Genomic DNA, 54,506 nt, shown 5'->3' on the forward strand with positions numbered 1-54,506 from the left:
TCGGCCAGCGCTGTTACTCTGTCCATGCGGAAACTCCGTTCTCCGAGGTGACGAGGTTGTAATTCAAGTCACTTTATGAACGGTTTTCCGCTTTTTTTATAGATCAATCCTTAACTTGATGCCTATGCGGTCAGCGCAGCGCCACCTACGGTGGTTCGTTGGCCGTGGAACGTCGACCCCGAAGTGGGTCGCAGATTCTCTCATGAACGTTCTTCAACCCCATTCGGGGTTGGTTCTTGCGTCTCGCGACGTATCCGGTGGTGTTCGCTTGCGCTCAAACCACCGGCTATTTACTTCAACGCCTTCGGCGTAGGGAACTTGTAGTGAATCAATAGCCCGCCATCGTTCACTACGCCCCCGCGTCGAGCGAGGCATCAGATCGACGCTTGATCGCAATCAACACCTCTCGTTTGCCATCGGCGGGTCCTGCTACCCGCTGGACCTCGAAGCCGACCGCGGCCATGCGTCGACGGACGTCTCCCTTGACGCAGTAGGTGACCAACCGACCGCCCGACCGCAGACAGCGAATCACATCGCCAAAGACAGTTTCGGACCAAAGGTCTGGGTTGGATGCAGGGTCGAAGGGGTCGAAATAGACGGTGTCGAAGGCATCTCCAGCGGCGGTGGCCAGCCATTCTCTAGCGTCGGTCCAGACAACCTCCACGCGCCGCTCCGCATCCACATGCCAATGCAACGACCGAGCTTGCTTCGGCCCTGGCTCTGGCGGCAGGCGATCGGCCGAGGCTGCCCAGCGATGCAGGAACTGATCAGCAAGGCCAGTGTTCACTAGGCCTTGCCCAAGCTCCAGGTGCCGCAGAACCTCGACGGGCAGGGCGGAATTTTCCAGGGCCAGATAGTGCAGTGGACGGCTCGCTGAAATCACTCGGTCGAGCGTCCGCAGCATCGCGAGACCGGTCCCGAAACCGACTTCGAGCACCGACCGCGGCCAAAACGGTGGGGGACCGTCGAAGCCACCGTTTCGCAGGTAAACGTGATCGCATTCTGAGGCTGCCCCACATCCACTGTGAAACGATAAATCGTCATCGCGGCGAACGAGCGTACGGCTGCCATCGTCCGTCGTTTCCACCAGATACGCGTTGCCAGCGATGGGAATGCGCTGACGGATGGGGTGGCTCATCGTTTCGACCCGAGATACCTGCCAAGCGGCCGGCCGTTTTCATCGAGGCCGGAAGGTCGCTCCGGGGAGCTTAGCTCCGCTGTTTGCGACGACGACGGTAGCTGACGCCACAAAAACCCGAAATTGCCAAGCCCAACAGGAGGGTGGAAGAAGGCTCAGGAACTGCAGTCGGAGTGATGTTGGGGTCAAAGTTCGGTCCGTGGATCTCACCACCTGACTGGGTAACTGTGGCTGCGAAAACCGCACCCTCGGTTGAGGCCGCGACATCGACGTCAGCCAACGGGGCGAGCGTGGCACCTGGCACCGACGTGGCGAGCCTGACATCGGTGGCGTTGTAGTAGTTCCAAATCGTCTTCGCCTTGAAAGCTTCGTCGTTCAGTTCACTCCCCACAACATTGGCAGTGAAGTCGACCGTCGTGTCGGCGACATTGATCACAATGGCGCTGGCGGCAGCGGCGTTGTTGAACTGAATACTTTGGATCTGGTCAACTCGTGCACCGGCTGGAATCTCGAAAACTGCAATCCCATCGGGAGCTGTCGAAATTGAAAAAACATCGAAAATAACTGGACCGGGAGGCCCCGCCGTGAACGATGCGCTGCTGTTGGCTGTCATTCCTGCGAGCGACTGTGATGTCGAGTTCAGCTCACGAGTCAATGTCGCAAGCGTTTGTTCGATACCGGCGTTGGTGATCGTGCTGCCGCCGGGCCCATTTTGAAGAGCGCCGGAGACATTGGTGGTGTCGTTGATCACGAAATTACCGACGCTGTTGTCAGTCGCGCCAGACTGAATGTCCCCGACCACTGCCAGCGACACATCACCGGCTTGGATGAACGAATCGGAATTCGTTCCCACAATCACGGATCCTGTCGTGTTTCCTCCGACAAATCCTGAACCTTCAATCTCGATATTGCTGTTGTAGTCACCCAGTGAAACCATGGTGAACTGATTAAACAAAGCCGCGTGCAGTTGGCTCGAACTCAGCAGGAAGACGAGCAGAGGAGCGGCGAGGCGAACGATGGGGCGCATATACTTATGTTCCTTGGAGTGATTCAGTGTAGATAAACTAGTCACCGAGTCGGTGGTGTCAAGAAACCACACGGAACCAATCGGAAGAAACGGGCCCCGCCCACCCCAAACGAGGGAAGCAACTACCCTCTTGGGTCGGATGTGGATTGATAATGACGCATGGAGGGCAAGGCGACTCCCCGCTTAGCGGCTTCATAGCGAAGGGCGCGTTCGAAGTAGGGGAACGCGTAGCGGGGGTTGCGATGCAGTGCATACTTCTCAATCGCGATGACCAAGCGGGCCTCGAGCTTCTTTTGGTCGACAAGTTTGGCGACGTGGCGTAGATAGTCTGCCTGAACGGTGGTGGTCGCATGCAACCGATTGATCAACTGCTCCTCGAGCGTCGCGACGGGCGATTCGCTACCCGCCATACTGCGGGCGACCGTGATTTGGGCGGACGCGGTGTCCACCAGCAGGAAACTGGCCGCGAAGCTGGCACCGACGAGGAGTACTCGCAGCGATAAGGACATTTTCAATGATGGGAGCATGTGGGCCGACGGCGACACGAACGTGCCGGTGTGGGTTTTTCTCAGTGGGGGCATCGTCGATCTCCTGCGAGTATTCGGTGGATTTCGAAAAACGGCATGAGGCGTTGCTAACAAATTCGTCGCCGTTGTGGCAACTGCCAATGCAGTTGTGGCAACTACTAAAAAAAGCGTGGTGGGTCTGTACCCACCACGCTTGACGAAGTATCCATTCGATTGTCGAGAGCCGAGCGAAAACCGTCTCGGTGTTCCGGACTTTTTTGAGCCGGATTTCACCCGGCAAAACCTTCTCACACGGGTTTGGGTTCGGCTCGCTCTAGAACTGGATGACGCAGCCCAAGTCGACGCCGTGGACGAACAGCGAATCGGTCTCTAGCCCTTGGAACGCTGGGCGTTGTGGCGGCTGGACGACACCGGCACCATCACCCACCAGGTAGCTGGAGTTGATGCTACGATTCAAGTTGTCGCCAGCCATCAGCACGTCATTCCACATCAGGAACGTGTAGCCGACCGAGAAGCGAATGTTCTCACGAACCCGGTAAGCGAGCTTGAGGTTGGCTTCGGGAGCGAACGTGAAGCTATCTCGGCTGATGGACGCCTGATCGGAGGGGCTGAAAATGCCTCCCTCTTGGACGCCGGCGGGAGCTGGCAGGGTGCGTGAACTCGCGTTGGTCAGGGTTTGGTCCATGTTACCCAAGTGAACCTTGGTCAACGCTGAGAGCGTCCAAGCACCACGACCGACGGTCGTCAAGAAACCGATTTGGCCGCCATAGAACTCGTTGCTGGCGGTGTAGCTATCAAAGTAGCTGAACCGGTTGCCTTGCCCCGGCCCCACTTCCACTTGCGTCGTCGTGGCGCTCAAGGACAGATCGTCTTCGATGTTGAAGTGCGAGAAACCGCCGATGAAGTCGCTGCGGTAGCCGTTACCACCAAGCAATCGGAGACGTCCATAGGCTTCTGCCGCATAGACTGAGAACGAGGATTTCGCCGAGACACTGCCGGTGAAGTCACTGTCGCCAGCGCCGATGCCGTCGGCATAAGCGATGCGAATCGCATTCTCCGCTCCGGTACTGAGATCGGTATCGTAGAACGGGATGCCAATCGAACCATTCGTGCCATCGCCCCCCTGGGAGAAGCTGTCACTGTCTTGGCCGAGCATCCAAAAGCGTCCGCCCACACCAAAATCATCGCTGAGCATGAAACCGCCGTCGACTCGGAACCCCGCTTGGAGGTTCCCTCCGAACGCGTCATTGCCGCCATAGGCAACCGACGCGCCCTGGTCGAGTTCAGGCAGAGTGCCCGCGGCCGAGGTGCTGACCAGAGGCACCGAGGAACGCACCTGGGGGAACCACAGCAACGCTTCGAGCGTGAGCCAGTGGCCGGTCTCGCAGGCCATGCTGCGAGCAGGTCGGCAAGACTCCGCGTAGGTCGGCCCACACGAACCATCGCTGCAGCCGCCTTGGCCCGACGCGTATGCGTAAGACCCGGTATCCATCACAACACCGCTGCCGAAGTCTTGCGGATATCCCTCGTGTTGAGGGTAGACTTCGTGTTCATAGCTCGGCTGTGAGTCGCCTACGAAGGCTACCGGCTCGACAGTGTTCAAAGCCGAATCGGCTTCGTCGACGTAGTCACTCTCGCTGACGGTGCCCGCGGCATTGCCGTTGGCGCCGTCTTCGTACAGGCCACCGATGTATTCGGAAGTCTCAGCGAAGTAGGCGTCTTCGCCATACTCGCTGATGTAGCCATTGTCAGCAGCAGTTGCCGCGGTCGTACCAGCCGACAGCATCGCTGCCAACGTCAACATCTTCCATTTAGTATTCATATTTTTCTTCATTAGGATTCTCGTGTAGTCCGGGAACACGGGATTGATCTGCATAATGAAATCGACCATATCCACCGGACTATTCAGAGCGAACGGAGCGGTAGGAAAAGAAAACGCAAACCACCCATTTTCACACCCGCCGGTAGATCATCTTGCCTATCCCACCAGGAATCGGGCTAAAATGGCCTTTCGCAGCGATTGCACCTCGTCGAAGCCGTCGGTTTGTGCGTAAAACGAGCGCCCGTCCGATCAGTTGCCGCCGAATTCTGCTAAATTTTTCTGCTGTATTCCCGCTGTCTCCCCAAAGTTCATGTCCGATTCCACTGCCTCCCGTTCTGAATCTTCTGAGAATCCAGATCCGGCTGCGCCCTCAGCCCCCCCCCAGGAGCCAGCGGTGGACTCTCCGGCGGCGACCGGACCGCCCGACTTGGCGGCTGCGGCCGAGCTGGCCGCTGCGGCCGACAACGGTCCAGACGCCTTGAGTCCCGATGCGGCTGCTCAGGCGTCATCGAGTCCGGCTGCGCCTGACGTCGCCAATGAGCGTCGTTCGGGGGACCCGAGTGCGCGGGCGACCTCGTTCTTGTCGGCCCGGAATTTGCGCCCGCGGATGGTGCGTTGGCGGCGGCAACTCGCTCGCGTCAACGCATTCGAGCCGATCCTGCGAGAGGAATCCGACGCCGACATCCGCAAGCGTTCCCTGGCGCTGCGGTACCGGGCGATGGCGGGCGAAAAACTCGGCACACTATTGCCCGAGGGCTATGCGTTGTGTCGCGAAGCCGGACGACGGGCTCTGTCGATGCGGCACTACGACGTTCAGATCGTCGGCGGGATCGGACTCTACGAAGGGCACATCACCGAGATGCAAACCGGGGAAGGGAAAACCCTGACCGCGACGCTGCCGCTGTATCTGCATTCACTCGTCGGCAAAGGTGCCCACCTCGCCACGGTCAACGACTATCTCGCCAAGCGGGATGCCGAGTGGATGATGCCGCTCTTTGAGATGCTCGGCGTGAGCGTCGGGATCATCCAAACCGAAGACGACCAGGGCAGTCGGCGGAAGAGCTACGGCGCGGCGATCACTTACGGGACGGCAAAGGAGTTTGGTTTTGACTTTCTCCGTGACCGCTTGCTGCTGCGCGCCCAAAACCGCATCCAAACCGAAATGCTTGGCGGCGGCGACGGTGGGTTCTCCGATTCGGGCGACCAAGTCGTGATGAGAGGCATGCATTTTTGCCTCGTCGATGAAGCTGACAGTATTCTGATCGATGAAGCCCGGACCCCACTGATCATCGGGAGCATCGAAGACAACGTTCGCGACCAAGTCGTCGAGACCTATCGCTGGGCGTCGGAAAATGCCCCCAGTTTTGAGATCGACGAGCACTTTGAAATCGACGACGACACCAAGAAGTATGAGCTTACCGCTCGAGGGCGCAGTCGCGTGCGATCCTTGCCCAAGAACGACTTGGTTCGCACCATGGGTCTGGTCGATCTTTACGAATACATCGAGCGATCGGTGAAGGTCCATCGGGAGTTCCTACTCAACCGTCAGTACGTGATCCGGCCGAGCGAGAAGGATCCGAACGTGGACGAAATCGTGATCGTTGACGAGTTCACCGGGCGACTGGCCGAGGGTCGGAAATGGCGTGACGGTATCCACCAGGCCATTGAGTCCAAAGAGGGATTGGAGATCAGTGTGCCGACCGGACAAGCGGCACGGATCACGGTCCAAGATCTCTTTCTTCGCTACCCTCACCTGGCTGGGATGACGGGGACGGCCGCGACCAGCGCCAGCGAAATGCGGCGGATCTACCGCACACCGGTGGTGCGAGTTCCCACCAACCGCCCGCCGCAACGCAAGCAGTTACCGCCGCGGGTGTTTGGCACCTTGGATTCCAAGTTCGAGGCGATCGCCCGAGAGGTTGCCGACATCCATGCGTCGGGGCGACCGGTGTTGATCGGGACGCGGTCGATCGACAAAAGTGTGCTGCTGTCGAAACTGCTCGACGAACTGGGGATTGAACACGAGGTGCTCAATGCGAACAACGTGGAGCGGGAAGCTGAAATCGTCGCCGCTGCCGGGGGCATTGGACGCGTCACCGTAGCGACCAACATGGCGGGCCGGGGAACCGACATCAAACTCGCCGACGAAGTCGAGAGTCTCGGCGGGATGCATGTGATCTGCACCGAACTGCACGATGCTGCCCGGATTGACCGCCAATTGATTGGACGCTGTGGCCGCCAAGGAGACCGGGGTTCCTATCGTCAATACCTCTCGCTCGACGACGATATCCTCAAAGGGGGTTTCGGCGTGGGCCGATCCGATAAACTGAAATCGCGTGGTGCCGCCAACACCGGCAGCGCCGATCGTCTGGCCACGACCTTCACACGAGCTCAGCGAAAGGTGGAACGCAAGCACTTTCGTGACCGCATGGTGATGATGCACGGTGAGAAGGACCGCAAGAAAATGCAGCGCGAAATGGGCCAGGATCCATATCTCGATACACCGGACTGATTGGCGGGAGCCCCTGTGTGGGATAAGTTAAGCCCCACCGACCGTTGGAAATCATTTCTCCATTCCCCACTCAGTGATCCCAGCTATGGCGAATCCATCGATCTACAACGTGCCCAATGCGCTGACCGCGGTGCGGTTTGCGTTGGCGATCGCCGTTGTGGCGCTCATCCCCCTCGAGGAATTCTGGGCCGCATTGGTCGTCTTTCTAGTCGCGGTCTCCACTGACTGGATGGACGGTTATTGGGCGCGGAAGTACGGACAGGTCACGAAGCTCGGACGAATCTTTGATCCATTCGTGGACAAGATCATTATCTGCGGGACTTTCATTGCACTCGTCGGCGTCCCCGGCAGTCCCGTCAAACCCTGGATGGCCACCATCGTCGTCGCCCGTGAGTTGCTGGTGACGAGTTTGCGAGGAATCATCGAGGGCGCCGGGGGCGATTTCTCAGCCCGCTGGTTGGGCAAGTGGAAGATGGTCGTGCAGTGCGCCGCCGTGGTCGCCGCGATGCTGAGCTTGGCCCTTGACCCCACACCAAATTGGTTGCCCCTGACAACCCAAGTGCTGCTCTGGGGCGCCATTTTGATAACCGTCTACTCCGGTGCCGAGTACACCCTGATCGCCGGGCGCGTGATGCAGACGGATCCGCAAACGCCCGTTGATCGAGAAGAGCTCGATGCAAGCTGAAACCGCTGTCCCTGCGCCCAAGGCCAACGTCACCGCCACGACCGATGCGGCCCCGCTCAGCTCTCTCGAACTGGTCCTGTCGCTGGTCTCGCTGTTGATTCTGACGGCCTTCGTGACATCGCTGATCAAATGGGCGACACTCCTGCGTCACGGCGCCCGATTGTTCGGTGAGCGAGCCTTGGTTCCCGCCCGCCCGCGCGCTCGACCCTACTGGAACCCCGCCCTCTTTCTGTTCTTCTTCGGGGTGCTGATCATCGCCAGCATGATGCTCAACCGCTGGGCCAGCGATGCCGGATGGATCCCCAAACCCACCGCATCGGCTGAAGCCGAGGTTGTCGCCGAGACAGCCCTGCCCGATGCGATCACTCCCGACGAAGTCATCCCCGATCCCGTCAGCCCGGTAACGATCGACCCACTGACCGACGCCGAGAATCCGCCGGCGACCGCGCCGACCTCGCCACCGGCTCAGGAGATATCGGTCCCGCATCTCTTTATCAGTTCAGCTGGAATGCTAGCGGCCACGATCGTCACGTTGTTGCTAGCGCAGACTTTCCGCCCGTCCCTGCCGACCCCATCGAGCGGGATCGACCCGACCGTCGCCCACGAACGGCCACGCATCGGCTTAGTGCCCCGTCGAGGTGACCTATCGCTCGGTTTCCGTGCCGCGTGGTTGATCTTGCCGCCGACCATGCTACTGATGGGATTGGTCTCGATCTTGCAAAAATACACGCACCCGGTGCTCGAGGCGCTCAAGCCAGCGGGACCGGATTCGGCTCCAGATCTGACGGTATTTGCAGCCTTGTTCTTCACAACCGCAATCATCACGCCATTGGTAGAGGAGTTCTGGTTCCGCGGTCTCTTGCAAGGCGGCTTGCAACGACTCGCCGACATGGCGGTCGACTCGCAGAGGCAGTGGAACCGCCTCACCGCCAGCCGCTCGTCGAGCGACACGGAGTTTTCTCCTGACGCGTCGAACGATGTCGTCGATCATCCCAATGCGTTGGCTACCGACGATCCCTACGCGTCACCCCGAGACTTGGCCCAAAATGAGTCAGTTGCGCAGAACCATTTGACCGCCCGTGAGCTCGAGCGAGATCAGGACACCCGTAGCGACTGGACGCCGACAGCGGTGTGGCCCATTTTGGTAACGAGCGTGATCTTTGCCGTCATGCACTGGGGCCAGGGACTCGCCCCGATCCCCTTGTTCTTCTTATCGCTGGGCCTCGGGTATTTGTACCGCCAAACCGGATCGCTGGTTCCCTCGATTGTGGTGCATTTCACTCTCAATGGATTCACGATGTGCGTGACCCTGCTGCAGATTCTACGTTGACCGCACCGATACGCATTCACGGAGCTCGCGTTCATAACTTAAAGAACGTGAGCGTCGATATCCCTCGCAATCAGCTCACCGTGATCACGGGTGTCTCGGGCAGTGGCAAGAGTTCACTCGCGTTTGACACGCTCTTTGCCGAAGGACAGCGGCAATACATCGACACGCTCTCCACCTACGCCCGGCAGTATCTCGACGCGATCCCGCGCCCCGACGTCGACCTGATCGAGGGCCTCGCCCCCACGCTGTCGATCGATCAAAAGAGCGGTTCGCAGTCAGCGCGCAGCACCGTGGCGACGGTCACTGAAATCTACGACTACCTGCGACTGCTCTTCGCACGGGTGGGGATACCGCATTGCACCGAGTGCGGCAGTGCAGTCAGTACGCAGACCCCTGATGCAATCATCGAATCTCTTGGCGCATACCCACCACGCACGAAACTCACTCTGATGAGTCCCATGGTTCGAGGTCGCAAGGGAAGACACACCGATGTGCTGGAGAAAATTGCCGCTCACGGCTTAGTCCGAGCGCGCGTCGATGGCGAAGTCTTTCTCCTCGAAGACGTCCCACCACTCGCCGTTCGCAAGAACCACACGATTGAAGCCGTGGTCGATCGCATCGTTGTCAAAGCAGGCATCGAAGCGCGCCTCGATGAATCCACACGCTTGGCGATCCGGCTGTCCGGTGGTCTCTGTGCGGCGCTCGTCGAGACACCCGATGGCGATTCCCACTCGGAGTTATTCAGCACCACGATGGCCTGTGTTCAGTGCGGTGCGAGTATGGAAGAACTCGAACCGCGCACGTTCAGTTTTAACAGTCCCTACGGGGCCTGTCCTACTTGCGATGGATTGGGCGTCGTCGAGCAGTCGTCAGCGGACAATCGGACAGCAAGTAAACGCTCAGCGGGCAAACAAAAACCGGCCGCTCGAAAGTCTTCAAAGAAAACAGATCCCCAACTCACGATCACCTGTCCAACATGCTTGGGTGGGCGTTTACGGCCCGAAGCGCTCGCGGTCTCCATCGCCGGAGAGTCGCTGCCCCACGTGGTTTCGATGCCGCTACTGCAGACTCAGGATTGGATGAAATCGATCACTGAGTCGCTATCGGAACTGCATCAGCGGGTCGCCGCACCGATTCAAGACGAGGTCGTTCGCCGCATCGAGTTTCTTTGCCGGGTCGGAGTGGACTACCTCACCCTCGACCGATCGGCGGACACACTCAGCGGCGGCGAACTCCAACGAATCCGTCTGGCGAGTTGCATCGGCAGCGGTCTGGTCAGTGTCTGCTACGTCCTCGATGAACCATCCATTGGACTGCACCCCGCCGATCACGACCGGTTGCTCGACGCGATCGGCGAGCTCAAGGATCAAGGCAATACGATTGTGATCGTCGAACATGACGAAGACACGATGCGGGCGGCCGACTATCTCATCGACATCGGCCCCGGCGCCGGCGTCCATGGCGGATACATCGTCAGCCAGGGAACCCCCGACGAGGTCGCCAACGACCCCGCGAGTCCCACCGGCAGATACCTCGCAGGCAAAGAACCCATAGTCGCCCGACGGCTCCGCCCGTCGGAAAAAAACAACCAACAGCCCCACCCGCCGGAAGAAGCCATAGTCGACCGACGGCTCCGCCCGTCGGAAGTGGACAACCAACAGCCCCACCCGCCGGAAGAATCCATAGTCGACCGACGGTTCCGCCCGTCGGAAGTGGACAACCAACAGCCCCACCCGCCGGAAGAAGCGATAGTCGACCGACGGCTCCGCCCGTCGGAAAAGAACAACCAACAGCCCCGTCCGTCCACCAAGTCTTGGCTGACGCTGCGTGGGGCGAGTCTGCACAATCTCGACAACGTCACACTGAAACTGCCGCTGGGCAATTTGATCGGCGTCAGTGGCGTGTCGGGCAGCGGCAAGAGTTCGCTCATCGTCGACACGTTGTACCCCGCCCTGGCAGCCAAACTCGGCCTCGTGGCCAAGCCACCGGGCAAGCATTCGCGATTGATCGGTGCTGAGAAGATCGACAAATTAATTCCGATCGACCAATCGCCGATCGGGCGGACGTCGCGGTCTTGTCCAGCGACCTACGCGGGCGTACTCGATCCCATCCGGAATGTTTTTGCCAGCACGCGAGCGGCCAAAACCCTCGGGTTCTCTGCCTCACGTTTCAGCTTCAACTCGCCCGCGGGCAGATGTGATCTCTGCAAAGGAAACGGATTCGAACGCATCGAGATGAACTTTCTCAGCGATCTTTTGATCGAGTGCTCTCGGTGTGGCGGCAAACGCTTCAATCGTCAGACGCTGCAGGTGCGTTTCAAGGGAGCGACGATCGCGGATGTCTTGAACATGACCGTCGAAGCGGCGTTGGAGTTCTTTGAGAATGTGCCGAAAGTCAAAACGCTGCTCTCGTCACTCTTTGATGTCGGCTTGGGTTACGTCACCCTCGGACAATCGAGCACAACACTGAGCGGTGGCGAAGCGCAACGGATCAAGCTGGCCACCGAACTGGCACGCCCTGGCACCGGCAGCACACTATATCTGCTCGACGAACCAACCACGGGGCTGCACTTCAGCGACGTGCAGCGTCTGCTCACTGTCCTGGACCGACTCGTCGAGGCGGGCAACACGGTCGTCGTGATCGAGCACCACACCGACCTACTGGCCGCCTGCGATTGGCTCGTCGACCTCGGCCCGCGCGGCGGCGAAGGCGGCGGCCGCATCATCGCCGCCGGACCGCCCAGCGACATCGCTGCCTGCCCCGACTCGCTAACAGGCGAGTTCTTGAGCAAAAAGCTAGCAGCTAAGAACTAACAGCTAGCCAGTACGTCTTTGGCGGCTTCCACGGTTTCGTCGATGATGGCTTCGTCGTGCAGGCGGCTGAAGAACAAGGCTTCGAATTGGCTGCAGGGCAGGTAGACACCTTTTTGGATCATGCCCCAGAAGAAGCGGCCGAAGGCTTCGCGATCGCAGCGGTCGGCATCGTCCCAGCAAGTGACGGGGTCTGGATTGAAAAACAGCGTCATCATGCTGCCCACACGTGTGATCGTATGGGGGATGCCGGCGGCGGTCGCGGCCGCATCGAGTCCTGCGGCAAGTCGTGCGCCCATCTGTTCGAGTTGATCGTAGGGAGGGTTCTCTTTGAGAATCTTCAGGGTCGCGGAGCCTGCGGCGACGGCGACCGGGTTTCCGCTCAGCGTCCCGGCTTGGTACACCTTGCCCGCTGGCAAAACGTTGTCCATGATCTCTGCCCGCCCTCCATAGGCGCCCAGAGGCATCCCACCGCCCACGATTTTACCCAGCGTGGTCATATCGGGGGTGACCCCGAAAAGCTCCTGAGCTCCGCCCGGCGCAACGCGAAACCCGCTCATGACTTCGTCAAAAATCAACACTGTGCCATGCCGCGTCGTCAGGTCACGCAGAGCACTAAGAAACTCTTGGGAGGGAACCACGCATCCCATGTTTCCGACGACGGGTTCCAGGATCACGGCAGCGATCTGATCCCCCTCGGCAGAGAACGCGTTCTCCAATTGAGCGACGTCGTTGTATGAGAGCACGAGAGTATCCCCCGCTGCACCTGGCGTGACGCCGGGCGAATCCGGTGCACCGAGCGTCGCCGCGGCGCTGCCCGCTGCCACCAACAGCGAGTCGACGTGGCCGTGGTAGTTCCCAGCGAACTTGATCACCTTGTTCCGGCCGGTTGCACCGCGTGCCACCCGGATCGCGCTCATCGTGGCTTCGGTGCCACTGTTGACCAACCGCACCTTCTCGATGCTCGGCACGGCTTGGATGATCTGTTCGGCGAGCTCGGATTCGGCTTCCGTCGGCGCCCCGTAGCTCGTCCCACGCTGGGCCGCCCTCGTGATCGCGTCGAGCACCTCGGCTTGGGCATGACCGAGAATCATCGGGCCCCAGGAGCCGACGTAGTCGATGTAGCGATTGCCATCGATGTCGAACAAATAAGGGCCTTCGGCCCGCTCGATAAACAACGGCGTGCCGCCCACGGCACCGAATGCTCGAGCGGGTGAATTCACGCCTCCTGGCATCAATCGCAATGCCCGCTCAAAAGCGGCTTGACTGCGGGCAGGCACGGCAGGAGTTGTGGTCGACACGGACATATCAAAACAGAGGGGTTGGAGTCATCGAATCAGTGCGGGTCAATCGCTGCAGTCTAAAGCTCACAGGCAGTTCGTTCCAGGCGCGACTCGGTGGTCCTGAAAAATGGCTCATCCGCGGTCTACGACGGCTCGGCGAGCACCTTTCCGGTGCGGTCGTCCACCCGGTGGAAATGAGTTTCACCACCAAGTGCAGCCTCGCCGGGCTTTAGCGAGACCAACCAATAGGGTTCACTTGGAACGTTGGCGGCGACCATCGCTCGACGGATCTCTGGGTCATGCACGCCGTTCTGGCTGTACAACTTGGCGTGAAATTCCTGTTCCCGTCGAACCCTCTCGGTATCGAAAAAGACTGCAGAACACTTGGTACCCGGTGGGATGTCGCCCAAATGTTCGATCACGATCATGATCGCTGCCTTTTGATCTATTTCTCTGTTCGTCATCTCTTGCTCCTAGCACGCGACCGTTCTCATCGACTCGAATTTCGTTTCCGCGTTATTTGCTGCGGGGACCGGACACGCCCGAACGCGGAGAGGCTGCTTCAATCATCGAGCACCCGCGCCGCGACGACACAGGCGGCAGTTTCAATCCTTAGAATTCGAGTGCCGAGATCGACCGGCCGCATGCCTGCCTCGACACAGCGGGCGAGCTCGTCCTCGGTCAGTCCCCCTTCCGGACCGATCACGCAGCACACAGCTGGGTTGGCCTGCTGCGCCGCGTCTCGCAGCGGACCTCCGCCTGGCATGGCGACCAAGTGAATCGGCGAATCGCTCTGCCCGGGGGCCGTCTGGCCGATCCATTGATCCAACGACATCACCGGTGCGATCGTCATCAATTGGTTGCGGTTGGATTGCTTACAGGCTTCGACCACGATTCGTTCCAACTTTCCGATCAAGGAATCACTTGGAGGTCGCTGGGTCCTTGCGAACGTCAGTGGAACAATTTCGTGGACACCGAGTTCGGTCAGTCGCTCGACCATCTCCTTCGCTCGATCGGGTTTGGGTATCGCGATCGCCAGGACGAGACGCCGGCCCGCTTCCCGATCCACATGCTGTGGTTGTTCGCTCAGGCATTCACATTCGCGCCGCCCCACGTTGGTGACCTCGGCGTTGGCCTGGCTACCACGACCATCGAAGAGTTCCACTGAGTCACCCGCGCGCAGTCGCATCACCTTCACTGCATGAGCGGCCTCATCGTCGGGCAGGCGGACGTGGGGGTGCTGCGTTAACAAGTCGGGAACGTAATATCGCCGGGTCATGGGAGAGATGAAATTCCGAGTGACATGATAGACGAGTGATATCGAAGACGAATCATCATGAGGACAAATGGAGCGGCAGTGCCAATCGTCTCGTCGGCGAGCTTAGGCTAACAAGATCTTTGCCAGTCGATCGAAGATTGGAACCATCCAAAGAGGCGTTATCGGCACAACACGCGCTGCGACATGACGTCGTCCTGGGGACGCTGCAGTGAAACCCTGCCGGTAGATCCTATCGCGAAGACTGTGACGTCGGCAGGGTTTGTCTCGCAGTGCGATGGCGGCTTCGGTCGATTGGAGTCGCACAGGCAAGTGTGTCCCCGCCTCACCGAATTGGCGGGAGGTTGCTGAGATTCCATCAATTGACGCGTCAACGAGGTACCCGGCATTGAGAACCAAGCAGAGTTCACGAGATCCCCGACGCCACCATGCGGCCGGCCCCCGACGTCGGATATTTCTGTCCGGCGAGCTGCTCGGGGATGAATTCAGCAGTTATCCGGTTGAGGAAACAGCCATCCTGTCGCCCCCGGTGTTGCATTACTGGGGGCTGCTCGCCTCTCCATTTGCGCAGCCACAATCACTCGCCGAGCCGCCCCGGCCAACCGAGTTCTATTACCACAGTGCTGCCCATGTGGGGGCCTGGGCGTGGGTCCAGCGTCTCGTCAGCCAGCCGGCTCGCTTGGGCATGCTGACCGCATCCGCAGGCGCTGGCACGACGACCCTGCTCCGACAGCTCACCACGACGTCCGGTCTCGGCGACACCGCGATCGCGACTGCCAAGGCGCAGTGGGGCGATCAATCGATCGATGACCTTGTTGGAAAGCTTCGCCGCACCGCCGAGGCGTATCAGGGGCCCAGCCCAGTGCGGTCGATCTGGTTCATCGATACCGCCACCAACCAAATGGGGGCCGGTTTCCAGCGCGCCGTCGCGTTTTCGAAGTGGTATGAGAATCATGCCCCCAGCCTGTCCAACGTGTCGGTGGTGATGGTCGTCCGCAAATCCGTCGATCACGTCAGACTCGTTTCCGACGCCACCCAATCGATACCGGCCCACCATCTATCGCGAACAAACAACCACGACCTTAATCAGTGCGTCTCAGCGGCGATGCGTCATGCCGGCGGAACGCGTCCGGCGTTCACCGTTGCGGCGACCTCACGATTGGCCGAAGCGGCAGCGGGATCAATCCACCGTCTCGGACTGCTCGTCCACACCGCCCTGCTGCACGGCTACCACGCGAGACTGAGGCAAGTTTCTCGAACCGACTTGGGCAGCGGGATCACCGCTGCCTCTCCGAGCGCGCAATCCGCTGAGGTCTACCGAACCGCATGAGCCCGGGCTGCAGCGGTCAGGGCAAACGGAAAATCACATCCAATCGAGTGATTCTAAATGAGAGATGCGGTGGTGATCGACGCCCTCGGGCCGATGTGAGAATCTGAGGGAAACCGCACACTTCTGCCTGATTCTGCAGTATCCTAGTGCTATGCCAAAGACAGCGACCAACTACGATTTTCTCGACGCACCCACCCAAGACGGTGACTTGGGGATGCTCGGTTCGTATCGAATTCTCGGCGAACTCGGGCGCGGCGGGATGGGGTACGTGTTTCGGGCGATCGACACGGTGCTCGAGCGGCCTGTGGCTTTGAAGGTGATGAATAAGAAAGTCGCCTCGACCCCCAATAGCCGTGATCGCTTTCTCCAAGAGGCCCGGGCGATGGCCGCGGTGCACCACGACAACGTCGTCGTGATCTTTGAAGTCGGCACGCATGGGGGAACCCCTTTCATGGCGATGGAGATGCTCCGCGGCGAAACGCTCGAGGCAATCAACAAGAAAAAAGAGCACCGGCAATACGACCGGGTAATTGACTACGCACGCCAGATCGCACGCGGGCTGGGAGCGGCTCACGCGAAAGGGATTGTGCACCGCGATATCAAGCCCGCCAACATCTGGGTGGAGGAAGGTACCGAACGAATTAAAATCCTCGATTTCGGCTTGGCTCTGGCCACGTCCCCTGATGCCGATGCGTCGGGGGTGGGGTCCGTTTGCGGCACACCGGGATACCTCACGCCCGAGCAGGCACGCAGTGACCCTCTCGATGATCGCAGCGACTTGTACAGTCTCGGGGTGGTGTTGTACGAAATGTGCACGGGCAAGCTACCGACGTCCCAACCCGCGATTCCTCAACAGTTGGTGGCTTTGCTGACGGGCTCCCCGACGCCGCTGCGCGAGCTCAACCCTGACATCCCACAGCCGCTCGCTGACCTGATCCACCAACTGCTCGCCAAGGAGCCTCGTGATCGGCCAGCCAACGCTGCCGCCTTGGAAGCACAGCTCGACGTCGTTGCCCGGGAATGCGAAGCGAAGTCGGAGACCGCCGTTTCGTTGAGTAAACTTCAGCTCAGCCTGAAGGAGGTCGTCGACAAACAAGACGACGCGAAAACCGAATCGTTCGACATGGCGGCGTTTGACGACTTAGCGGTCCCCGCGACCGCACCGGCAGCCTTTCCCAGTTCACCCACTCCCAAACCAGGCAGCGGTGCAGCGGCGAATCGGCCAGCAGCCTCTCCGCCCACCGGCACGCATCCATCCGGCAAGCACCAGCCAGCTGCCGCCGCCAGGCCTGCCCCTGCCGGCTCGAAAACCAAGGGTTCGCCGGCCCCGGAATCCCAACCCCTCAGCCCCGTGGTGTGGATGGGGGCAGGGATCCTGGTGACGCTGCTACTCGTGCTGGGACTGCTATGGTTCATCTTGCCCGGCCAACCGGAAAACACAGTCTCCGTCGTCCCCCCGGCTGAGGACCTCGGGAACGCGGAGTCCTCACCGGCCCCACGTCCAACGCCCGCTCCCACACCTCCAACGCCAACCGAAAAAGCCGCGCCGTCATCGTCTCGGTCGACCCCCGCGAAGAGCGAGCCCCGCAGCTCGAACGAGAACCGGACGCGGGCCCCGCGTGAGCCGTCAGCCCCTGACACGCCGGCACCGACTCAGCCCAACGCGTCGATCGCAACGGAATCAACCGATGTTGAAATGCCCGTTGAGACCACTCCCGAACCGTTGACCGAGCCTGACGTGGCGGCGGTGGAGCAAGAACCCGCCGAGCAACCCGACCCGACCGAGCGAGTCAAAGTCAACACGACTGCAGGCATCGGTGCCGACTCCACGGTGCGAGAGGACTATGAAAGTTCGCTGGGAACCAAACCCATTCTGCTCGTCCAGAAACGCAAAGGCGATGGCGAGGACAAACAGCATGTGCACCTACGCTTTGACCTGCAGGCGGCAGGGGTTTCCCATGCGGACGTCCAACAAGCTCGACTGGGTATGGTTCTGTCGATCCCAGGACATGAAAAGCTGCACGACACGACACTGAACCTCTATGGTTTCGACGCCAAAGGGGCCGATCGATGGCGGGAGGAGGATGGCAATCGAGCCATCCTGTGGGAGAATTCGATCTCACGAGAGGGGCTCGATTCGTTGCCCTTGCTGGCTCAGTGGAGCAGTGAAGGCCCCGAGTATGCGAACGCGCAAGTCGTCTTTTTCAGTTCTCCCGAACTCGCCGAGTTCATTCGAAAAGCCACAGGCAATTCGGTTAGCTTTGTCATCTCGGGCGGCAATTTGGAAGGCACAGCGGTCCGATTCATTAGCAAAGAGGCCGACGCTGCGAAGGCCCCGACACTGCTGCTCTCGGTCGCCGCTCCCTCCGAGTGAGCCGATCGCCGCAGGCAACTCGCTGCAGAGATCTGCGGGCGTCGCGATGATGTATCGGCATCCAACAAGTGCCACTCGTGGAAACATGCCTCATTATCAACAGCTACGGAGGCGATAGGCAACCTTGCCGCGATTTCGCCTAGTGATACTTCCACAGGGCTATTAGAACTAGCGAGTGCATCGCATGTGAATGCCCCCGCCCGAACTCAGTCCTGATCGAAAGCTCCTCCCTTGTCTGCCCCAGCTACTTTGAATCACGCCACCTCCCCCGGCGCTTCTACCACCCGTGAAGACATTCGCAATGTGGTAATCATCGCCCACGTCGACCATGGCAAAACCACGCTCGTGGATTGCCTGCTACGCCAAAGTGGTCAGTACCGTGACACAGAACTACAGGGCGAACGCATTCTCGATTCGAACGATCTCGAGAAAGAACGTGGGATCACGATTCTAGCGAAGAACATCGCGATTCCTTATCGGGGAGTGAAAATCAATCTCATCGATACGCCGGGTCACGCGGACTTCGGCGGCGAAGTCGAACGGGTCGTCAAGATGGCCGACGGTTGCGTGGTGCTCGTCGACGCGGCCGAAGGTCCGATGCCACAAACCCGCTTCGTGCTTGAAAAGGCCCTGCAAGCGGGCTGCAAGCCCATCGTGGTGGTCAACAAAGTCGATCGTCCCGATGGTCGCCCCCACGAGGCGCTTGACGAGGCTTTGGAACTGCTCGCTGAACTCGGTGGCGAAGAACAGTTGGACGACGTGGGGTACGTCTTCACCAGCGCCAAAGAAGGGTTTGCCACCACCGACCACGAGGTTCGCACCGACAACATGCTGCCGTTGCTCGACCTGTTTGTCGATCACATCCCGGGCCCGACGATCGATGCGGACTCTGATTTCCAAATGATGGTCACCACACTCGACTGGAGTGAGTATGTCGGCCGGATCGCCGTGGGACGCATCAACGCGGGCACAATTTCAGCCGGACAATCGTTTGACCTGCACTGCCTCGGTGCCGACGGTCAACCGACCAAACGCCGCGTCAAACCCTCGGCGCTCTACTTGTTTGACAATCTAGGACGGGTCGCCGCTGACTCCGCATCGGCGGGCGACATCGTGGCCATCGAAGGGCTCGACGCTGTTGAAATCGGCGACACCCTGACGGCCATCGATGCCAACAACCCCCTGCCGCGACTGAAAGTCGACGAGCCGACTCTGGAGATGGTTTTCAGCGTCAACTCTTCGCCGATGGCCGGTCGTGAAGGCAAATACGTGACCACGCGACAGATCAAGAATCGGCTCGAAAAAGAACTCGAGCGCAACGTCGCGCTGCGGGTCAGCATGATCGAGGGCACCGAAGCCTATGCGGTCGCCGGACGCGGCGTGCTGCACCTCGCCGTCCTGATCGAAACGATGAGGCGAGAAGGGTTTGAACTGAGCGTCGGCAAACCGCGCGTCGTTTTCAAAGAAATTGACGGCAAGAAGCACGAACCATTCGAAACACTCCGAGTCGAAGTGCCCACCGATGCGATGGGCCCCGTGATGGAACTGGTCGGCCATCGACGCGGCCAACTCGAAGAGATGAAGCAACGGGGCGATTACAGCCTGTTGAAATTCAACGTGCCCTCGCGTGGTCTGATTGGACTTCGCACGAAACTGCTCAACGCGACTCGCGGTACGGCCATCATCCACCACCGATTCGAAAGTTACCGGGTCGTCGAAGGTGATGTGCCCCGCCGAGCCAATGGCGTCTTGATCTCGATGACCGGCGGCAAGACCATGCCGTTTGCTCTCTTCGCCCTCCAGGATCGCAGCGAACTGTTGGTCCCCGCGGGCATCGAAGTCTACGAGGGCATGATCGTCGGCGAGAATGCACGCGAAGGTGATATGGTCGTCAACCCATCACGCGAGAAGAAACTGACGAATATGCGGGCCAGCGGCAGTGACGAGAACGTGATCCTCAAGCCACCACGCGATATGTCGCTCGAAGCCGCGCTGGAATACATCGAAGATGACGAACTCGTCGAGGTCACGCCATTGTCGATCCGGTTGCGGAAAATCGCGTTGAAGGAAAACGAGCGTCGCCGGAAAGGCCGCAACGCCTAGTTCTCGCCTAACCTTTGCGTAACGAAGCGAAAAAAGCGTCGGGTTCATCGAGCTCTTTTGTTTTCTCCGGATCACGATCGAGCTTGCCCAATCCCGCGTCATGCTTAACGTTTCCCGAGACGTAGGTTAGGAGCATGATTTCCTGATCGCTGATCTTGTAGAGTTCAGCCTCCGATTCCAGACCGTTGAGTTGCCTGAGGCTCAGATGCAGCCCATCGAGTCCCGCTCGCGAGACAGGGCGGGTCTGGCCGACGATCGCCCCCTGCCGCTTCATCATCGCAATGAGCTGATCCAGCTCAAAATCTTGCCCTTGGATAGCGACCGGTTTCGTTGAGATAGCAAACTCGCTGTTGGTCCGGCGATGGAGAACACCGACACTCTTGACGGAAGCTTTGCTAGAGCGATCGGCTATTTTGCCGGGCGCATCGACCGAGTAACCGGCCAGCGTGATGGTAGTTTTCGATTCGGCAGTCGCCCCGAGATAGAAAATGACGGCAACGATTGCGACGCCGCTGAGCACCCCCAATCCCGCCAATGCTCCGCAACCGATCAGAATAGGCTTCATCGCGCCACCGGACGATAATTTGCGTTTCCGCTTCGTGGACTGGGCTGCGTAGGGAGCTGATGGTCCAGACCGATTGCTCGACGGCGAGCCAAACCCTGCGCCTGGACCGGGAGGGGGAGGCGCCGCGATGTCGTCCCAATCGAGGTCCGGCGACGGGATGTCGGCCGCAGCGGCTAGGGCGGGCTGGCTCGCGGCGGGTCGCGATGATGGTGGCCGCGATGATGCCGGCCGGGCGGCGGCTGACCGCTGGGCAGAGGCCGCAGCAGGCGCCCCCCCAGAGGCCCCAGACGACTGGCGAGGTGCCGCTGGACTGCCACTGGCTGCCCCGGGTGTCTTGATCCGCATCTGCTGTTGGCACTTCGGGCATTTCAGCATCGAGACTTGCCCCGTGGGCGTGAACCGCAAGACGGTGCCGCATTGGGAGCATTTGACCTGCATCGGTGCTGACATGAGAATGGACTCCAGGGGGTGTTGGGTTGGCGACAAACCAGAGCAAGAGGGGGCATCGAAGAGCCCGAATGAGCGTCCCCATTCTCGCTCAGTCACTGCGCCATTTCAATCCACAAAGCGGTTGGTGGCGCGCGGAATAGTGCCGGCAAGACATGGCCGGTACAAACAGAACGAATCGTGGCCTGAGGTGTACTCAGGCAACACTGTCCCGCGGCGCTGTCGAGATTCGAATCCGATCAGCGGCAGCCCGCCCAGGACCGGACAAGCGCCCGCCCTCGCGGCCATAGATATGAGTTATAGTGGGAGGGTTCCGCTCAGCTCTAAACCAGTTTGCCATCGTTGGTCTGATGTCCGCTTCGCACCATCCCACCGGAGATTCGCCCGAGAAATCGGCACCTCACAAGACAACGGGGAGCCCGAATCGGAGGCAATCCCTGGAACACCGCCTCAAAGACGCTCGCACCGATCGCGACGCCTACTTTGAGTTGGCGTCAATCTATCGCGAGGAGGGGCGCCCGATGCAGGCGACCAAACTCCTCAAGCAGGCATGTGAAGTATTTTCCGATGACCGCGATCTGCTGTGGGAGTACGAAGAGGCCCAACTGGCACGTTCGATCCAGCAGCTGACGGAAGTCCGTGAGATGTCGTCGAAGGCGAAAAACGCAGCCTTTGATCAAGACCTGGAACGCTGCACGACCGATTGGGCAAATTGCCGCGTGAAAGTCTGTCGGGCGCGGCTGGAGCGGGACGATACGTTACAGCATCTCCGCCTGGTGCTTGGAGAAGCACTCTACGATCTCGAGCGACCCGCCGAAGCAATCGAGGCGATCGAACCCTTACACGAGAACGAAACGCACAGCTCGACGGCAGCCTACTGGACCGGCAAGTGCCACCTGGCGCTGGGGAGTGACATCGAAGCGATGCATTGGTTCCGACTCGCTTCGTTACGGCGAAGCGTCCCGACCCCGCCGAGGGTCCGCGTCGCGGCGCTCAAGATGTTAGTCGATCTAGCCGATCGTCACGGAGTCACGGCCACTCACGAATTCTATCAATCGACGCTCGCGTCGGCCTTGGAATCAGCCAAATCTCATCACACCTAGGAGCGTTCCAGGATGACTCAAGCGATCGGTGACCCCGACCAGATCCGTCAATTTGCCGCGCAGCTGTCCCAGTTCACCGAGGAATTGCGGCAGCGCGGCGGCATGCTTGCGGCTCAGATGAATCAGCTCGAACAGAGTTGGCGTGATGAACAACAGCGTCAATTCAGCCAAGAATTCCAGGATCAGTTGCGTCAACTGCAGCGTCTCGTGCAGGCCACCGACCAGCACATCCCGTACCTGCTGCGCAAGGCCGATCAGCTCGATCAATACTTAGGGCGGTGACAACAGCACTACTTGCAATCAGGGGGACGATCTGCAAGCATTCTCGTTCGCCGAGTCCCAGTGGGATTCAGTAGGAATCCGGCTGCGCCCCTAAGCCATTGCTAATCCCGCGGTGGGCGACGCAGGTCTTGGTGGCCTCTCCAGCGTTCACCCCTTTCCTCTCTCCAATGATTTTGAATTAGATGAACCAACATCCTCATACTTATCCCAAACTGCACAATGCAGCTTGGCCTGGCGTGGTCGGAAAAGGTGACGACGACGAGAATCCGGTGATTTCACTTGTGGAGATTCTGGACCTGACGGCGGCGGCCGAAGTGGACGGACGCAAATTTGACGGTGTTGACATCTTTCTGTCTGAGCCTCACATCTCGATCGATGCCACCGACGAAGACCTCGAACAGGTCGCCGAAGAAGTCCGCAGCCGCGGCTTGGATATCGGCACCGTCGTCGCTCCCGTTTGGACACCCACCGGCGGCGGGAGCGCCGCGGGAGGCCCCGAGGAAGTCGAAGCCTTCCTCACCCAGGTGCGCAAAGGTTGCGAGATCGGGCGCAAACTGCGTCAACTCGGCGTCCGGCCTCACGGCGTCGTGCGGATCGATAGCGCCACCCCGACAGCCCAGTGGTTCGAAGATCCGGAGAAAAATCAAAGCACGATCGCTGATACGTTCAAAGCCGCCTGCGATATTGCCGAAGAGTACGACGAACGGCTCGCTGCCGAAGGTGAAATTTGTTGGGGCGGAATGCACAGCTGGAAAGCCATGGTTGATCTGCTGGAAAAAGTCGGTCACCCAGAACGACTCGGCTTCCAAGCCGACATGGCCCACACACTGCTGTATTTGCTCGGCTACAACGCCCCGGAAGACGCCATTCTCCCTCGCGACTTTGATTGGCAGAACGAGGAGAAAAAGACCGAAGCGCTCCGTGAACTCACGCATGCCTTGCGGCCGTGGACCATCGATTTTCACGTCGCTCAAAATGATGCCACCGTTCATGGCACCGGCAGCCACGACAAGACGGGACGGCACTGCTTGCCAAACGATCCCAACGGGAAACTGAACATCCCTGTCGATGCAGCTCACTGGTTGCGAGACGAGCACGGTGATGTGCTGCAGGTCTGCAAGCATATCTGTTGGGACGGCTGCATGTTCCCCAACGATGTCATGCACCAACCAGAAACCTGGAACGATATCCTCTCGGCGATGCTGAGCGTCCAAGACGCTCATGGTTGGAACTGAGTATCGAGCCCAGCAGCGTCGGCGGGGTGCCGTCCCCATGGCAGACGATTACTGAAAACCTATCCCTCTCTCGAAATCAAATCACAAGAGTATGAAACCACTCAACATCGGCATGATCGGTTACGGCTTCATGGGCCGTACACACAGCAACGGGTATCGCCAGGCCAACCGATTCTTTGACTTGGAATACCACCCGGTACTCAAAGCGGTGTGCGCCCGCAGTGCGGACAAGGCTCAAGCGTTCGCCGACCAACAGGGCTACGAGTCCATCGAAACGGACTGGCGTCAATTGATTGCACGCGATGACATCGACGCCATTGACGTTTGCACACCGAATAATCTGCACAAAGAAATTGCCATCGCGGCAGCACAGGCTGGCAAGATGGTTCTCTGTGAAAAACCTCTGGCCATGAACGTGGCGGAGGGTGTGGAGATGTGTGAGGCGATCGAGAAGGCCGGCGTGCCCAACATGGTTTGGTATAACTATCGCCGCGTACCCGCTGTCGCTCTGGCGAAACAACTGATCGACGAAGGCCGGCTCGGGAAGATTTTTCACTACCGTGCCAACTTCCTCCAGGATTGGACCATCAACGCGGACGTGCCCCAGGGCGGCGCGGCAACGTGGCGACTCGACGCCGAAGCGGCCGGCAGCGGCGTGACTGGCGATTTGCTCGCCCACTGCATCGATACGGCTCTGTGGCTCAACGGTGGTATCCAAGATGTCTCGGCGATGACGGAAACGTTCGTGAAAGAACGCGTCCACGCCGAAACAGGTGCCAAACAGGCGGTAACGATCGACGATGCCTGCATGTTCCATTGCCACTTCGATAATGGATCACTCGGGATCTTCGAATCCACGCGTTACGCTCGCGGTCACAAAGCGATGTACACGCTCGAGGTCAACGGTGAAAACGCGTCCCTGCGTTGGGACCTTCACGACCTGCATCGTCTCGAATACTTCGATCACAGCGACGACTCGATTGTCCGGGGCTGGCGAAGTGTCCACGTCAGCGATGGCGACCAACCCTACATGGGCAACTGGTGGGTTCCAGGACTGCAGATCGGCTACGAACACACCTTCATCCACCAAGTCGCTGACTTCCTGAAATCCCTCGAGTCGGGTGAGCCAGTGCAGCCTAATTTCCGAGCCGCTCTGGAGACCCAAAAAGTCTGCGATGCGGTCCTGGCGAGTGCCAAAGAGCGCTGCTGGAAAGACGTCTAAGCAACGTTTTAAAATTAGAGAACGATGATCTCGGTAGCGGTCGTGGCGTCCCTGACGCCGCTACAGTGAGCCGAGATGCGTCACGGGCTGTCGATTCATTGAGCCAAGACGCGTCAGCGGCCGGGTGGGCGGCGTTACCCGGGGCCTTACGGCCAATGCCAACTACTTCCGACCGCGAAGCGGTCTTGGTAGCCCGACGCGTCAGCGAGGATCACTTGTTCGCCACGCAAAACACTGCATTTTCCTCGCTGACGCGTCGGGTTGCCATCGTGATGATGCCCCGAACGGGGGCAGAATCGATGGCCCTGGCCTGACGGCCCTCGGCTCAACGCTGCGGAGCCAACATCGAATAAATCGATAGCCTGCAAGCCGCGGGGGGAACTTGCTCCCACTTCTTGCTGAGCGACTCCACCGGAAACCCGGCTGCAGCACTAGTTCGCTTCGACGAGCTGGCGTCGCGCGTCGATCTCGTCCGCGGCCAGCCCCGCGTCGCTGAGCTGTTGCATGACGGCGGCTTCGGCCGAGGCAACCGCGTTGGGCGTCCGCGCAACACGGACGCGTATGCCACTCTCCTCGCCGTCAACGGTCGACGCCATCGCGACGATCTGGTCGAGCGTCATGGGTTCGCGGGTCGCCTCACCGGCCTGCACGATCACCAGGTACAAGCTGCCGTCGATCAGAATGTCTACAACGTCAGGCGGTGATGGTTCGGGTGTTTCAGCGAACGAGGGAATCGAATCCTCGGCGGCTTCATCCCGCGTTGACTCACGTTCGCTCTGCGATGGGGATGGAGTGATCGTCGGGTCCATCGAGACCTGGGCGTTCGGGTCGCTCGTCGCTCCTGGTCCGTCGCCCTCTTGGAAACCCAAGCCAAAGTCTAAGAACTGACTGGCGGCCAGCAACGCAATACCAGCACCGACGATAATGGGACCACGTTTTTTCATTCGATACACCGATAGGAAGAACCGCCGAATGGATCGGCAGACGGGCAGGGGGCAGACACGCCGTTTTCGACCGTGGAGTTACTCACCGACGGTCGCAGGGAGGGGCAGCGGTCTAGAGGGCTGCCCTCATATTACCAGCAGAGCGAAGATGATGCTTGCCCAGTAATTGTACTGGTTATGGCCCTGTGCGATTAATTGAACTGTGCGATTACTGCCCTGCGCGATTACAACAACCCAGCAAACAGGCGCGAACCGATTCGCACCATCGTAGCGCCTTCGGCAATGGCAGCGGCATAGTCCCCGCTCATTCCCATCGATAGCTCTGGCAGGACCAGCCCGGTTTGTTGAGCAAGGGCATCGCGAAGCTCGCGGAGGCGAGCGAACTGAGGGCGGGCTTGCTGTGGATCAGTCCCCCAGCCCGCCATGGCCATCAAACCGGCGATCCGCACCCCTGACGGTGCGGAAGATGCTGGCTGTTGAGCGAGAAATCGCTCGACCAGTTTGGTGAGTTCGGCTGCGGGCAGTCCCGTCTTAGCGTCCTCGTCACTGACGTTGACCTCGATCAAGACATCCACTTGGTCGCCACGGCGCTGCGCGTGATCGGCTACCTCCACGAGCAAACGCTCGCTATCGATCGAATGGATCCATGGTGAGGCGGCGAGCAAGCGTCGCACCTTGTTGCGTTGCAGGTGACCAATTTGATGCCAATGCAAACCCTCGACCAGATCTTGCCGATGCTCGGCGAACCAATGAACTTTCTGATCGAGTGCTTGAGGGCGGTTTTCTCCCAGGTCACGACAGCCCGCCTCGACCAACCAGCTCGTGATTTCGGCATCGACGTATTTCGAAACGCCAACGATTCGCACCTCGCTCGGCGTTCGCCCAGCATCCGCTGCGGCTTGGGCCACATCACGGCAGACACCGTTCCAATTCTCTGCGATTCGCTGTCGTGCCTCGTCGGCGGTACCGGGGAGCTGTGGGGTGGAAATGGGGGTGACCATGTTTACTCACTCGCTTTCGTCGACGGTGACAAGCTCTTCCATCCCACCGTCGCCGGGGTGAAAGCGGGCAGCAAAGAAGTCAGCGATCAAGTGCTTGCCCATGACCGAACGCGGCCCTCGCCCGGACATCGAGCGGTACAAGAACCAGTGTTCACTGCCAATTTGGACTCGGAAAGCGGCGGCAATGTGCCGCTGGATCTCGGTAAGGTCCTCAGCGATCGTGAGCTGCCGCCAGGTTCGCTTGCGACGGAACCGACGCGTCTGAAAATCCAGCCACAGCGGTGAATAAACCGCGTCCCTGCCCGTCGTCGTGACCACGAGATGTTGATCTTCGGAGAGAAAGACGTGGCATGCCGAAGGGCCGACCTTCCATTCGCTCGAAGCCAACGGCATCACCAAGCCGCGTTTCTTCTTGCCGTCGCTCAAGACGAGCTCCCGGGTCTGGTCATCTTCGATCACGTCCACGCCCGCGGCCAAGGGCAAGCGACTGACACAGCGAATTTCGCGACCATCACGCCCAGTGCTTCCTATCTGCTTGGGATCGCTCATCCGCGCGGGCAGCACGGCATCGGAGACCATCACGCAGCAGTCGTCCCGGACCACCATCCATTGCCGCTGCAGCACCACATCGCCGCTGTGGGGTTGCTCGAGTTCGATCAGGTGCACGTCGTCGTCGGTGTATTCACACGTGCATTCCCAGGCCCCTGTCGGTTCCTGCAAAACACCGTCGACATGGACCATTGTTTCGTGTGTGCCTTGCAAAATGGATCGGCGACCGCCCATCACATCCACAGCGAAATCGTCGCCAGCATAGTTCAGAAAGGTGCGTCCCCGCCGCACATCCCATTCCGGTAGCATCGCGACGACTCCACTCGTTTCGCTGTGCCACATCGCCTCGGGGAGTGAGACTTCCCAGGCCAACCGCCCGCCCGAATGGCCCTGGCCGAGCGCAGCCCCCATCGCGGGCTGCAGCGTTTCCGGATCAAACCTGCTGGCCGCTTGCATCAACCCTTGCAACTCGGTTTGCTCTTTCTTTTTCTTCTTCGTTGCTGATTCCCCCGAGTGATTCTGGACATCGAGGCGACAGTGAGCGGCATCGGCTTGGGAGAACACCTGCGTGCCATCGTGCCTTGTCAGCGCCGCCATCCAGGTCGCCATTTCGGCAGCGATTTCACGTTCTCGCTTGGTGAGCTTTTTAACAGCGGTCTGGGGGTGTTCTGGCAGCCGGGTGGGCTTCGCCAGCACAGTGAGCAACCGATCGCAGCGGACGAGCGAGGCAACCACGAGTCGCAATTCTTGAGGGCGAACCAAACACCGGTCAATGGATTCTGCCTCGCCCTGCAAGAAAACCGTGATGGCTTCCCGCGCGGACTTCGCGAGCTTGCCGCAGGAGGGCATCGAGGCGAGTCGCCACGCCAGGGTGAGACCGAGTTCGCCGGCGAGCAACAGATGCAGCGGCGAAGTCGCATCGGATCGCAGCGAAGCATCGGCGCGAAGCTGCAGGAGTTGCTCCCCGCATTGCCACCATGTTTCGGCCGGCAAGACATCGCTGAGTCCGGGCATTGCGGCGGCCCACAGCACCGCCTCACTCGCCACGACGCAGCTTATCGAGTCACGGAAGACTTGATCGATAAATCGATCGGCCTGATCGATCCACCACTGACGCTCCGATGCGGAGACTTGGCCGCCCTGCCCGCCATCATCGCGACTGGCTAGCCCCGCGAGTTTTTGCTGCAAAGCGGTATCCGGCCCCTCGACCGCAACCGCCTCGCCCCAGCGATAAATCGCGTCTTCGTTGAGCGCATCAGCAAAAACGGTGGCCGCAGAGCGGCTGGACAACTCCCCGCCCAGCAGGGTTCGTTTCAACGCATCCCACTGGGAAAGATCCAACGGATTGCCGAAATCGGGCAATTTCCCACCCGCCGCTGGGGACTGCAGTGATGCCTTTTTGGTGCGTTTACGTTTCTTCGCGGGCGTGGGGGTCAATGTCATGGACCGATGGGCGGACAACGGGGATACTGGGGCGGTCACGCAGTTTAACCGCCCGCCGATGGGAACCGAAGATGCACACTCCAAATTTCACATTCCGGGCACAGCCCCGCCGCGCCCTCATGCTCTCACTGGCAATCTCCTCGCTCGTTGCGATCGGGCCAGGCTGCCAGCAGAAAGCGAGCGAAGCGCCTGTCGAACCTGCCCCCGCCGCCAAGTCACCTTCGGCGGGCGACGCGAGCGAACCCCAAAGCCCTCAAGCCAAAAGCCCCCAAGCCCCAACTGCATCGTCCCCAACCGCATCGACCCCGGATCCCTCCAGCCCGGCATCACAACCGCAGCCAAACGAGGACGGCGGTGCCGATGGCGACAGCCCCACTCAACCCATGGGCAAACTGCAACTCCAACCGCCACCGAAGACCGACGCGGATCCGGCCCCGACAAACGCTTCCTCCGAGACAGCCTCAGCGGACAGCTCCGCCGAGGAATCCGAATCTCCCAACGTGGGGGACGCGACGGAGGAGGACGATTACGAGATCGATCCTGAGATCCTGGCACACATCGAGGCCCAGAAACGCGCCCTGCGACGGATCGCTGACACCTATGCAGCTCCCCCTGAGGCCAAACAGCTCGGCAAGCAACCTGATCTCTGGGTCGATATGAATGCCAAGCGAGTTTATGTCGATGGCTATGTCACGATGCGTCGTGGTCCGCTGGAAATGTTTGCCTGCCCGATCGGAACGAAGGAGCACGAATCCGTCGTCGCCGTGTTTGCTAAAAGTAGCGAGGTTCACGCGGCGTTGCTCGCGATCGGTGCCCAAAGCGGCACGCCGGTGCGTTGGAACCCAGAGTTCTTACCACCGACGGGGCAAACAATCTCGGTCTGGGTGGCATGGCGTAGCCCAGAACCTTCGTCTGCACCGGAACCCGCCGACGACAGTGAGCCTGCATCGCCCCAGGAGTTTGTACCGAGTGATGAATTCCATGTCGCCGACGCGCGGAAATGGGTTCGCAACATGAAAACGCAAACGGAACTGGAGGAGCCGTGGGTCTTTGCCGGCAGTATGTTTTGGTCCGATCCCGAGGACGATATGGAACACTATTCCGCCGATGCAGGTGACATGATCTGCGTGTCGAACTTTTCCTCGGCCATGCTCGATGTTCCCTTCAACAGCAGCGCTGACGCAGGCAGCTTGCTCTTCGAACCTTTCAGTGATCGCATCCCCGAGCGGGGCACCCCGGTACGTTTGGTGCTCGTCCCCCAGCCCATCCCTCGCGACGAGCCCGCCCCCCCGCAGCCTGTCGACCCGACGACAGCACCGGATCAGGCGATCTTGCCGATCGCTGACTCAGCCCCCAAAGATGCAGCGGTGACAACGCAATGAGCGAAACGCAGCAGAATCCAGTGACGTCTTGCTGTGACCATGTTCTGCTCGTCGGAGCGGGGGTGGTCGGCCGCGCGATCGCGGTCGATCATCTCAGGGCGGGTGTGCCGGTGTGGCTGGCCGATCGCGACGAAGACGTCCTCCGAGAGAGCTGCGACCGCGTGCTCGAGCACTCCGACTGCGTCGCGGTATCCGCTTCCCCCTGGGGTTCACGGTTGCCACTGCCCGTCGTGCATCTGAGCCCAACACACCCGTCTGCGGGTGAACCCACGGCCGAGTCCGCTCCCGCCGGCATCCCGAGATGGCTGCTGATCGAGTCCATCGCGGAGCGACTCGATATCAAGCAAGATTTTTTTGCGGAGGCTGAGCAGTGGTTTGAGCGGGATGCGATCCTGACGACAAACACGTCGACGCTATCGATCGCTTCGATTGCAGCCAACATGCGTTCCCCCGAGCGACTCTGCGGATTGCATTTTTTCATGCCCGTCGTCGATCGGCCAGCAGTCGAGATCATCCCGCATCGCAGCGTCCCGGCCGCTACCGAGCAGCGTCCGGGGACGACTGCGGAAGTGATCGAGGCGTGTTGCACACATGCCCGCGCACTCGACAAAACACCGCTGTTGGTTCGAGATGCACCGGGGTTCGTCGTCAACAGGCTGCTGGCGCCCTACCTCAACCTGGCCATGAACCTGCTTTGCGGCGGGGTACCTGCGGAAACAATCGAGCGAGCGGCCCTGATGTATGGGATGCCGATCTCGCCGCTTCAACTCGTCGACTTGATTGGTCCGCGGACCGCGTTCGATGGCGGACGTGTGGTCTGGAGTGCGTTCCCGACACGGATGGATCCGTCCCCGCTGCTGCCCGCGATGGTGAAGGCCAAGCTAACAGGCGTTGCCTCTGGGGAGGGCTTCTATCGGTACGACGCCAGTGGTCGGCGTTTGGAACGGTCCTTGGCAGATCGCGCCGCGGCCATCGCCCAAAAATACCAACACGATCAATTCGCCGGTTTTCCCGAATCCGAACCGGAGCGAACGGCGCTCGTTGCCGACCTATTTGCCGCCGTGCTGCGGATCGAGGCGATCGCGATCGAGCGTGACGCTGTGGCGGATTCCGAAACGATCCACGCGGCGATGCGAGGTGGATTACGATGGCGGGCCGATGGCTCCCACGCGGGGCCGACGAATTGCTTGACGAGCGATCGCGCCGCTCAACTGGCCAGCGAGTTCTCGCATCTCAAATCGATTCAACCTTGCCACTAACCCGGGTGTATTTTTTTCATGAGATTGGCTTTCGTTTGCTTTCTCGGTTCATGTGCCGCTGCACTAGCGGTACCGACTCTTGCCGGCGACGGCACTGATTCCAAGGATGGACCTCAGGCGGCCACGACCGCGGATCGGCCGACGCCCGAGCCGCCCCTCGATGGCTGCGACGGTCGTGAACTCTCGGTGCGTCACTTCGATCCGGTGCCTCAGCTCCAGGTCAAAGCCACACTGTTGACGCGGGCGAAAACCCCGGTCGTCAACGTTCACACGCACCTGTTCTATCGGCTACGCCAAAACGAACAGGCTCTCGCGGACTATGTCTCGGAAATGGATGCCAACAACATCGCGGTCTCGGTGTCGCTCGATGGCAAGCTCGGCAGCCAACTTGACGAGCATCTCAAGCAACTCTGGAAACGCTACCGCGACCGGTTCGTAGTCTTTGCCAATGTCGACTGGCAGGGAGACGGAGCTACCGACAACCCAGCCACCTGGGCCTGTCACCGACCCGGTTTCGCCGAGCGGACTGCCGAGCAACTGAGAGCCGCGGTCGATGACGGCGTTTCGGGATTGAAACTCTTCAAACGGTTTGGGCTGGGGTATCGAAACCCCGATGGATCGCTCGTCGAGATCGACGACCGACGTTGGGATCCGATCTGGGCCGCCTGTGGCGAACTCGGGATCCCAATCATCATCCACACCAGCGACCCGGCCGCATTCTTTGAGCCCATCGACTCCGCCAACGAACGCTGGGAGGAACTCTCTCGCCATCCGAATTGGAGTTTCCACGGGGACGAATATCCCTCGCGGGAGGCACTGCTCGCGGCCCGCAATCGGGTCATCGCCAGACACCCGAAAACGCAGTTCATCGGTGCCCACATCGCGAACAATGCCGAGGACCTCGCCACGGTTTCGAAGTGGCTCGACGAGTATCCCAATCTGTGGGTCGAGCCCGCCTCTCGGATCAGCGAACTGGGTCGGCAACCGTACACGGCACGGGACTTTTTTCTCCGCCATGCCGACCGGATTTTATTCGGAACCGACGGCCCCTGGCCTGCCCAGCGGCTGCACTACTACTGGCGTTTTCTGGAAACGCGGGACGAGTACTTTCCCTACAGTGAAAAATCCCCGCCACCGCAAGGTTTGTGGCGGATCTACGGCATCAATCTGCCCGACGAGGTACTCAGTAAAATCTACCACGAAAACGCTGCGAGATTGATTCCAGGCGTGGCCCAACGTCTGGAGAAATACGAAAAGCGTCGCTGACTTAAGTGATGTATCCGCTGGCACCCGCGTCACTACTCACGGTTGTCATAGCTCTCCTGTTTGACCTGTTCGAGCAGTCCGATCTGATACTTCAACGCCGGGCGAACGCGGTCGTTGACCCGTACCCGGCGAGATTGATCGGCGGGGCCGACGACGCCGTGGTTCAGCTCCAGATCAATGCGAGCCTTGGGGAAGCGTTTGAGGGTCGGATCGGAAAACTCCAAGCGGACGCACTCGACCTCGTCGGTCTCTTTGCAAAACTCGGCGATGCCGCCATCGGTCTCGGTTGCCCAGTCATAGTGCCGTTCGTCCAACAACGCCTTGCGGAGGTGTCCGAGACCGGGAAATGCCGTCAGTTCAACCGGTTCAAAATCGCTACCCTCGAGCGGCAACAACATCACGTGATCACCGAGCTGGAGTGCTTCGATTGTGGGCTTCCCCCAAAAGCGTGTGGTTTCGACCAAGCGTGTCCGCCGCGCGTAGATACTGGCAAAGGTAAACAAGGTGGCACCAACGAGGACCGCGACCACACCCAGCCACGCTCGGGCGCCAAAGTGCACACGTGGGTCGTTGTACTTGTCCGCATGTGGATCGACCGCCGTCGGGTCACCGCTGGGCGTACTCGCAGCGGGTTGCATCGCCTCAGAGGGTGGGATCGTCTCAGCGGGTTGCGAAGGCTGAGCGGGTTGCGAAGGCTCATCGGGGGGCGAATTGGGCGTGTCGGGCAAGTTGGAATCCGTCCGTAGTAGGGCAGGCGAGTGGGAGTGGAACGAGACAGGTCGCTCAATCGGCATGGTCGAGGTTAGGATAGACGACCCATTCTTGTCACTACCCTCGTTTTTGCATACTCACCGTGTCGATCCCTCCCCGCTCTGAATCAACCTCTGCCAGGACACGCCCAACGAACAACGCCACAGAAATCACTGTGGATCTGGGCCAACGGAGCTACCCCATCTGTATCGAGAGTTCTGCGACCGGTCGACCCGATGAATCGGGGTTTGCCGGCCGGTTGCGGGCCGCACTCGGTGACTGCACTCACGCGATCGTGATCCAGGACGCCGCGATCGCCACGTCGGCGGGGCAGCAAATCCTGGATTCGCTCGCAGGGGAAGACATTCGAATCAGTGAGATCGAAGTCGCCTCGGGCGAGACGAGCAAATCAACCGATCGGCTCGCCGAACTCTGGAGCGAACTGCTCGATTGTGGGGCGGATCGTCGCAGCGTGGTGATTGCCGTTGGCGGTGGCGTGATCGGTGACCTGGCCGGCTTCGCAGCCGCCACGTTCACTCGCGGCCTGCGATTCGTGCAAGTCCCCACCACCCTGCTGGCGATGGTCGACAGCAGCGTCGGCGGAAAAACGGGGATCAACCTGCCCGGCGGCAAGAATATGGTCGGTGCATTCTGGCAACCGCACCTGGTCTGGATCGATACCGATTTCCTCGCCACGCTACCCCGGCGTGAGTATCTCAGCGGGTTGGCGGAGGTGATTAAATACGGCGTGATCGAAGACGCGCCTTTCTTCGACTACCTCGAGACCAACATCGCTGCCATCCTCGAGCGCGAGCCGCAGACGACCCGCCATGCGATCTCACGAAGCTGCCAATCCAAAGCCCGTGTGGTCGCCGATGACGAGCGAGAAACGACAGGACGCCGCGCTATCCTGAACTATGGTCACACGTTCGCCCACGCAATCGAAGCAACCGCCGGCTACGGCGTGATGCTGCACGGAGAAGCCGTCGCGATCGGGATGCAGATGGCCGCGAGCCTCGGCGTGGACCTCGGTCTGTGCAGCGACGAGCTGTTGAGGCGGCAGACCGCATTGATCCAAGCTGCAGGATTGCCACGGAGCTGGGCCGAGGCGGATCCCGCCAAGATGGTTCCAGTCATGGCTCACGACAAGAAAGTCGCTCACGGTAAATTGCGTTTCGTGCTTCCCCAGGAAATCGGTAGCGTCGGACTGATCGCTGACGTCCCCCAGGAAAAAGTCGTGGCGGCGATCCGATCCTGGAGCGACCGCTAGCAGTCCGCTTCGATCAATTGCCAGTTGCCTGCATCGGCTTCCACTTTCCACATATCCGGCATCGCTTCGTCGTTGAGCTGAGCCGCCACGAGGCTGGCCAGCGGATCGGGAATCACCAATGCGATGACTTGGTTGCGGCCCTTGCGGAGCACTCGGTGAATCGCTTTCATCGCCCGAGCGGCAGCGGCTTGCAGGGACTCGCCACCCGGAGGGCAAACGGTCTCGGGATTCTCGGCGACGCAACGATACAGACGCGGTTGGTTGCGGCGGATCTCGTCGATGAGTTTGCCATGCCACAATCCGTGGTCGATATTGCGGAAGCCGTCGATCGCTTTGGGACGCAGTTCGCGGCCTTCGACGAGCAGCGCAGCGGTTTCACCAGCTGACTCGCAGGGGGCGTGATAGACAGCATGGAACCGGACCCCAGCCAATTCCTCGGCGAGATTCTCCGCTTGCTCACGGCCGCGTTGGCTCATCGGCATATCGAGCGAGCCTTTCATGCGGCCCTGTTCGTCAAACGTGGTGGCACCCGGTCGAATCAGGATCACTTTGGATCGGGCGGCGGCTTTGAGAGACATCATCACTTGGCTCCTTGGTTGGAGGCCATCGCATCATTCAAACCGGCAATGGCTACACCGTAGTCGTCACTGGAAAAAATCGCTGAACCGACGACAAAAAGATCACATCCGGCCTGCCGTGCGGGACCGATCGTCGAGGCATTGATGCCACCATCGATCTCCAACAACAGATCGGGAAAGCGAGCGCGGAGATCGCGGATTCGGTCGAGCGCCACCGGATTGAAGGACTGGCCCCCAAAACCGGCCTGGACGCTCATCACGAGCACCATATCGACACCGTCGAGGGCTCCGTCGAGCTGGCTCATCGGTGTGTCTGGATTGATCGCCAAACCGACACCGACGCCGAGATCGCGGATTTGCCCAGCGACATCGACGGCATCGTCAACGGCTTCGACGTGGAAGGTCAACATATCGGCACCGGCATCAACCATCGCTTTGGCGTATGCCAATGGATCGCTGATCATCAGGTGAACGTCGAGTGGCAGGCTCGTGTGCCGGCGCAGCCCTGCAACGATCGGCATTCCGTAGGTCAGGTTGGGCACAAAATGCCCGTCCATGACGTCGAGATGCAGCACCGACGTGCCCGCCTGGCTCAGGCGTTCGACTTCCGACTGGAGATTACCGAAATCACATTGCAACAGGCTCGGCAGAATTGCCGGGCCCGCTTGGCGAATCGAATCGAGCTCGGCTCGGTTCATATAGTCCATTCCAACGAGAATTGAATACCGGCAACACGTGTGCCGGGTGTCCAGCTGCAAGGTTGGACAGTCCGAGCGACGTTGTCAATCGCTTGATTTTTCGGCAGTGGCGGCTGAATCCGCTTGAATATCACGTCGACAACGCGTTTTCAGGCCAATGAGCGGTTCGGAAATGAGGATTTGGTAAAATATTCCGCCGCTAAAAAATCAGCCTTCGCGGCATCCCGGGGACATTCACCCTTGGGAGATAGGCCCCAACAGGTTATACCTACGTGGAAACTACCCCCTACAACAGATCGGCGGTGTATTTCCCACCGCCCGATTCTCATCGGATTTCCACTCCCCATGCCCGACAATTGGAACATTCTCGCCAGCCTCCTGGGTACACCTCGCCCTCCTGAGCCGGCTGAAGTCAAGAAAGAGAAGGCCCCCGCGGCCTCCACCCCCGCTGAAAAGGATTCGGCCCCACCGCCCGCGGAGGCCGCTGGCGACAGCAAGGCTGACCCAGCGGACACCGGTCGCTCCGAGCAGGGTTCGGACACCTCCGGTGCTGACGCCGCAAAATCCCCAACGAGCTCATCAGCGAAATCGGACGAAGCGGGAGCTGAGGTTCTCGACGCGTTAACCGCAGTCGAACCGCCTCCAAAGTTACCCGGCTTTGGCGTTCCCGCAGACGAACCGACCACTGCTCCAGAAGCTCCCGCGAAAGCAAGCGGATTCGGCTCGGCCGAAGAGGAAATCGAGCAGCGGGAATCGCAGCTCGGTGCCGGCCGCCGCGGCCGCTCATCCGCCGGACGCGACGAATCGTCCTCAGATCGCTCGTCGCAGCCCAGCGACAACCGCAAACGCCGAGGTGGCGGCTCAGGCTTTGCCGATGGCCTCGGGGTCGATGCATTCGACGACGACACCTCCGACGACGATGCCTCCGACAGTGACGACGAGCTCGAAGGATTCGCTGGGTTCGTGGGCGATGAACTCGATTCCGACGATGACAGCGATGCCGCGGCCGACACCAGCCCTTCACGCGGCGAATCACGGGGTCGCCGATCCCAAGACCGCCGGTCACGGGACGGCCGTTCAGAGAGCCGCGACCCACAGCCGAACGAATCGCGGGGCAACGACAATCCCCGCGGACGCGGCAAAGGCGAAAGCGCCAACCGTGGACCCTCCCAACGGGCTGAACAGGCCGACTCCTCGGAAGAGGAAGCCCCTCGCTCGCGACGCGGTGGACGCCGTGGTCAACGTCAACGCATGAGCGAAGAGGATGTGACCGAAACCTCCTCGCGGCCCGCTCGCCGCTCGAACTCCCGCGAGGATGAAGTCGTCGCCGAAAGCGATGACTCGCCACGCCGCTCACGCGGCCGCCGCGGTGGACAACGCGGCGAGTCCCGCCGTGCTGACTCTCCACGCAGCGACCGGGAATCGAACCAGCCCCGGGCTGCGAGAACCCGCGAACCCATCCTCGATGACGAAGATGACGATGTCGGATTCGCCTCAGAGCTATTCGATGATCTCGACGAAAGCGACGGCTCCGATTCGGGATCGGACGATCCTCGTGCAGCGGATCGCGGCGAAAAAAGCGATGACGACGGCCCCCGTGCCGGACGCCGGTCGCGACGCGGTGGTCGCCGACGAGGACGCCGGGGCGCTGGCAGCAGCGACTCCAGCGACCGAGACGCCGCCCCCCGGGACAGCAAGAAATCAGACGATTTGCCTCGCTCCGCTTTCGACGACGACCTGGAAGACGACGATGAAGCGGAAACTCTTCGCCGACGCCCGCGTGGAGACGCCTCGCGTCGCTCCGAGGGCGAGGACGAAGACCGACGTGATCGATCACGCCGAGGCGGGCGTGGCCGCAGCCGACAGCGTGACTCGCGTAGCGATTCCCCAGCCCCTAACCAGGATTTCCCCAGCTGGAACTCGTTGGTCAATTCAATGGTCGACAAAAACCTCAGCGGTCGCCGCGGCGGCGGGAACTCCCGTGGTAACAATGGCAATGGCCGAGGCAACTCAGCCGGTAGCGCGTCGGGCGGTTCGTCCGGAAACTCGCGCGGCCGCCGCCGATAGTCTGCTCGCGGCTTCCGCATTCGCATCGCCGTATCACCCCAGAAAACTCAAACTCTCTCAATCATTTAGTCAAGGAATTTAACCACGTGTTTAAGAATTTTTGCCCGCAAGCACTTGGCATCAACGGACGCCAAAGCGAATTGATCGAACTGGCGTTGACCTATGCTTTCCGTGGCATGGATATCGACATGCACGATATGCTTCGCCGCTCGCAACGGTCCTCCTTCGAAGAAGCCTCGAAATACCTCCGGGCCGCTGACATTCGGATCGGCACCTTCGCGTTGGCAATCGATCTCGACGCTGACGATGATGCCTTCACTGCCGGCGTCGCCACCCTGCACCCGCTCAGTGAAGTCGCTCAGCAATTGCAAGTCGATCGCGCCCTGATCCGCGTGCCCGCCGCAACCGATCGTCTCCCCTTCAATGAATTCTTTGACATCCAGCGTCAACGAATCACCCAAATCGCCGAAGTCCTCGCTGCCCGAGACATCAAGCTCGGCGTCGGGTTCCGAGCAGGCAAGGAGCATCTGGAAGAGAAGCAGTTCCCGTTTGTGTCCAATGTCGAAACGTTCCGCGCTCTCGTCGACGCCATCCCCGAGGTCGGATACCTCATCGACACCTGGGATTGGGTCGTTGGCGACGGTGGCATGGACCAGTTCGGAGAAATTCCAGGCGAGAAAATCGTCGCCGTTCGCTTGGGCTCGATCCCCGAAGACATCGACCCGAGTTCCGCAACCACGCACGATCGTATCCTGCCCGAACTCAACGGGCCACTCGATCACGTCAAGGTTGTCCAGCACCTCGATGAGGGCCAATTCTCAGGACCGCTCAGCCCCACCGCATCGACGATGCAGTACAAGGGCGAAACCCGCGAATTCTTGGTACAGAAGGCCCAGGAAGCCATCGACGGGATCTGCAAAGAAGCCGGATTGACCGTCGCACCTCTGCCGATGGAACTGATCGAGGACATCCCTTACGAACCCACCTCGATGATCTAAGCAGGTCGGGATAGGGCGATGCCAAAGGTTTTTATCCCCGCAGGGCTTTCGCCAGCGGGCAGTGGGCCATGGCGTCGGGCGCCCCGCGACGGTACTTCTCGAGCAAGCGTCGCGATTGGGCGGCGAGTTGCCGGCGGACCTCTCTCCGCTCGCCTTTGACCCTCGCGATCGACATATCGTCGTAAGCGGTGGTCTGGTGACGCATCCACGCGATCACAGCGGACTCCGCCCGCTGCTGGATCGGGATCCGCTGCGTTCGCGCCACCGTGCCGCTGCCAACGGGCGTGGCATGCTCCGTGACGGCTTGAGCGAGCCGTTCGGCGATGCTGCCATACGATTCATCAAAGGCGAGAAACTCGACGACAGCCGCTTGGAAATCTTCCACGTACTCGCCCTGTTTCTCGTCGCGGCGGACCTTGGCGGCGGCTTTCGCCTTGGCGTACTGGGCTGTACTGCGGGTGGCCTCCATCGATGCCCGAGCCTGTTGAATTTGGGCCCCGTCGGCCCACAGGCCCTGCGAGAATTCACGCCGCCCCTTTCGCTCCTTGACCGTCCAGGTCGGTCCGGCCGCTTTGACCCGCCGGGTCACGCCAGCATCGCCTGGAGGCAGCAACTCCCAAGTGTCCGGCACGGGCACGATGTCGCCCGAGGGCAACTTGACAGATCGATCCCTGCTGGCAGGACCGACCACCAAGGTCTGTTCGCAGAGAGGTTGGCTGGGGTCAGGATCCGGGTGACGAGACGTTTTTTTGGGTTTCGTTTTAGGCATGGGCTGCGGGTTGGAGGTGCGGAGGCTTGGAGGTTCGGCGATTGGGTTTTGTCGTATCCGGTGGTGTTCGCTTGCGCTCAAACCACCGGCTATTTTCTAAAACGCCTTCGGCGTGGGCGAAATCATGGGTAACTGATAGCTCGTCGCCTCGTCCAAAGCGGTTCTGTCGTACACAAATTCAAGCATGGCGAATCAGGTTCGGGAAACAGCATCCCTTTAGCTCATGGCACGGCATTGCTGCCCCCCCCAAACAGGCAGGTTGTCGCGGTGCGAGGGAACCAAACAGTCACTCTCAGCGTCAAAACTGGCAATGTCGGCACAGAGGTCAGCTTATGAAAACCAATTAGTTGTGTCGGATAAACTCAGTCGATCGTCATCTTGGATTGTGCTCGATGGCGATCCTAGGAACGTTAATAACGTGTTTTCGGTCCACGCGGGACTCATCCGAGTGCTAGAGTTTTTTTGCTCGCACAACTGGACCTTCCCGGGGCGTCTGCGAAGACTGAGGCGAGTTTCCCGGTTGGCGAAAGCTGTCCGGCTGTACTGAAATACCTTGTTAATCCAACTATCGATCGTCGACTTTTCCGATATCTCCTGCATTTCCACACTGTGGTGGTTGCCGGATTCGAATCATCCTATTGAACGCGTTTATTGATGAATCTCGCTCAAAAACTACGCCAACGTCTCGCTCGCCTGATCGCTTTGGACGCCCGTGGTGGCGCCGCGAGAACCTCGGCCGATCGCGGACGGCTGCTGCTCGAGACGCTCGAGGCGAGGCAATTGATGGCGGGTGACGTCGGCATGTGGTTTACCGATCCGGCCCCCACGACGGCCGATGACGTGTCGGTCGTGACGGACACCTCGGCGAGCGATCGCGGCAGTTCTCAAATTGCGGCCGAAGGCGAAGCGCCAGTCGATCTCGTTGAGCTGGCCAAACATCTCGACCAGGAAGGGTTTGAATTCTATGGGGCGTACTGGTGTGCCGCCTGCACGCAGCAGAAAGACCTCTTCCAGGACGGCCAGGAATACCTGCCCTTCACCGATGTGACGCTCGACAATGCCGAACAATCGCAAGATCCGCAGTACGCGGACCTGAATATTACCGAGTACCCGACGTGGGTCTTCCCCGATGGCACCCATCACAGCGGCGTGCAATCGATTGAGTCGCTGATCGAAGCAAGTGACTACGTCAATCCGGCCGAAGCTCTCCCGACGTTCCAGCAGATCGGCCCGCAAACGGTTGCCATCGGCTCTCCCCTGCACATCCCCATCGACGCCTATGATGCCGATGGTAGTCCGCTGACGGTGACCGTGTCGGTGGAAGACCAAGCGATCTTGTCAGGGACCGTCCTGAGCGGGAATCGTTCACTGCGATTGGACATGGAAGGCTACGGCGACATGGTGTTCGAGTTATTCGAACAACGTGCTCCCGAAGCGACAGGCCGCATCGTCGAATTGACTGAGGATGGTTTCTATGACGGAATCCTGTTCCACCGCGTCGTCGACGATTTTGTGATCCAAGCCGGCGACCCACAGGGCACTGGCACGGGCGGGTCGGATCTGGGCTCTTTCGACGATGAATTCCACCCTGACCTGCAGCACAACCGATCGGGCGTGCTGTCGTTCGCAAAGTCGTCCGACGATACAAATAATTCACAGTTCTTCATTACCGAGGTCCCCACTCGGTTTTTGGACTATCAGCATTCCGTCTTCGGACAACTCGTCGAGGGTGACGACGTCCGCGAGGCGATCAGCGAAACCTACCTCGACGCCAACGACAAACCCGTCAATCCGGTCCGGATTGGTAACGCCACGATTTTCAATGACACCGAAAACAGTGTCGTGATGCTCAAAGCCCTCGGCGGTACTGGCACGACGAACGTGACCTTCACGGTCACCGACAGCGATGGCAATCAGCACCAAGAGGTCGTGGAGGTGACGGTTACCGAAGACCTGGACGCCAACGGCAACGAGATCAACAGCCAACCCTATTTGAAACCCATCGATGACCCGATCGTCTCCAGCGGAACTGGGCCAGCGACACTGCAGCTCGAGAGCGTTGACGTTGAGGGCGACCCAGTGAGCTATTTCGTCGGCGGCACGAGCTCGGATGATGCCACGGCCTCGGTCGATCCCGCAACTGGTCTGGTTACCGTGACTCCCGCGGCCGGTTTCCAGGGCAGCGTGGATGTCGGCGTGGGCGTCTTTGCCACGACCGGAGCTGGGGATGCTGCCGACACGCAGGTCGTCACGTTTACCTTCGATGATTCCGCGATCGCCGTGCCCACTTCCATTGACCTGCGAGCGAGCAGCGACTCAGGAAGCAGCAACACGGACAACATCACCAATCTCGGCTCGATGACGTTTGACGTCACCGGTGTGACCGATGGTGCAACGGTGCAGATCATTGATACCTCTGACAACACGGTCATCGGTGTGGGTACCGCTAGTGGCAGCACGATCTCCATCACCACCAACAACATCGCGGCCATCGGCCAGGGCACCTATACCCTGGCGGCGCGGCAGGTGGTCAGCGGAACCGCGGGCGAGGCGTCGGCACCGATTACACTGATCTACGACACCAGCTCACCGAGCTTCGACACCAGTGCGGTCACGACGACGGGCAACGTCAACACACCCTACCAAACCAACCTCGTCAGTTCCGAGGAAGGCAGCGGGGTCACCTACGCGTTGACGACCCGCCCCAGCGGCGCGACCATCGTCGCCGGCACCGGCGTGATCAACTGGACGCCGACGGCCGCCCAAGTCGGAGCCAATGCGTTCACAGTCACCCTCACCGACCAGGCCGGCAATGTCGAGACGCAGTCCTTCAGCGTCAACGTCGCCGACGAACCGGTAGCGGGGATCCAGCTCGAAATTACCGACCTCGATGGCAACCCCGTCAGTTCGCTCGACGTCGGCGACCAGTTCTTGCTGAAAATGTACGGTACCGACGAACGCGCTCGAGGCGAGCAGGGAGGCATCTATGCTGCCTACGCGGACATCGTGTTCGACGGCACACTGGTACGTGTCGTCCCCGGCACCTCGATCGATCACGCGGTGCAGTTCGCCAACACGCCCTCCGGGACAATCAATACTGGATTGATCGACGAACTCGGTGGCGTCAACACAGGCACGACACCTACCAACGAGGAAAAATCGCTAATCGCCACGCTGCAGATGGAAACGCTCGCTGCCGGATCGGTCAATTTCGTGACCAATCCCGCCGATGGTTCCAATCGCGAAGTGCTGCTGTTCTTCAATAATGAGAACGTGCCGACCGAAGCTGTCAACTATCGCAGTGCGTCCTTAGCCGTGGGGCAGGGCTTCACCGCCAACCCGGATAGCTTTACCGTCGCTGAGGACAGCGGTGCGACGGAACTCGACGTGCTCGCCAACGACGAGATCGTCTCGGGATCCGGATCGCTGTCGGTCGTCAGTGTGACGCAGCCGAGCAGCGGCGGCAGCGTATCGCTCGACAACGGCATCGTCAGCTTCACACCCGCCCCCGATTTCGTGGGCACTGCCGAGTTCACCTATTTGGTCGCGGGGCCCGGCGGCGTCCAGAACACGGTCCCGGTGACCGTGACCGTCACCGGTGCTAACGACCCTCCCGTCGGTGTCGACGATACGTTCCAGGTCGATTCCGACTCGGGCGAGAACCGGCTCGACGTTTTGGCAAACGAACTCGATACCGCCGATCCTGGTGAGACACTCAGCGTGACCAACGTGACCACACCGACTTCGGGCGGGACGGTGACGATCACCGCAGACGGCGACGCGGTGAACTACACGCCGCCCGCATCCTTTGTCGGCACCGATACGTTTGAGTACACGCTCAGCGACGGAACGAGTACTGATACGGTATCGGTCACTGTGACTGTGCAACCAGCCGATGCACCGCCAACAGCCGTGGATGATTCGTTCCCAGTCGAGGGCGACCCCGCGATCAACGAGGATGCCCCGCAGGCCAGCTACGATGTGCTCGCCAATGACACGGCCGATGCCGACGGCCAAACGTTCGAAATCACAGCCTTGGGCACACCGTCCGCTGGCGGGTCGGTCGCCATCGGTAGCGATGGCACGTCACTGTTGTATCAACCCGTTGCCAATTTCCACGGGGTCGAAACCGTTACCTATACGATTCGCGACAGTGGCGGTGGCCTGTCGACGGCAACGGCGACCTTCAACGTCACCAGCGTGAACGATGACCCACCGATCTCCGACAGCGAGCTGACGATTTCCAAGGGCAGTGGAACCTCGACAGTCCTGTCCATCTCGGACTTGCCCGCCAACGTCGACACGGGTGAGACGCTCCAGTTCGTTGACCTGAGCACGCCGACGAGCGGCACGGTGTCCGTGTCCAGCGATGGGCAATCGATCCTCTTCACTCCCGACGACGCGGACTTTACGGGCGAAGTGACCTTTGATTTCTCCGTCGAAGACTCCGGTGGTCTGACCAGTGGCCCAGCCACCATGACGATCACGGTCGCGGAATACCTACCGCGCTCAATCGAGGTGTTGTTCGATACGAACTCATTCGCCCTGCTGAGCGGTGATCTCTCGCAGTTCATTTTGACGGGCACGGATATCCAGAACCAATCCATCAGCATCCCACTGAGTGACAGCAGTGTCGAAATCACCGATCAAGGCGTTCGCGTGCCCGACCTATTGCCCGGATCCTACCAACTCAACGTGCCCGCCATCCCGTTCCTACATGAGGGCGAGACGGCCCAGGAAATTGACATCGAAAGCGGTGTCGATGAGGGCGATGAAACCGTCGAGCTGAGCTTCGGCAGCGTGAAAGCGGAGTACTACAGCGTCGCCGATTGGCTGGGCTCGGCACCGCGGTTGTCGGTCATGGCAGCGGTCACGCCTGGTAGCCCAGCGGTCTTCGCTCAATCCAGTGGGCCGACCGCCGGGGCGGTCTCGGACGTGCAGGTCGGTCTCGATGAAACTGGCTCAGCGATTACGGTCGATGCACTCGCCCCAGCTGCCGCCGATGCCACGGATCAATCGCCGGTGCCTGTGAGCCTGTCGGCGAACATCAACGACAACACCGTCATCCAAGTGATGGGCCAAGAGGACGAGATGCAGTTGATCCGCATCAGCCTGGAGAATAGTGATGGGGAACTGAATCTCAACACCGGTGACTCCAGTGGATCTTCGTCCGCTGCTGCAGCCGCCTCGACCTTGATCGCCGACAACGCCGCTACCGCGGATGACTTGGCCACGGCGGATGGCAGCGACGAAATAGTGCCGCAGGCTGCCGGCGATCTGGTGACGGCCAGCGGAGAGCCGCTTGCGGAGAGTGTCGATGCGACGGGCTCCTCGATCGATCTCCAGCCAGCCGGAGAGCCCTTGCCAACCTCGTCGCAAACCGATTCCCATGCCAGCGTGGACGCCGCCATGGCGGACGTCACCGACGGTTTAAAGCGGGTTTCGCAGGCGGGAGACCAGGTCGCTGAAGCGATTTCCGGATCGGTTGAGACGTTCTCCGAAGCGGTCGATCGGGTGTTGACAGCCGACTCGGATGCCTGAATCAGTCGCTTTTTGGCATCAATTGGGTAAAAACACGTGAAAACACACGGTTTTTGTCGGTCAAGTGGGTTGCGGGTTTTAGAGTGCCGACATAACACTTGGAACGCAACGAAGTAGAAACGTTTGTTGATTTCTCTCGTTTTTTCCTGTCTCGATTTCCATTTCACAGGTTCAGCCCATGCCCGCAGCCATTCCACCCAAAGCGCCCACCAAGACCCAAATTCTCGCTAACATCGCCGAAGAAACGGAGTTGAGCAAGAAAGACGTCGCCGCCGTCCTCGACGCCTTGGCAGGCGAGATTGGCAAGTCGCTCCAGAAGGGTGGCCCCGGCCAGTTCGCGATCCCTGGTCTGTGCAAGATCGTCCTGAAGGACGTGCCTGCCAAGCCGAAGCGAAAAGGTCGTAACCCCGCCAACGGCGAAGAAATCTGGTTGGCCCCGAAGCCCGCTAGCAAGAAGTTGACCATCCGCCCACTGAAGGGCCTCAAGGAAATGGTCTAAGCGATTCCGCATTGACCCCTCTCCTCCTGAGTTCGCGCGACTGCCTTCCTCTCGATACCAATCGGGACGGAAGGCAGTTCTCTTTTGGGATGGAGCTGCCGCGACCTATTTGCTATTGAGAACCTGGCTCGGGATCGATATCCCTAGCCATTCAAGCGGTTGCCGGCCGAGCCAAAGGACCCAACGGAGTTGACGGCATGATTCTCAAACGAGGCCAACGCACTCGACGCTGGCTACCCAGCGGTAACTGGATCATCGGCGGTTGGTTGATCGGTGCCATGGCCATCGCGGCCTCCCTCCCAGCGACCGCGGAAGAGACCCTCGTCTCAACAGCCCCTCCTCCAACATGGTCGGCGCTGACGAAGGTCTTCCAGGGCGATGCCCAGCGTCCGGCCGAGACCCATCAAATTGCCTATCAGAACGGGGTCTACTACGATTTCTCTGCGGCGGAAAGCCAGCCGTGGGTGATTTTTGATCTCGGACAATCCCGCGTGATCATGCTCGATCGGGAACGCCAGCAACGCACGAGCATCGCCACCGGGGACCTCGTCCGACTCACCGCTCGCGCCGAATCCGAGATCACCGACGAGCAGCAGCGAGCCCGGTTCGGGATGGATGCCCAGCCGATGCGAACGAGCGATTTGAACTTCGCACTCGATTACGAGGGCACGCGGTACCGCATCTCGGGCATGCGTGCGAGCAATCCCGACGTGGCGGCTCAGTACGGGCGATTTGTTGACTGGGTCTGCCGTTTGAATATCGCTCGTCCACGGGGCGTTCCACCGTTTGCCCGGATGAAGCTCAACGAAATGATGACGAGTCATGATGTCCTCCCCGAGGAAACCAAGGTGACGCTAACACGGTATCTCGGCGCCGATCGCATCGCCGCAACCATCCGACTGCGGTCATCGATGTCACTGCAAAACGAAATCGACGACGCGATCGCATCGCAAATTCAAGATGCACAGACGATGCGCGTTGTTTTCGAAGAAGTTCCCTGGGATCAGTACGAGCATTAAATGAATCCTTCCCAGCCCCACGATCGAGCGGCCGCCAAGACGACGCGCCGTCGGAATCGAACCCCAAAACTGTCCTGGGCCAAACGCTTGGAACGCCTGGGCGTGCTCGGATACTTCACGCTAATGCGGCGTACCGTCCGGATCCGGGTGACCAATGATCGCCGTGACGAGATCTGCCACCAATCGGATCGGCAGTTCGTGTACGCACTCCTGCACGCTCACCAAGCAGCGGCGATCGCTTTATCAGACCCCAATACCGGAGCACTGGTGTCGCGTTCTCGCGACGGAGAACTCCTCGTCCCGCTTTTGAAGTCATGTGGATGCGTTCCCATCCGCGGTAGCAGCGGCGGTAGCAAAGGTGGCGCCACCGCACTGACACAAATGATCCGGCACTGCCAGGACGGGCACCCAGCGGTGATTGCCGTCGACGGCCCCAAGGGGCCCCGCGGGAAGGTCCAAAAAGGCGTTGCGAAGCTGGCTCAAAAGGCCGACATTCCAATCGTCCCCGTGGTGCTTGTTCCCAAACGCCGGTTTCTATTCGCCAAGGCCTGGGATCGGATGCAACTGCCGTGGCCTTTCACCCAACTCGATTGCCGCTTTGGCGATCCGATCTCCGTAGCTGCCGACGACGATCTCGACGACGTCGCCAGCCGCTTGGAGGTGGAGCTGGCGAAGCTCGAATTAGCCGCCGACCCCCAAGAGGCTGAGCGCTCGCAAGAGAAGTCTTCGATTGAGCTCCCAGCCGACGCGACGGGGCTGAACCGGGCCGCCTGAGCACACCCAGTATCGATCGCGCTCGCAGTGACGCACAGGAACGACGGATGACTTCATCGCTCGGCAGTATATTGCTCGGCAGTCTTCTGCTCGGCAGTATCCAAGGAAAACCTACTCAGCGGACTGTTCCCGGCCCGCCACTGTCCATACAATGAGGGCATGATCCACCTCATAAAACACTCCATGCTCGCGATCACGCTGAGCACATCCACGACGCTGGCGGCGCCGCCCGCAACGAGCACCTCCGATACCGAGACGGTCCCGATCGAGGCCTCGGTGACGTACAAACAGGTGCCGCTCGACGCTCCATCCGCCTCCGACAAGCGAAGCTTGCGGATCGACTGGACACGGCCAGCGGATTGGCAGGCCTCGGATGCTCGCGGAGCCGTTGTATTCTTTCACGGGGGTGGCTGGGTAGGCGGGAAACCCGGCCAGTTCGCTGAGCACTCCACGGCTCTCGCGGACCTCGGGTTGGTCTGCTTCCGAGTCGAGTATCGCTTGCTGGACCGCAAAAACGGCGAACCGCCCACAGACTGCGTTGAAGATGCCTCCGATGCAATGCGGTTCATCCGTGGATCGGCGAAACGTTTCGGAATCGATCCCCACCGCATTGCGTGCGGAGGAGGGTCCGCAGGCGGCCACCTGGCGGCTTACCTAGGCATGATGGACGATGAAGAGGTCGATGGGGTATCACGCAAAGCCGATGCACTCCTGCTCTTCAATCCCGTCTACGACAACGGTCCAGGACAATGGGGGGCCAAACGCGTTGGCGAGCAAACGGATCAATATTCACCCGCCCACAATATCACCTCCGACGACCCACCGGCCATCGTGTTCCTGGGCGAAAGCGATGCGTTGATCCCCATGGCGACCGCCGAGCGGTTTCAGCAACGCAGCCAACAGGCAGATTTGGTTAGCGAGCTGCACACCTACCCTGACCAGCCTCATGGTTTCTTCAACGTGCATGTCGCCGACGGTAAATACTTCGACGACACGCTCGGGAAATCAATTGCATTTCTAAAACGCCTCGGCTGGATGGACGCTAAGTAAATCGCGAATCATCCCGTAACGGACGAGGCGACGAGCCCATGCGACATCCGTAGTAAACCAGACGAGCAGTTAATTACCCACAAGCCTACCTCCGCCGACGGCGGCCTGGAAAAATAGCCGGTGGCCTGAACGCAAGCGAACACCACCGGATACGACTTCGCAGTATCGGCCGACGGGGCGGCACTCTCGATCGTCTACAGATCCACTGCCGTGTCGCTGGCCGAATCGTCCTGTTGCTTTCGCAGTAGCGTCATGGCTTGCAGCGCCGCGTCGCATTCATGCTCGATCGCTGATTTCCAGTTGCCCGCTGCAGCGGCATCGGACGCTTGACTGGAAAACACATCGACTCCGCTCCAATCCAGGTCCCAGTGATGCTGCTCGGACGAGCGGTGGATTTCAGAAACGACTTCCACGAGTCGCTCAAAGACCGCTTTGTGTTGATCGACGGGGTAGTGGCGGTAGGGCCCGGTGCCAGCCGCGATTTCGGAAGCCTTCAGTCCCGAGTCGTAGCTTCCCTGGACCGGCTGATCGGCATGCTTGCTGGAGTGGCGTCGTCGCACGCTTAAGGGTCGCCGGCGATCATCAGTGACCAACACACCGCTGGCCCAAATCCCCAGCGAGATGGCACCGAGCAGGAAGGCCACGATCGCCGACCCAGCCCACTTGGAGCCCCCTGAGTAGGCTGCGATAGCCAAGCCGATCGCTCCCAGCCAGCAAACCGTGGTGGCCGCCAGCAGCGAACTGGAGGAATGCACACTGCTCCAGCGGAACCCTTCGCTGCTCGAAGCGTTCTTGGGTGCGGGGGATGGATCGATCAAGTTTTCGCTGGTCACATCCACCGCGATGACGGTGATGTTGTCCGGCCCGCCGCGCAGGTTTGCTAGATCAACGAGAACGGGCGTGAGTTTTTCTAGCGGCAGGCTATCCATCAACACGCCGAGATCCTCATCCTCGACCAGACCGGTCAAGCCGTCGCTGCAAAGCAGGTATCGGTCGCCGAGCTCGAGTGAGAAAGGCCCTTCCAAGTCCACCATCACGTGAGCCCCCGGCCCCAGAGATCGCGTGATGACGTTCTTCGGGATTGCTTTGCCGAGTGGGCTATCGCTGCTGACCTGGCCGCTCGCCTCCATCTCCCAGACGAGTGAATGATCGAAGGTGAGCTGTTCGAGCAACCCGTTTCGCAACCGATAGACGCGCGAGTCTCCGACCTGCGCGACATAACCTCGGCCCTGGACGAGCACCAACGAACTGGCAGTCGTGCCCATATTGTGGAATTCGGGGTTGCTTTGGCCTCGCTCAAAAATGGCGGTATTGGCTTGATGAACCGCCTCCCCTAAGGCTTGCCCGACATCACTTTCTTGCGAGCCGATGTACCGCATCGCGATCTGTTCGCATGCGATCTTCGACGCCAATTCGCCCGCAGCGTGAGCCCCCATGCCGTCGGCGACGACAAATAAGTGCCCGCGTCGATCGAACCGATCCTCCGACTTCGCCACCATCACCGCGTAGGAATCCTGGTTATTGGCCCGGCGCATCCCCACATGGGTTAGCTCGGCGACATTCACTCCAGGGTGCCAAGAATCAGACAAGCCAAAAGCTCGTGGGGTGAGGGTGGTGGAGGATCCGACTGCGCGCGATGCATGTCGTGAAGGACAAGCAGGGAAAGCTGGTGTTCGCCGCCGTCGCGTTCCCCACGTTCAATGCCCCCCATTATAGACCGCTCGCAGTGCGCAACCTAGTACCGGTGCTACGATTTCGCGACCAAGATCGACGAAGCCAAGCGGCAGGCATCGAGATAATCGGCGACCACGAGGTACTCCTCATCCGTATGGATCATCGCCTGACCACACCCCAACGTCACCGCAGCGATCCCATGCCGGAAGAGCCAATTCGCATCGAGACCACCGTTGGCGACCTCGCAGATGGGATCGCGTCCAAGCTTGCCGACCCAGTAACGCGCCGCCTGCACGGAGGGGTGATCCAAATCCAATGCGAAGGCCTCGTAGTCGACGTGGCTGCTCCACTCAATCCGCCCGCAGCGACCCTTGACATCGGTCACCTCGGTGGCGGCCCGCTGCAGCGCGTCGTGAATCTGGTTGACGATCCAACCTCGAAACTCAGCATCGTGGCTGCGGGCTTCGATTCGTAGCAGCACCTCGGGCGTGACCACATTGGTCGCTTCACCACCCTCGATGACACCCACATTGGCGGTTCCTCGCTTGCCATCGATGTCCACCTCCCCGAGCAACCCAGCACCATGGAGGGCGGCGATCGCTTTCGCTGCGATCACGGTCGCGCTGACACCTTTCTCAGGTGCAGCGCCGGCATGCGAAGCGAATCCGTGGACCACGGCCTGCATCCGCTCACCACCGATGGCGCCGTGGCGGATCATGTTCATGCTCCCACCGTCAAAATTGAACGCCTGGTCCACCCGCCCTATCTTTTCAGCGTCGAGGTGACAGGCTCCCGCTAAGCCTACCTCCTCTTGAATCAAAAACGTGATCACCGCCGGTGGCAGACGCGTTTCGGGGTGCTCGGCAGCAAACCGGAGTCGCTCCAGAATCGCCGTCAGGATAATCGCACAGCCAGCCCGGTCGTCGCCTCCCAAGCCGGTCTCGCCCTCAGCGGCAATTATCAGACCGAGTTCGGGATCGTCTTTCTGTATCGGCTTGGCGCCCACGCAAATCGGCACCGTGTCCATGTGCGCCGAAAGCATGGTCCGGGGCAGACTCTCGTCGCCGGGAAGACTGACGATGAGATTGCCGCAGTCGCCGCGAAGACGTGTCCGCTCGTGAGCATCATCCTGGACGATCATGGCGGGATCGATCCCCGCCTCGACCAACGTCTTGGTGATCGCCGCAGCCACGCCGGCCTCCTCTCCACTTCGGCCCGCAATCGCCGTCAACCGCATGAATCGCTCCAAGGCAGCATCGGCATCAACATCGAGAAGTGGGTTTTCATCGTTCGAGGACATCGCAACAGGTCTCATCGAGGAGGCAGGAATCAAAAGACTTTTCGGATCATCACCCTGCAATCCTATCGGGTATCCAAAAGGCTGCAATACTCGCTCGCCGCAGGCCGATGAGAGGGCGAGCGACAATCAACGAATCGCGTTGTAACGCCTCTACCAGTTGCGCGGCCACGGTGGCGAACAAAGCAAACTTTGCCGATTGATCCGCTGGGGGAAGATGAATCATCTCGACGATGAGGCTAGCAAGTTGAACTACTCCGCTCGCCTCTTTTCGGGTTGACGACATCGTGTCCACATCATTGCCAAGCTATCTGAAAATCCACTGCGCTGACCACGAAACCGATCGCGTAGCGGAATCGCAAGTCGAGTCCGAAGCGAAATGGGAGCAGACCGAACTGGCCGTCCAGGCGACCTCGGTTCTCATCAACGCAGCGGCAAAAAAAGGCAGCGACCAGGTCGACCAAGTGCTCGCCGACGCGTTGCTCGCCACTGACGCGACAGCCGCGGCCGTCTACCTGCTCGATGACGCGACCGAACAGCTCAACACCCGGTTCGTCTTCGGCATGCTACCGGCACACCGACTCGGCACATCGCGTCCACTGCGTGGCGCTCGCGGTGATCTCGAAGCGATGGTGCAAGGAACCTTCACGATGCAGGACCTGCCTGCCAATCGAATGGACCAGCACTCCATTCCGGAGCCCTTCGCCTCGGCGATATGCCTTTGTTTGAACGGCACTGAATTGCCGATCGGCACCCTGTGGCTCTATAGCAACGCCCCGCATGCCTTCGACGAAAAGGCAACCGCCGCCGCTCGGTTGGCTGCCACCGACATCTGCCACACCCTCGTTTCACTCCATCGCCTGTCGTCCCCTGCCAATGGCTCGTCTGCCCCTGCATCCGCTCGGGGACGCGACCTGATTGATGAAGAGAACGCGGCACCCGATTTTGATGCTGATCGTTTCGTCGAAGCCATGGAACCACTCCCCGGACACACACCTCCGGCCATCGACGACGCCCCTTCCGCAATGCACGAGTGGGAGAAACAAATCTCCGATTGGCAATGCGATACTTTGCCACTGGGAACCCGGTTGGCCCGGGACTGGATGGTGGATGGGATGGTAGAGTCCCCGTTGGCGGTCGCCCAAAGCTGGCACCACTGGGATGTGCTTCCCGATGGTATTCTGGCGATCGCGATGTGCCAATTCGGACACGCGTGGGCCCCCCAAGGTGATCTGGGCGATACACTCGATGCGACCGTAGCCCGCGCCGCACTCCAGGCTCATCTGGGCTATCGACATACGCCGCAGGAAGCATTGATGCGAACCTTGCACAGTCTCCTGCAGGTACGAGATGCCGCCATTGATGAAAGCGGACGGCCCAGCCTATCGCTGCTTTATGCCCACGTGGATCCCCAATCGGGACGGGCCGCGATCTCGTCGATTGGCCAGTGGTCGAGCCTCATTGCCTCCCCTCAAGGCTATCGCTCGCTCAATCTCGATCGCGCTGCCACGATCGCGGCCGAGGAGATCCCCGGCGAGTTGCCGATCATGAGTCATGAGACAACCCTGCTCGACGGGGAAGCCCTGTTGGTGACGAGCGCCCAGTGGATGGGGATCGCGTCCGAAGCACCGCCGCTCACACCACGCCTCGATGAAACCATCCGCCGCGACGGCATCGACCACGATAGCGAATCGGTACGCCATCAGATTGGAGCGTCGCTGCAGAAAGCCATGATGGAGGGCGAACGCAGTCCACTCGCAGCCCTCCGCCGACACACCGCTTCAATCCCCCTGAACCGAGAACGCGCCGCACTGGCCCTGCTGCACCAAGCGAATCCAATATCGTAGTGGACGAGGCGACGAGTCCTCCCAGCGCCGTACTGGACGAGGCGACGAGCTGTTGATTACCCACAAGTATCCCGAAAGGGATGATAGAAAATAGCCGTATGGTAAGCGCAGCGCCACCTACGGTTGTTCGTTGAAGATGGAGCGTCGACCCCGAAGTGGGTCGCAGACCTTGTCGTCAATGATCTTCCACCCCATTCGGGGTTGGCACGCGTATTTCGCGGAGGTTCCGGTGGTGTTCGCTTGCGCTCGACCACCTGCTATTTTCGGTTCATCCGACGGAAGCGTGCGCAGACCACAGCGGAAGGTTTTTTGAGTACTGTCATATCCAGAACGAAAATTTGCAGTGCGCGCGTACGCTCAGCGGCACCACCAATAGGGTAGCTTTTTCGACACTCAAAGTCCACTGTTTGTCGGCCAGCCAGCACGGCTCGGTTAGCTTTGGTGGTTCAGTCTCGCCACCCTGGTAGATATCCGAAGCTCTGAGAGCCCCACACTGTCTCATCCGGCGTTTGAACCGCTAACAGAGCATCTCACTCTAGCACGGGCTTGCTCAGCAGAGCTACGCTCCACCGATACCCTCGGCATGCGACGACGTTGTTAGTGTGCTTGGCAGCACGACAATTCAGCCTAAGACTTCAGAGCTTCGGACGGTTTCGATTCTACAGTGTTTTCCTGGTTCACTCCAAGACGAATTAGTAAGCCGATCAGCAAGTCGCCGATCGATTGAGGGCCTCGACGCTTCTTGCCAGCGAGAAGCTGC

At 60.2% G+C, this 54,506-nt stretch carries 41 protein-coding genes; 24 read left to right on the forward strand and 17 right to left on the reverse strand.

What is annotated here, in order from left to right:
- Positions 1 to 349: 349 nt before the first annotated feature.
- The 4 genes from mnmD to CA85_RS20865 form a co-directional block, all read right to left on the reverse strand.
- Entirely contained in the window at positions 350 to 1,138 is a 789-nt protein-coding gene (gene mnmD / locus CA85_RS20850) for a tRNA (5-methylaminomethyl-2-thiouridine)(34)-methyltransferase MnmD (RefSeq protein WP_146393303.1), read from the reverse strand.
- Between the two features lie 70 nt (positions 1,139 to 1,208).
- A complete protein-coding gene (locus CA85_RS20855) occupies positions 1,209 to 2,165 on the reverse strand; it encodes a choice-of-anchor A family protein (RefSeq protein WP_186775098.1) in 957 nt (318 codons plus the stop codon).
- A gap of 122 nt (positions 2,166 to 2,287) precedes the next feature.
- On the reverse strand, positions 2,288 to 2,746 hold the full coding sequence (locus tag CA85_RS20860) for a hypothetical protein (protein ID WP_146393305.1): 459 nt from the start codon (positions 2,744 to 2,746) through the stop codon (positions 2,288 to 2,290).
- A 259-nt stretch (positions 2,747 to 3,005) separates the two neighbouring features.
- Entirely contained in the window at positions 3,006 to 4,514 is a 1,509-nt protein-coding gene (locus CA85_RS20865) for a BBP7 family outer membrane beta-barrel protein (protein ID WP_246113033.1), read from the reverse strand.
- A gap of 478 nt (positions 4,515 to 4,992) precedes the next feature.
- Here CA85_RS20865 and CA85_RS20870 point away from each other — a divergent pair, with 478 nt between their 5' ends.
- From CA85_RS20870 to uvrA, 4 genes are all read left to right on the forward strand, one after another.
- A complete protein-coding gene (locus tag CA85_RS20870; RefSeq protein ID WP_391564923.1) occupies positions 4,993 to 7,026 on the forward strand; it encodes a preprotein translocase subunit SecA in 2,034 nt (677 codons plus the stop codon).
- Between the two features lie 85 nt (positions 7,027 to 7,111).
- Complete coding sequence (pgsA, locus tag CA85_RS20875; protein ID WP_146393308.1) at positions 7,112 to 7,711, forward strand: CDP-diacylglycerol--glycerol-3-phosphate 3-phosphatidyltransferase; 600 nt, start codon at positions 7,112 to 7,114, stop codon at positions 7,709 to 7,711.
- Positions 7,701 to 9,041: a CPBP family intramembrane glutamic endopeptidase gene (locus CA85_RS20880; protein WP_146393309.1), complete on the forward strand. Its 1,341-nt coding sequence runs from the start codon at positions 7,701 to 7,703 to the stop codon at positions 9,039 to 9,041. Before pgsA ends, CA85_RS20880 begins: the two co-directional genes overlap by 11 nt.
- On the forward strand, positions 9,011 to 11,854 hold the full coding sequence (uvrA, locus tag CA85_RS25855; RefSeq protein WP_246113034.1) for an ABC-ATPase UvrA: 2,844 nt from the start codon (positions 9,011 to 9,013) through the stop codon (positions 11,852 to 11,854). The genes CA85_RS20880 and uvrA overlap by 31 nt, the downstream gene beginning before the upstream one ends.
- Here the strand turns inward: uvrA and hemL are convergent.
- From hemL to CA85_RS20905, 3 genes are all read right to left on the reverse strand, one after another.
- Complete coding sequence (hemL, locus tag CA85_RS20895; RefSeq protein ID WP_261344724.1) at positions 11,851 to 13,152, reverse strand: glutamate-1-semialdehyde 2,1-aminomutase; 1,302 nt, start codon at positions 13,150 to 13,152, stop codon at positions 11,851 to 11,853. The two genes, uvrA and hemL, sit on opposite strands and share 4 nt — an antisense overlap.
- Positions 13,153 to 13,277: 125 nt before the next feature.
- Positions 13,278 to 13,598, reverse strand: coding sequence for a hypothetical protein (locus CA85_RS20900; protein ID WP_146393311.1), 321 nt, complete (start codon positions 13,596 to 13,598; stop codon positions 13,278 to 13,280).
- A gap of 98 nt (positions 13,599 to 13,696) precedes the next feature.
- Positions 13,697 to 14,413, reverse strand: a complete 717-nt coding sequence (locus tag CA85_RS20905; RefSeq protein ID WP_146393312.1) for an RsmE family RNA methyltransferase — start codon at positions 14,411 to 14,413, stop codon at positions 13,697 to 13,699.
- 274 nt (positions 14,414 to 14,687) lie between these two features.
- Here CA85_RS20905 and CA85_RS20910 point away from each other — a divergent pair, with 274 nt between their 5' ends.
- From CA85_RS20910 to typA, 3 genes are all read left to right on the forward strand, one after another.
- The gene (locus CA85_RS20910; RefSeq protein WP_222435493.1) at positions 14,688 to 15,740 is read left to right on the forward strand and encodes a hypothetical protein; all 1,053 of its coding nucleotides are present in this window, start codon (positions 14,688 to 14,690) and stop codon (positions 15,738 to 15,740) included.
- A gap of 151 nt (positions 15,741 to 15,891) precedes the next feature.
- A complete protein-coding gene (locus CA85_RS20915; RefSeq protein WP_146393314.1) occupies positions 15,892 to 18,114 on the forward strand; it encodes a serine/threonine-protein kinase in 2,223 nt (740 codons plus the stop codon).
- Positions 18,115 to 18,345: 231 nt separating this feature from the next.
- On the forward strand, positions 18,346 to 20,217 hold the full coding sequence (gene typA, locus CA85_RS20920) for a translational GTPase TypA (protein ID WP_246113035.1): 1,872 nt from the start codon (positions 18,346 to 18,348) through the stop codon (positions 20,215 to 20,217).
- A 7-nt stretch (positions 20,218 to 20,224) separates the two neighbouring features.
- Here typA and CA85_RS20925 read toward each other — a convergent pair whose 3' ends face one another.
- The gene (locus tag CA85_RS20925) at positions 20,225 to 21,232 is read right to left on the reverse strand and encodes a zinc ribbon domain-containing protein (RefSeq protein ID WP_146393315.1); all 1,008 of its coding nucleotides are present in this window, start codon (positions 21,230 to 21,232) and stop codon (positions 20,225 to 20,227) included.
- 347 nt (positions 21,233 to 21,579) lie between these two features.
- On the opposite strand from CA85_RS20925, the gene CA85_RS20930 reads away from it, so the two are divergent.
- The 5 genes from CA85_RS20930 to CA85_RS25135 all read left to right on the forward strand — a co-directional run bounded on the left by CA85_RS20930 (position 21,580) and on the right by CA85_RS25135 (position 25,385).
- Complete coding sequence (locus tag CA85_RS20930) at positions 21,580 to 22,332, forward strand: tetratricopeptide repeat protein (protein WP_146393316.1); 753 nt, start codon at positions 21,580 to 21,582, stop codon at positions 22,330 to 22,332.
- A 12-nt stretch (positions 22,333 to 22,344) separates the two neighbouring features.
- The gene (locus CA85_RS20935) at positions 22,345 to 22,614 is read left to right on the forward strand and encodes a WXG100 family type VII secretion target (RefSeq protein ID WP_146393317.1); all 270 of its coding nucleotides are present in this window, start codon (positions 22,345 to 22,347) and stop codon (positions 22,612 to 22,614) included.
- Positions 22,615 to 22,796: 182 nt separating this feature from the next.
- Complete coding sequence (locus CA85_RS20940; protein WP_146393318.1) at positions 22,797 to 23,849, forward strand: sugar phosphate isomerase/epimerase family protein; 1,053 nt, start codon at positions 22,797 to 22,799, stop codon at positions 23,847 to 23,849.
- 91 nt (positions 23,850 to 23,940) lie between these two features.
- A complete protein-coding gene (locus tag CA85_RS20945; protein ID WP_146393319.1) occupies positions 23,941 to 25,071 on the forward strand; it encodes a Gfo/Idh/MocA family protein in 1,131 nt (376 codons plus the stop codon).
- Positions 25,072 to 25,226: 155 nt separating this feature from the next.
- Complete coding sequence (locus tag CA85_RS25135) at positions 25,227 to 25,385, forward strand: hypothetical protein (protein WP_186775099.1); 159 nt, start codon at positions 25,227 to 25,229, stop codon at positions 25,383 to 25,385.
- Between the two features lie 117 nt (positions 25,386 to 25,502).
- On the opposite strand, the gene CA85_RS20950 is transcribed toward CA85_RS25135, so the two are convergent.
- The 3 genes from CA85_RS20950 to CA85_RS20960 form a co-directional block, all read right to left on the reverse strand.
- Positions 25,503 to 26,015, reverse strand: a complete 513-nt coding sequence (locus tag CA85_RS20950; protein WP_146393320.1) for a hypothetical protein — start codon at positions 26,013 to 26,015, stop codon at positions 25,503 to 25,505.
- Positions 26,016 to 26,239: 224 nt separating this feature from the next.
- Positions 26,240 to 27,016 (reverse strand): YggS family pyridoxal phosphate-dependent enzyme, encoded by a 777-nt coding sequence (locus tag CA85_RS20955; protein ID WP_146393321.1) that lies wholly within the window; start codon positions 27,014 to 27,016, stop codon positions 26,240 to 26,242.
- 6 nt (positions 27,017 to 27,022) lie between these two features.
- Positions 27,023 to 29,008 carry a glycosyltransferase family protein gene (locus CA85_RS20960; RefSeq protein WP_146393322.1) on the reverse strand — a complete coding sequence of 662 codons (1,986 nt, stop codon included), beginning with the start codon at positions 29,006 to 29,008 and terminating at the stop codon, positions 27,023 to 27,025.
- A gap of 71 nt (positions 29,009 to 29,079) precedes the next feature.
- Here CA85_RS20960 and CA85_RS20965 point away from each other — a divergent pair, with 71 nt between their 5' ends.
- Genes CA85_RS20965 through CA85_RS20975 form a run of 3 tightly spaced genes read left to right on the forward strand, consistent with a single transcriptional unit; the run spans position 29,080 to position 32,915 of the window.
- Positions 29,080 to 30,390, forward strand: a complete 1,311-nt coding sequence (locus CA85_RS20965; RefSeq protein WP_186775100.1) for a YdjY domain-containing protein — start codon at positions 29,080 to 29,082, stop codon at positions 30,388 to 30,390.
- Positions 30,387 to 31,649 (forward strand): 3-hydroxyacyl-CoA dehydrogenase family protein, encoded by a 1,263-nt coding sequence (locus CA85_RS20970; protein ID WP_146393323.1) that lies wholly within the window; start codon positions 30,387 to 30,389, stop codon positions 31,647 to 31,649. Before CA85_RS20965 ends, CA85_RS20970 begins: the two co-directional genes overlap by 4 nt.
- 18 nt (positions 31,650 to 31,667) lie before the next feature.
- Positions 31,668 to 32,915 (forward strand): amidohydrolase family protein, encoded by a 1,248-nt coding sequence (locus CA85_RS20975; protein WP_146393324.1) that lies wholly within the window; start codon positions 31,668 to 31,670, stop codon positions 32,913 to 32,915.
- A 32-nt stretch (positions 32,916 to 32,947) separates the two neighbouring features.
- Here the strand turns inward: CA85_RS20975 and CA85_RS20980 are convergent, their stop codons facing one another.
- On the reverse strand, positions 32,948 to 33,643 hold the full coding sequence (locus CA85_RS20980; protein ID WP_246113036.1) for a hypothetical protein: 696 nt from the start codon (positions 33,641 to 33,643) through the stop codon (positions 32,948 to 32,950).
- A 125-nt stretch (positions 33,644 to 33,768) separates the two neighbouring features.
- On the opposite strand from CA85_RS20980, the gene aroB reads away from it, so the two are divergent.
- Positions 33,769 to 34,935 carry a 3-dehydroquinate synthase gene (gene aroB, locus CA85_RS20985; protein ID WP_146393325.1) on the forward strand — a complete coding sequence of 389 codons (1,167 nt, stop codon included), beginning with the start codon at positions 33,769 to 33,771 and terminating at the stop codon, positions 34,933 to 34,935.
- Here aroB and CA85_RS20990 read toward each other — a convergent pair.
- Both CA85_RS20990 and rpe read right to left on the reverse strand, forming a co-directional pair.
- Positions 34,932 to 35,516 carry a histidine phosphatase family protein gene (locus CA85_RS20990; protein ID WP_146393326.1) on the reverse strand — a complete coding sequence of 195 codons (585 nt, stop codon included), beginning with the start codon at positions 35,514 to 35,516 and terminating at the stop codon, positions 34,932 to 34,934. The two genes, aroB and CA85_RS20990, sit on opposite strands and share 4 nt — an antisense overlap.
- Entirely contained in the window at positions 35,516 to 36,211 is a 696-nt protein-coding gene (rpe, locus tag CA85_RS20995) for a ribulose-phosphate 3-epimerase (protein WP_146393327.1), read from the reverse strand. The genes CA85_RS20990 and rpe overlap by 1 nt, the downstream gene beginning before the upstream one ends.
- Before the next feature lie 345 nt (positions 36,212 to 36,556).
- On the opposite strand from rpe, the gene CA85_RS21000 reads away from it, so the two are divergent.
- Complete coding sequence (locus tag CA85_RS21000) at positions 36,557 to 38,278, forward strand: hypothetical protein (protein ID WP_146393328.1); 1,722 nt, start codon at positions 36,557 to 36,559, stop codon at positions 38,276 to 38,278.
- An 86-nt stretch (positions 38,279 to 38,364) separates the two neighbouring features.
- Positions 38,365 to 39,276, forward strand: coding sequence for a TIM barrel protein (locus tag CA85_RS21005; protein ID WP_146393329.1), 912 nt, complete (start codon positions 38,365 to 38,367; stop codon positions 39,274 to 39,276).
- Positions 39,277 to 39,307: 31 nt separating this feature from the next.
- On the opposite strand, the gene CA85_RS21010 is transcribed toward CA85_RS21005, so the two are convergent.
- Complete coding sequence (locus CA85_RS21010) at positions 39,308 to 40,045, reverse strand: DUF2293 domain-containing protein (protein ID WP_146393330.1); 738 nt, start codon at positions 40,043 to 40,045, stop codon at positions 39,308 to 39,310.
- A 654-nt stretch (positions 40,046 to 40,699) separates the two neighbouring features.
- Here CA85_RS21010 and CA85_RS21015 point away from each other — a divergent pair.
- The 5 genes from CA85_RS21015 to CA85_RS21035 all read left to right on the forward strand — a co-directional run bounded on the left by CA85_RS21015 (position 40,700) and on the right by CA85_RS21035 (position 48,928).
- Positions 40,700 to 45,586 carry an Ig-like domain-containing protein gene (locus CA85_RS21015; protein ID WP_146393331.1) on the forward strand — a complete coding sequence of 1,629 codons (4,887 nt, stop codon included), beginning with the start codon at positions 40,700 to 40,702 and terminating at the stop codon, positions 45,584 to 45,586.
- Positions 45,587 to 45,764: 178 nt separating this feature from the next.
- On the forward strand, positions 45,765 to 46,085 hold the full coding sequence (locus CA85_RS21020; RefSeq protein ID WP_146393332.1) for an HU family DNA-binding protein: 321 nt from the start codon (positions 45,765 to 45,767) through the stop codon (positions 46,083 to 46,085).
- A gap of 197 nt (positions 46,086 to 46,282) precedes the next feature.
- Positions 46,283 to 47,104: a hypothetical protein gene (locus CA85_RS21025; RefSeq protein ID WP_146393333.1), complete on the forward strand. Its 822-nt coding sequence runs from the start codon at positions 46,283 to 46,285 to the stop codon at positions 47,102 to 47,104.
- Positions 47,105 to 47,878: a DUF374 domain-containing protein gene (locus CA85_RS21030; protein ID WP_246113037.1), complete on the forward strand. Its 774-nt coding sequence runs from the start codon at positions 47,105 to 47,107 to the stop codon at positions 47,876 to 47,878. It abuts the gene before it with no gap.
- 159 nt (positions 47,879 to 48,037) lie between these two features.
- The gene (locus tag CA85_RS21035; RefSeq protein ID WP_146393334.1) at positions 48,038 to 48,928 is read left to right on the forward strand and encodes an alpha/beta hydrolase; all 891 of its coding nucleotides are present in this window, start codon (positions 48,038 to 48,040) and stop codon (positions 48,926 to 48,928) included.
- Positions 48,929 to 49,122: 194 nt separating this feature from the next.
- On the opposite strand, the gene CA85_RS21040 is transcribed toward CA85_RS21035, so the two are convergent.
- Positions 49,123 to 50,517, reverse strand: coding sequence for a PP2C family protein-serine/threonine phosphatase (locus tag CA85_RS21040; protein WP_315852728.1), 1,395 nt, complete (start codon positions 50,515 to 50,517; stop codon positions 49,123 to 49,125).
- Positions 50,518 to 50,675: 158 nt separating this feature from the next.
- A complete protein-coding gene (locus tag CA85_RS21045; RefSeq protein ID WP_146393335.1) occupies positions 50,676 to 51,902 on the reverse strand; it encodes a M20/M25/M40 family metallo-hydrolase in 1,227 nt (408 codons plus the stop codon).
- 284 nt (positions 51,903 to 52,186) lie between these two features.
- Here CA85_RS21045 and CA85_RS21050 point away from each other — a divergent pair, with 284 nt between their 5' ends.
- Positions 52,187 to 53,746 carry a sporulation stage II, protein E gene (locus CA85_RS21050; RefSeq protein WP_146393336.1) on the forward strand — a complete coding sequence of 520 codons (1,560 nt, stop codon included), beginning with the start codon at positions 52,187 to 52,189 and terminating at the stop codon, positions 53,744 to 53,746.
- Positions 53,747 to 54,506: the final 760 nt, after the last annotated feature.

The sequence above is a fragment of the Allorhodopirellula solitaria genome, assembly GCF_007859855.1.
GTDB classification, from domain to species: Bacteria; Planctomycetota; Planctomycetia; order Pirellulales; family Pirellulaceae; genus Rhodopirellula; species Rhodopirellula solitaria.

Bases quoted from the DNA above. Each gene is read 5' to 3' on its own strand.
- pgsA (WP_146393308.1), top strand. From the start codon at position 7,112: ATGGCGAATCCATCGATCTACAACGTGCCCAATGCGCTGACCGCGGTG.
- CA85_RS20865 (WP_246113033.1), bottom strand. From the start codon at position 4,514: ATGAATACTAAATGGAAGATGTTGACGTTGGCAGCGATGCTGTCGGCT.
- CA85_RS20860 (WP_146393305.1), bottom strand. From the start codon at position 2,746: ATGCCCCCACTGAGAAAAACCCACACCGGCACGTTCGTGTCGCCGTCG.
- CA85_RS21025 (WP_146393333.1), top strand. From the start codon at position 46,283: ATGATTCTCAAACGAGGCCAACGCACTCGACGCTGGCTACCCAGCGGT.
- CA85_RS25135 (WP_186775099.1), top strand. From the start codon at position 25,227: ATGCCAACTACTTCCGACCGCGAAGCGGTCTTGGTAGCCCGACGCGTC.
- CA85_RS20970 (WP_146393323.1), top strand. From the start codon at position 30,387: ATGAGCGAAACGCAGCAGAATCCAGTGACGTCTTGCTGTGACCATGTT.
- CA85_RS21015 (WP_146393331.1), top strand. From the start codon at position 40,700: ATGAATCTCGCTCAAAAACTACGCCAACGTCTCGCTCGCCTGATCGCT.
- CA85_RS21020 (WP_146393332.1), top strand. From the start codon at position 45,765: ATGCCCGCAGCCATTCCACCCAAAGCGCCCACCAAGACCCAAATTCTC.
- CA85_RS20905 (WP_146393312.1), bottom strand. From the start codon at position 14,413: ATGACCCGGCGATATTACGTTCCCGACTTGTTAACGCAGCACCCCCAC.
- mnmD (WP_146393303.1), bottom strand. From the start codon at position 1,138: ATGAGCCACCCCATCCGTCAGCGCATTCCCATCGCTGGCAACGCGTAT.
- CA85_RS20955 (WP_146393321.1), bottom strand. From the start codon at position 27,016: ATGGTCACCCCCATTTCCACCCCACAGCTCCCCGGTACCGCCGACGAG.
- CA85_RS21045 (WP_146393335.1), bottom strand. From the start codon at position 51,902: ATGTCCTCGAACGATGAAAACCCACTTCTCGATGTTGATGCCGATGCT.
- CA85_RS21000 (WP_146393328.1), top strand. From the start codon at position 36,557: ATGCCCGACAATTGGAACATTCTCGCCAGCCTCCTGGGTACACCTCGC.
- CA85_RS20945 (WP_146393319.1), top strand. From the start codon at position 23,941: ATGAAACCACTCAACATCGGCATGATCGGTTACGGCTTCATGGGCCGT.
- CA85_RS20855 (WP_186775098.1), bottom strand. From the start codon at position 2,165: ATGCGCCCCATCGTTCGCCTCGCCGCTCCTCTGCTCGTCTTCCTGCTG.
- CA85_RS20990 (WP_146393326.1), bottom strand. From the start codon at position 35,516: ATGATGTCTCTCAAAGCCGCCGCCCGATCCAAAGTGATCCTGATTCGA.
- CA85_RS20910 (WP_222435493.1), top strand. From the start codon at position 14,688: ATGGCGGCTTCGGTCGATTGGAGTCGCACAGGCAAGTGTGTCCCCGCC.
- CA85_RS20935 (WP_146393317.1), top strand. From the start codon at position 22,345: ATGACTCAAGCGATCGGTGACCCCGACCAGATCCGTCAATTTGCCGCG.
- CA85_RS20880 (WP_146393309.1), top strand. From the start codon at position 7,701: ATGCAAGCTGAAACCGCTGTCCCTGCGCCCAAGGCCAACGTCACCGCC.
- CA85_RS20975 (WP_146393324.1), top strand. From the start codon at position 31,668: ATGAGATTGGCTTTCGTTTGCTTTCTCGGTTCATGTGCCGCTGCACTA.
- CA85_RS20925 (WP_146393315.1), bottom strand. From the start codon at position 21,232: ATGTCAGCACCGATGCAGGTCAAATGCTCCCAATGCGGCACCGTCTTG.
- CA85_RS21035 (WP_146393334.1), top strand. From the start codon at position 48,038: ATGATCCACCTCATAAAACACTCCATGCTCGCGATCACGCTGAGCACA.
- CA85_RS20965 (WP_186775100.1), top strand. From the start codon at position 29,080: ATGCACACTCCAAATTTCACATTCCGGGCACAGCCCCGCCGCGCCCTC.
- CA85_RS20960 (WP_146393322.1), bottom strand. From the start codon at position 29,008: ATGACATTGACCCCCACGCCCGCGAAGAAACGTAAACGCACCAAAAAG.
- CA85_RS20950 (WP_146393320.1), bottom strand. From the start codon at position 26,015: ATGAAAAAACGTGGTCCCATTATCGTCGGTGCTGGTATTGCGTTGCTG.
- rpe (WP_146393327.1), bottom strand. From the start codon at position 36,211: ATGAACCGAGCCGAGCTCGATTCGATTCGCCAAGCGGGCCCGGCAATT.
- CA85_RS21030 (WP_246113037.1), top strand. From the start codon at position 47,105: ATGAATCCTTCCCAGCCCCACGATCGAGCGGCCGCCAAGACGACGCGC.
- CA85_RS20930 (WP_146393316.1), top strand. From the start codon at position 21,580: ATGTCCGCTTCGCACCATCCCACCGGAGATTCGCCCGAGAAATCGGCA.
- CA85_RS21010 (WP_146393330.1), bottom strand. From the start codon at position 40,045: ATGCCTAAAACGAAACCCAAAAAAACGTCTCGTCACCCGGATCCTGAC.
- CA85_RS20940 (WP_146393318.1), top strand. From the start codon at position 22,797: ATGAACCAACATCCTCATACTTATCCCAAACTGCACAATGCAGCTTGG.
- CA85_RS20915 (WP_146393314.1), top strand. From the start codon at position 15,892: ATGCCAAAGACAGCGACCAACTACGATTTTCTCGACGCACCCACCCAA.
- CA85_RS20900 (WP_146393311.1), bottom strand. From the start codon at position 13,598: ATGACGAACAGAGAAATAGATCAAAAGGCAGCGATCATGATCGTGATC.